The organism is Paucibacter aquatile (genome assembly GCF_002885975.1).
GTDB classification, from domain to species: Bacteria; Pseudomonadota; Gammaproteobacteria; order Burkholderiales; family Burkholderiaceae_C; genus Paucibacter_A; species Paucibacter_A aquatilis.
Genome location: NZ_POSP01000001.1, coordinates 564,687 through 620,792 on the forward strand (window position 1 = coordinate 564,687; position 56,106 = coordinate 620,792).

The 56,106-nt window shown below is 68.1% G+C and carries 51 protein-coding genes (2 of these 51 running past the window's edge); 27 read left to right on the plus strand and 24 right to left on the minus strand.

Going from position 1 to position 56,106, the window contains the following annotated elements; genetic code table 11:
• Both C1O66_RS02455 and chrA read left to right on the plus strand, forming a co-directional pair.
• Positions 1–20: the final stretch of a GNAT family N-acetyltransferase gene (locus C1O66_RS02455; RefSeq protein WP_102766396.1), read on the plus strand. 511 nt of this gene lie to the left of the window's left edge; the window shows 20 of its 531 coding nt (coding positions 512–531); the start codon falls outside the window, past its left edge; the stop codon is at positions 18–20.
• Positions 17–1,384 carry a chromate efflux transporter gene (gene chrA / locus C1O66_RS02460; protein WP_102766397.1) on the plus strand — a complete coding sequence of 456 codons (1,368 nt, stop codon included), beginning with the start codon at positions 17–19 and terminating at the stop codon, positions 1,382–1,384. The genes C1O66_RS02455 and chrA overlap by 4 nt, the downstream gene beginning before the upstream one ends.
• On the opposite strand, the gene C1O66_RS02465 is transcribed toward chrA, so the two are convergent.
• Positions 1,377–2,300, minus strand: a complete 924-nt coding sequence (locus C1O66_RS02465) for an alpha/beta fold hydrolase (protein WP_102766398.1) — start codon at positions 2,298–2,300, stop codon at positions 1,377–1,379. The two genes, chrA and C1O66_RS02465, sit on opposite strands and share 8 nt — an antisense overlap.
• Before the next feature lie 330 nt (positions 2,301–2,630).
• Between C1O66_RS02465 and C1O66_RS02470 the strand changes: the two genes are divergently transcribed.
• Positions 2,631–3,716 carry a M35 family metallo-endopeptidase gene (locus tag C1O66_RS02470; protein WP_102766399.1) on the plus strand — a complete coding sequence of 362 codons (1,086 nt, stop codon included), beginning with the start codon at positions 2,631–2,633 and terminating at the stop codon, positions 3,714–3,716.
• 388 nt (positions 3,717–4,104) lie between these two features.
• On the opposite strand, the gene C1O66_RS02475 is transcribed toward C1O66_RS02470, so the two are convergent.
• Positions 4,105–10,872, minus strand: a complete 6,768-nt coding sequence (locus tag C1O66_RS02475; RefSeq protein WP_102766400.1) for a YDG domain-containing protein — start codon at positions 10,870–10,872, stop codon at positions 4,105–4,107.
• 70 nt (positions 10,873–10,942) lie between these two features.
• Positions 10,943–12,709: a ShlB/FhaC/HecB family hemolysin secretion/activation protein gene (locus C1O66_RS02480; RefSeq protein WP_102766401.1), complete on the minus strand. Its 1,767-nt coding sequence runs from the start codon at positions 12,707–12,709 to the stop codon at positions 10,943–10,945.
• Between the two features lie 240 nt (positions 12,710–12,949).
• Between C1O66_RS02480 and C1O66_RS02485 the strand changes: the two genes are divergently transcribed.
• Both C1O66_RS02485 and C1O66_RS02490 read left to right on the plus strand, forming a co-directional pair.
• Positions 12,950–13,819, plus strand: a complete 870-nt coding sequence (locus C1O66_RS02485) for a response regulator transcription factor (protein WP_207795883.1) — start codon at positions 12,950–12,952, stop codon at positions 13,817–13,819.
• Positions 13,820–13,857: 38 nt separating this feature from the next.
• The gene (locus C1O66_RS02490; RefSeq protein ID WP_165794433.1) at positions 13,858–16,206 is read left to right on the plus strand and encodes a sensor histidine kinase; all 2,349 of its coding nucleotides are present in this window, start codon (positions 13,858–13,860) and stop codon (positions 16,204–16,206) included.
• Positions 16,207–16,231: 25 nt separating this feature from the next.
• Here C1O66_RS02490 and C1O66_RS02495 read toward each other — a convergent pair whose 3' ends face one another.
• On the minus strand, positions 16,232–16,729 hold the full coding sequence (locus tag C1O66_RS02495; RefSeq protein ID WP_102766404.1) for a YciI family protein: 498 nt from the start codon (positions 16,727–16,729) through the stop codon (positions 16,232–16,234).
• A gap of 126 nt (positions 16,730–16,855) precedes the next feature.
• Between C1O66_RS02495 and C1O66_RS02500 the strand changes: the two genes are divergently transcribed.
• Positions 16,856–17,233, plus strand: a complete 378-nt coding sequence (locus C1O66_RS02500; protein ID WP_102766405.1) for a nuclear transport factor 2 family protein — start codon at positions 16,856–16,858, stop codon at positions 17,231–17,233.
• Between the two features lie 12 nt (positions 17,234–17,245).
• On the opposite strand, the gene C1O66_RS02505 is transcribed toward C1O66_RS02500, so the two are convergent.
• Complete coding sequence (locus C1O66_RS02505) at positions 17,246–18,109, minus strand: HDOD domain-containing protein (protein ID WP_102766406.1); 864 nt, start codon at positions 18,107–18,109, stop codon at positions 17,246–17,248.
• 172 nt (positions 18,110–18,281) lie between these two features.
• Between C1O66_RS02505 and C1O66_RS02510 the strand changes: the two genes are divergently transcribed.
• Both C1O66_RS02510 and C1O66_RS02515 read left to right on the plus strand, forming a co-directional pair.
• Positions 18,282–19,001, plus strand: a complete 720-nt coding sequence (locus C1O66_RS02510; RefSeq protein ID WP_243392671.1) for a transglutaminase-like cysteine peptidase — start codon at positions 18,282–18,284, stop codon at positions 18,999–19,001.
• Between the two features lie 72 nt (positions 19,002–19,073).
• The gene (locus C1O66_RS02515) at positions 19,074–21,020 is read left to right on the plus strand and encodes a bifunctional diguanylate cyclase/phosphodiesterase (RefSeq protein WP_102766407.1); all 1,947 of its coding nucleotides are present in this window, start codon (positions 19,074–19,076) and stop codon (positions 21,018–21,020) included.
• Positions 21,021–21,062: 42 nt separating this feature from the next.
• Here the strand turns inward: C1O66_RS02515 and C1O66_RS02520 are convergent, their stop codons facing one another.
• Positions 21,063–21,629, minus strand: coding sequence for an NUDIX hydrolase (locus C1O66_RS02520; protein ID WP_102766408.1), 567 nt, complete (start codon positions 21,627–21,629; stop codon positions 21,063–21,065).
• A gap of 41 nt (positions 21,630–21,670) precedes the next feature.
• On the opposite strand from C1O66_RS02520, the gene maiA reads away from it, so the two are divergent.
• Positions 21,671–22,303, plus strand: coding sequence for a maleylacetoacetate isomerase (maiA, locus tag C1O66_RS02525; RefSeq protein ID WP_102766409.1), 633 nt, complete (start codon positions 21,671–21,673; stop codon positions 22,301–22,303).
• Positions 22,293–23,087, plus strand: a complete 795-nt coding sequence (pgeF, locus tag C1O66_RS02530; protein ID WP_243392672.1) for a peptidoglycan editing factor PgeF — start codon at positions 22,293–22,295, stop codon at positions 23,085–23,087. Before maiA ends, pgeF begins: the two co-directional genes overlap by 11 nt.
• Here the strand turns inward: pgeF and C1O66_RS02535 are convergent.
• A complete protein-coding gene (locus tag C1O66_RS02535; RefSeq protein ID WP_102766410.1) occupies positions 23,019–23,357 on the minus strand; it encodes a hypothetical protein in 339 nt (112 codons plus the stop codon). The two genes, pgeF and C1O66_RS02535, sit on opposite strands and share 69 nt — an antisense overlap.
• Before the next feature lie 422 nt (positions 23,358–23,779).
• Between C1O66_RS02535 and phaC the strand changes: the two genes are divergently transcribed.
• The 3 genes from phaC to phbB all read left to right on the plus strand — a co-directional run bounded on the left by phaC (position 23,780) and on the right by phbB (position 27,726).
• Positions 23,780–25,462, plus strand: coding sequence for a class I poly(R)-hydroxyalkanoic acid synthase (gene phaC / locus C1O66_RS02540; RefSeq protein ID WP_243392692.1), 1,683 nt, complete (start codon positions 23,780–23,782; stop codon positions 25,460–25,462).
• 174 nt (positions 25,463–25,636) lie between these two features.
• Positions 25,637–26,815 (plus strand): acetyl-CoA C-acetyltransferase, encoded by a 1,179-nt coding sequence (locus C1O66_RS02545; RefSeq protein ID WP_102766412.1) that lies wholly within the window; start codon positions 25,637–25,639, stop codon positions 26,813–26,815.
• 173 nt (positions 26,816–26,988) lie between these two features.
• A complete protein-coding gene (phbB, locus tag C1O66_RS02550; protein ID WP_102766413.1) occupies positions 26,989–27,726 on the plus strand; it encodes an acetoacetyl-CoA reductase in 738 nt (245 codons plus the stop codon).
• A 275-nt stretch (positions 27,727–28,001) separates the two neighbouring features.
• Here the strand turns inward: phbB and C1O66_RS02555 are convergent, their stop codons facing one another.
• The 10 genes from C1O66_RS02555 to phnG all read right to left on the minus strand — a co-directional run bounded on the left by C1O66_RS02555 (position 28,002) and on the right by phnG (position 35,958).
• Entirely contained in the window at positions 28,002–28,562 is a 561-nt protein-coding gene (locus C1O66_RS02555; RefSeq protein ID WP_102766414.1) for a GNAT family N-acetyltransferase, read from the minus strand.
• A complete protein-coding gene (locus C1O66_RS02560; RefSeq protein WP_102766415.1) occupies positions 28,559–29,473 on the minus strand; it encodes an alpha/beta hydrolase in 915 nt (304 codons plus the stop codon). The genes C1O66_RS02555 and C1O66_RS02560 overlap by 4 nt, the downstream gene beginning before the upstream one ends.
• A 53-nt stretch (positions 29,474–29,526) precedes the next feature.
• Entirely contained in the window at positions 29,527–30,030 is a 504-nt protein-coding gene (locus tag C1O66_RS02565) for a hypothetical protein (protein WP_133155076.1), read from the minus strand.
• An 87-nt stretch (positions 30,031–30,117) separates the two neighbouring features.
• Positions 30,118–31,281 (minus strand): alpha-D-ribose 1-methylphosphonate 5-triphosphate diphosphatase, encoded by a 1,164-nt coding sequence (locus C1O66_RS02570; RefSeq protein WP_102766417.1) that lies wholly within the window; start codon positions 31,279–31,281, stop codon positions 30,118–30,120.
• 27 nt (positions 31,282–31,308) lie between these two features.
• Positions 31,309–32,049 carry a phosphonate C-P lyase system protein PhnL gene (gene phnL, locus C1O66_RS02575; protein ID WP_102766620.1) on the minus strand — a complete coding sequence of 247 codons (741 nt, stop codon included), beginning with the start codon at positions 32,047–32,049 and terminating at the stop codon, positions 31,309–31,311.
• Positions 32,050–32,071: 22 nt separating this feature from the next.
• A complete protein-coding gene (phnK, locus tag C1O66_RS02580; RefSeq protein ID WP_102766418.1) occupies positions 32,072–32,845 on the minus strand; it encodes a phosphonate C-P lyase system protein PhnK in 774 nt (257 codons plus the stop codon).
• Positions 32,842–33,732, minus strand: a complete 891-nt coding sequence (locus C1O66_RS02585; RefSeq protein WP_102766419.1) for an alpha-D-ribose 1-methylphosphonate 5-phosphate C-P-lyase PhnJ — start codon at positions 33,730–33,732, stop codon at positions 32,842–32,844. Before C1O66_RS02585 ends, phnK begins: the two co-directional genes overlap by 4 nt.
• Positions 33,729–34,826 carry a carbon-phosphorus lyase complex subunit PhnI gene (locus C1O66_RS02590; protein ID WP_102766420.1) on the minus strand — a complete coding sequence of 366 codons (1,098 nt, stop codon included), beginning with the start codon at positions 34,824–34,826 and terminating at the stop codon, positions 33,729–33,731. The genes C1O66_RS02585 and C1O66_RS02590 overlap by 4 nt, the downstream gene beginning before the upstream one ends.
• 1 nt (position 34,827) lies before the next feature.
• Complete coding sequence (gene phnH, locus C1O66_RS02595) at positions 34,828–35,475, minus strand: phosphonate C-P lyase system protein PhnH (RefSeq protein ID WP_243392673.1); 648 nt, start codon at positions 35,473–35,475, stop codon at positions 34,828–34,830.
• Positions 35,476–35,478: 3 nt separating this feature from the next.
• Positions 35,479–35,958, minus strand: coding sequence for a phosphonate C-P lyase system protein PhnG (gene phnG, locus C1O66_RS02600; protein ID WP_243392674.1), 480 nt, complete (start codon positions 35,956–35,958; stop codon positions 35,479–35,481).
• A gap of 159 nt (positions 35,959–36,117) precedes the next feature.
• On the opposite strand from phnG, the gene phnF reads away from it, so the two are divergent.
• From phnF to C1O66_RS02615, 3 genes are all read left to right on the plus strand, one after another.
• The gene (phnF, locus tag C1O66_RS02605; RefSeq protein WP_102766422.1) at positions 36,118–36,891 is read left to right on the plus strand and encodes a phosphonate metabolism transcriptional regulator PhnF; all 774 of its coding nucleotides are present in this window, start codon (positions 36,118–36,120) and stop codon (positions 36,889–36,891) included.
• 134 nt (positions 36,892–37,025) lie between these two features.
• The gene (locus tag C1O66_RS02610) at positions 37,026–38,192 is read left to right on the plus strand and encodes an alpha-D-ribose 1-methylphosphonate 5-triphosphate diphosphatase (RefSeq protein WP_102766423.1); all 1,167 of its coding nucleotides are present in this window, start codon (positions 37,026–37,028) and stop codon (positions 38,190–38,192) included.
• Complete coding sequence (locus C1O66_RS02615) at positions 38,189–38,938, plus strand: DUF1045 domain-containing protein (RefSeq protein WP_102766424.1); 750 nt, start codon at positions 38,189–38,191, stop codon at positions 38,936–38,938. The genes C1O66_RS02610 and C1O66_RS02615 overlap by 4 nt, the downstream gene beginning before the upstream one ends.
• Before the next feature lie 63 nt (positions 38,939–39,001).
• Here the strand turns inward: C1O66_RS02615 and C1O66_RS02620 are convergent, their stop codons facing one another.
• Positions 39,002–39,598, minus strand: a complete 597-nt coding sequence (locus C1O66_RS02620; RefSeq protein ID WP_102766425.1) for a hypothetical protein — start codon at positions 39,596–39,598, stop codon at positions 39,002–39,004.
• A 127-nt stretch (positions 39,599–39,725) separates the two neighbouring features.
• On the opposite strand from C1O66_RS02620, the gene C1O66_RS02625 reads away from it, so the two are divergent.
• Together C1O66_RS02625 and C1O66_RS02630 are read left to right on the plus strand one after the other, a co-directional pair.
• The gene (locus C1O66_RS02625; protein ID WP_102766426.1) at positions 39,726–40,103 is read left to right on the plus strand and encodes a VOC family protein; all 378 of its coding nucleotides are present in this window, start codon (positions 39,726–39,728) and stop codon (positions 40,101–40,103) included.
• On the plus strand, positions 40,100–40,534 hold the full coding sequence (locus C1O66_RS02630) for a GFA family protein (protein WP_243392675.1): 435 nt from the start codon (positions 40,100–40,102) through the stop codon (positions 40,532–40,534). Before C1O66_RS02625 ends, C1O66_RS02630 begins: the two co-directional genes overlap by 4 nt.
• Positions 40,535–40,560: 26 nt before the next feature.
• On the opposite strand, the gene C1O66_RS02635 is transcribed toward C1O66_RS02630, so the two are convergent.
• The 5 genes from C1O66_RS02635 to C1O66_RS02655 all read right to left on the minus strand — a co-directional run bounded on the left by C1O66_RS02635 (position 40,561) and on the right by C1O66_RS02655 (position 45,641).
• Positions 40,561–41,235 carry a DapH/DapD/GlmU-related protein gene (locus C1O66_RS02635; protein WP_102766427.1) on the minus strand — a complete coding sequence of 225 codons (675 nt, stop codon included), beginning with the start codon at positions 41,233–41,235 and terminating at the stop codon, positions 40,561–40,563.
• Entirely contained in the window at positions 41,235–42,047 is an 813-nt protein-coding gene (gene phnE / locus C1O66_RS02640) for a phosphonate ABC transporter, permease protein PhnE (protein ID WP_102766428.1), read from the minus strand. The genes C1O66_RS02635 and phnE overlap by 1 nt, the downstream gene beginning before the upstream one ends.
• 41 nt (positions 42,048–42,088) lie before the next feature.
• A complete protein-coding gene (gene phnD, locus C1O66_RS02645; RefSeq protein ID WP_102766429.1) occupies positions 42,089–43,063 on the minus strand; it encodes a phosphonate ABC transporter substrate-binding protein in 975 nt (324 codons plus the stop codon).
• Between the two features lie 139 nt (positions 43,064–43,202).
• A complete protein-coding gene (gene phnC / locus C1O66_RS02650; RefSeq protein WP_102766430.1) occupies positions 43,203–44,060 on the minus strand; it encodes a phosphonate ABC transporter ATP-binding protein in 858 nt (285 codons plus the stop codon).
• A 777-nt stretch (positions 44,061–44,837) separates the two neighbouring features.
• Positions 44,838–45,641: an IclR family transcriptional regulator domain-containing protein gene (locus C1O66_RS02655; RefSeq protein ID WP_102766431.1), complete on the minus strand. Its 804-nt coding sequence runs from the start codon at positions 45,639–45,641 to the stop codon at positions 44,838–44,840.
• Between the two features lie 125 nt (positions 45,642–45,766).
• Between C1O66_RS02655 and C1O66_RS02660 the strand changes: the two genes are divergently transcribed.
• From C1O66_RS02660 to C1O66_RS02695, 8 genes are all read left to right on the plus strand, one after another.
• Positions 45,767–46,591, plus strand: coding sequence for a TIGR00266 family protein (locus tag C1O66_RS02660; RefSeq protein ID WP_102766623.1), 825 nt, complete (start codon positions 45,767–45,769; stop codon positions 46,589–46,591).
• A 104-nt stretch (positions 46,592–46,695) separates the two neighbouring features.
• Positions 46,696–47,595 carry an EI24 domain-containing protein gene (locus C1O66_RS02665; RefSeq protein WP_243392676.1) on the plus strand — a complete coding sequence of 300 codons (900 nt, stop codon included), beginning with the start codon at positions 46,696–46,698 and terminating at the stop codon, positions 47,593–47,595.
• Positions 47,592–48,416: a competence/damage-inducible protein A gene (locus C1O66_RS02670; RefSeq protein ID WP_102766433.1), complete on the plus strand. Its 825-nt coding sequence runs from the start codon at positions 47,592–47,594 to the stop codon at positions 48,414–48,416. Before C1O66_RS02665 ends, C1O66_RS02670 begins: the two co-directional genes overlap by 4 nt.
• Before the next feature lie 300 nt (positions 48,417–48,716).
• The gene (gene glnA, locus C1O66_RS02675; RefSeq protein ID WP_102766434.1) at positions 48,717–50,132 is read left to right on the plus strand and encodes a type I glutamate--ammonia ligase; all 1,416 of its coding nucleotides are present in this window, start codon (positions 48,717–48,719) and stop codon (positions 50,130–50,132) included.
• 201 nt (positions 50,133–50,333) lie between these two features.
• A complete protein-coding gene (locus C1O66_RS02680) occupies positions 50,334–50,924 on the plus strand; it encodes a hypothetical protein (protein ID WP_243392677.1) in 591 nt (196 codons plus the stop codon).
• A 57-nt stretch (positions 50,925–50,981) separates the two neighbouring features.
• Positions 50,982–52,127: a nitrogen regulation protein NR(II) gene (glnL, locus tag C1O66_RS02685; RefSeq protein WP_102766435.1), complete on the plus strand. Its 1,146-nt coding sequence runs from the start codon at positions 50,982–50,984 to the stop codon at positions 52,125–52,127.
• 43 nt (positions 52,128–52,170) lie between these two features.
• Positions 52,171–53,676, plus strand: coding sequence for a nitrogen regulation protein NR(I) (gene ntrC, locus C1O66_RS02690; protein WP_102766436.1), 1,506 nt, complete (start codon positions 52,171–52,173; stop codon positions 53,674–53,676).
• Between the two features lie 90 nt (positions 53,677–53,766).
• Positions 53,767–55,053, plus strand: a complete 1,287-nt coding sequence (locus tag C1O66_RS02695) for a solute carrier family 23 protein (protein ID WP_102766437.1) — start codon at positions 53,767–53,769, stop codon at positions 55,051–55,053.
• Positions 55,054–55,059: 6 nt separating this feature from the next.
• On the opposite strand, the gene C1O66_RS02700 is transcribed toward C1O66_RS02695, so the two are convergent.
• Positions 55,060–56,031: an MBL fold metallo-hydrolase gene (locus C1O66_RS02700; protein ID WP_102766438.1), complete on the minus strand. Its 972-nt coding sequence runs from the start codon at positions 56,029–56,031 to the stop codon at positions 55,060–55,062.
• 64 nt (positions 56,032–56,095) lie between these two features.
• On the opposite strand from C1O66_RS02700, the gene def reads away from it, so the two are divergent.
• On the plus strand, positions 56,096–56,106 hold the 5' portion of the coding sequence (def, locus tag C1O66_RS02705; RefSeq protein ID WP_102766439.1) for a peptide deformylase. It continues 526 nt past the right edge of the window; only the first 11 of its 537 coding nucleotides appear in the window; the start codon lies at positions 56,096–56,098; its stop codon lies off the right edge, out of view.

The following is a 56,106-nucleotide window of genomic DNA, read 5'->3' on the forward strand; positions in this document are numbered from 1 at the left end:
GGGCGCGAGCTGCGGCATGAGTGCTGCCGAGCCGACGGCATCGTCGCTGCCGCCGCAGGCGCCCAGCTTCTGGGCTGCCTTCAAGTTCTGGCTCTGGCTGGGCTGCCTGAGCTTCGGCGGGCCGGCCGGGCAGATCGCGCTGATGCACCAGGAGCTGGTCGAGCGGCGGCGCTGGATCAGCGAGCGGCGTTTTCTGCATGCCCTCAACTACTGCATGCTGCTGCCCGGCCCCGAGGCGCAGCAGCTGGCCACCTACATCGGCTGGCTGCTGCACCGCAGCTGGGGCGGGCTGATGGCCGGGGCGCTGTTTGTGCTGCCTTCTTTGCTGTTGCTGATCGGTCTGTCCTGGCTGTACCTGGTGCATGGTCAGCAGCCGCTGGTGGCGGGTCTGTTCTTCGGCATCAAGCCGGCCGTCACCGCCCTGGTGCTGCAAGCGGCCCACCGCCTGGGCGGGCGGGTGCTGCGCAATCGCTGGCTCTGGGCGATTGCCGTGGCGGCCTTTGTCGCCATCTTTGCGCTCAAACTGCCCTTCCCGCTGATCATCGGCGCGGCGGCCCTGGCCGGCTGGCTGGGCGGGCGCTGGCGGCCGGCCGCCTTTGCCACCGGCGGCGGCCACGGCGGCGCGCAGGCGGTCTCGGCCGGGCCGGCGCTGATCGACGACCACACGCCCACGCCGGCCCATGCGCGCTTCACTCGCCGCGGCCTGGCCCGCGTTCTGGGCTTGGGCCTGGGCCTGTGGTTGCTCAGCATGACGGCGCTCTGGCTCTGGGGCGGGCGTGAGGGCGTGCTGACGCAGATGGGCTGGTTCTTCAGCAAGGCGGCGATGCTGACCTTTGGCGGCGCCTATGCCGTGCTGCCCTATGTGTTCCAGGGCGCGGTCGAGCAGCAGCAATGGCTGACGGCCACGCAGATGATGGACGGCCTGGCCCTGGGCGAAAGCACGCCGGGGCCGCTGATCATGGTGGTGGCCTTTGTCGGCTTTGTCGGCGGCTGGGGCGCGCAGCTGCTGGGACCGGATGCGCTGTGGGCCGGCGGGGCGCTGGCGGCGGTGGTGGTGACCTGGTTCACCTTCCTGCCGTCTTTTGTCTTCATCCTGGCGGGTGGGCCCCTGGTCGAGGCGACGCATGGCCGCCTGGGTTTCACCGCGCCGCTGACGGCGATCTCGGCCGCGGTGGTGGGCGTCATCCTCAATCTGGCCCTGTTCTTCGCCCTGCACCTGCTCTGGCCGGAGGGTTGGGGCGGGCGCTTTGATGGGGTGTCCGCTGCGCTGATGCTGGCCGCGGCCTGGGCTTTGTTGCGCTGGAAATGGGGCGTGCCCCGCGTGCTGGCGGCCAGCGCCCTGCTGGGCCTGGCCGCACAGCATGCCGCAGCAATGATCAGTTAGTGACCAGGGCTTTCTTGATGGCGCCGACCACCAGGCTCGGGTCGTCCCACATCAGGAAGTGGTAGCCCTTGTCGCTCATCTGCAGGTTCAGGCCCTTCAGATCGGCGTACTGGCGCTCGAAGATGGCGCGGGTGCTGGCTTGGGTGCTGCCCATGCGCTCGTAAGCGGCCCAGGCGCCCAGCACCGTGGTCGGCACCTGGATCTGGCTCAGCTGGGGGCGCAGGTCGGTGGTCCAGAGCTCGTACATGGCCTGGGCTGTGGTGTGGCGGTCGCTGTTCAGGCCCCACTGCACCAGGTCCTCGATGCGCTCGCTCTGACGGGTCATGCCGGCCATCATCGGTGTCAGCTGGGCGCGCAGGCCCTCGGCCGGAGCATTGCGCATGCCCTGACGCATGCCCTCGGCCACGGGCTTGACCTGCTCGACCGTGGCGGCCGGGTTCTGGATACCGGGCAGAAAAGGCAGGGAGTCCACCACCACCAGCTGCTTCACCGTCTTGCCCTGCTTGTCTGCCGCCAGCACCAAGCCCAGCACGCCGCCCAGGCTGTGGCCGACCACGGTGGCACCTTGGGGCGCTTCCTGCTGCAGCAGGGCCTGCAGCTGCCCCTTCATCTGCTGCAGAAAGTCTTCCGGCTTGCTCAGGGCCGGGCTGCCGGCAAAGCCGGGCAGCTGCACCATCAGGCAGCGCACGCCCGGTTGCAGCTGGGCGCAGGTCTCGGTCCAGACGCTGGCGGGGCTGTTCAGGCCGGGGATCATGAGGACAGGTCGGCCTTCGCCGCTGCGGCTGATCTGCAGGTCCTGGAACTTTTCCGGCGCTGCCTGGGCCGTGTGGCTGATCAGGCTCAGGCCGGCCAGGGCCAGGCTGGCGCCGATCCGGCACAGGGTGGCGCTCAGTCCGGGTGCTTGCTGCTTGTTCATTGCGGTCTCCTCTTCGTTGACTGGGAATGGAGCGCATTGTTGGCGGCCGCCGAGCGGCGCCGCGACCCCGAGCGATGAACAGCGGATGCGGGCGACGAGTGGCTAGCCGCAGCGCTGAATGGCTCCCAGCTGTAAGAGCTGACAGTGTGAAGCCGGGCCATGCTTGCCTAGAGTGGCGGCACGCCCTGGCGTTCGGCCTGGTCTGGCGAATGACGGATCGATCGAGGGCGCTGGGTGTGCTGGATCTGCCCCTTGTTCCTCTGGTGGCGTGTTGACCTGTCTGTTGTGTTGACCCCATTTGTATTCACCGTTACTTGGAGTGCCTGACTCATGTTTCGTACCTCTGCTGCCGCGACCGCTTCTGCCACGTCCCACAGCCCGCTGCTGCCCTGGGGCGTGGCTGCCCTGGTGTGTTTTGTGGCGGGGGGCGCCCATGCCGCGGCGGCGGTCAGTGGTCTGGAGGTGCGCCTGTCGGTGGCTCAGCCGGTGCTCAAAGGCGATGTCGATGTGCATGTCAGCGTCAGCATCACCAACACCAGCCGCCAGCCGCGCCAGATCCTGCGCTCTCAGCTGCCAGGTTCGGCGCCGATGGCGGCGCTGTTTCGCATCAGCCGTGACGGCCAGCTTGTCGACTACACCGGCCCACTGGTCAAACGCGGCCCCTTGACCGAGGCCGACTACCTGAGCCTGGCGCCTGGGGAAACCCAGACCTTCGAGGCCGAGCTGACCGGCACCTACGATCTGAGCCAGAACGGCCGCTATGCCATCGAGTACATCGGTCTGGCCAAGCAGGCCGAGGCGGCCAGCGCGATCAGTGAACTGGCCCCGACCTATATCTGGCTGGAAGGGCGCAGCCCGCAGCCCGTATCGGCCCGCCCCGAGCCGTCACCGTCATTGGCCGGAAGTGTCAGCTACACGGGCAACTGCACGGCATCGCAAAAGACCACGCTGGCCAGCGCCTTCAGTGCCGCATCCAACTACGCCCAGGCTGCCCAGACCTATTTGAATGGCACCGGCTCGGGCACCCAGCGTTACAAGACCTGGTTTGGCGCTTACACCAGCGCGCGCTGGAACACGGCCAAGGCCCACTTCGTCGCCACCAATGATGCCTTCAAGAACAAGGCGGTCACGCTCGACTGCAGCTGCAAGCAGAGCTACTACGCCTACGTCTACCCGACCCAGCCGTACAAGATCTACCTCTGCAATGCCTTCTGGAGCGCACCGATGACCGGCACCGACTCCAAGGCCGGCACCTTGATCCATGAGATGACCCATTTCAATGTGGTGGCGGGCACGGATGACTGGGCCTACGGCCAGAGTGCTGCCAAGTCCCTGGCCTTGTCCAACCCGACCAAGGCGCTGGACAACGCCGACAGCCATGAGTATTTCGTCGAGAACACCCCTCCGCTGCCTTGATCGCCGCAGCGCTGGCTGCACCCGCACCCGAACCCGCACCGAATCCGCATGCGGCCGAGCCCGGCTTGCGGATTGCGCCCTGATCGACCCCTGAAACTTGCCCTCTCCCCTCGTTGGCCCCGTTGGCTGCCCAGCCGCGGGGCCTTTTTTTTGGGCGCGAGAGCGCTTCAAAAAGGAAGAGACAAAGCAAAGCCCCGGACGGCGCGATGCGCGTCTCGGGGCCTTGGGCTGCGTCCCCCAGCCAGGGGGCTCTTGCGCGCCGGTCTGCGCCGGGCTGCTGCGAAGAGCGAGACATGCCGGTCTTGCGCCGGCTTGGCGACAGGGCCGCGATGGGCCTGCTTTCCTCCGTTGTTTTCGTGCGTGCGGGCTCAGCGCCTTGGGTTGGGCCTCACTCCACGTAGCTCAAGACCACCGAACGCACCTGGTCGACGCCGATGCCGGCATCGCGCTTGAGCGCACTCAAGGCGTAGGCGCTGAGCAGCTCGTGGCCCAGTTCGGCGGCGGCGACGGGCGTGCGCACGCGCAGGCTGCCGTCTTCACCAAAGCTGAGGCGCAGGCTGCTGGTGTGATCCCCCGGCAGCACCAACAAGGCTTCACCGCTGTAGCGCAGGCCGCGCTGCGGCTCCGGCAGGGGCGAGGGCTGGCTGGAGCCGCGCACCACGGCCAAGCTGTCGCCCAGATCGGTCAGCTTGAACTGGCCCAGCGGCTCCAGCGCTTCGCTGGCGCGTTGGCTGAACAGGGGCACATCGGCCGCCAGCGCCTGCTCCAGCGGGCCCTGCGCCACGGCGATGCTGACGCGGCCGTGGGCCGACAGCGCCTGCTCGGTGTCGAAGCGGGCGACGCCGCCGCCACCCTTGAGCTCCGAGGCGCCGCCGCGGCCCAGGGCCTGGCTGCCGCCTGAGGCATCGGAGCTCAGCGTCGCAGCGCCGGGGCCGGCATTGAACGCCACCAGCGGGCTGCCGGCTGCGTTCGGGGCATCGCCGCCGAGCAGGGGGCTGGCTGCGCCTGTTGCCGCACCGGCCTGACCGCCCGAGCGCGTGCTGTTGCCGCCCGGCGGGGTGATGGAGGTGGCGGCCGTGGCATCGCTGGCCGGTGGCGCGCTGATGTTGCCGGTGGCCTGGATGCTGGCGGCGGACAGGCTGTAGTTCTGCGCGTCGGCACCGCTCAGCTGCACGCTGCTGATCTGCACCGGCTTGTCGCTGCCCACGGCCGCATCCAGGAACTGGCCCTGCACCTGGCCTTGCACCTGATCGCCGGCCAGCACGCCCTGGAGCTGCAGGGCGCCCAGGCTGGCCTGGGTGCTGCCGTCGTAGCGCTTGCCCTCGGCTTGCAGGTCCGCGGCGCTCAGCTGGCGCTGGGCGATGTCGGCCTTGGCGGCTTGCGTGCTGCTGGACAGCTGGTAGTTGCCGGCATCGGCACCGTTCAGGGTCAGGCTCACGGTCGCGGCCTTGTCCTTGCCGGCGTTCTTGTCAGCGAACTGGGCGCTGGCTTGCAGGCCGACCTGGTCACCGGCGATCAGGCCTTGCAGGGCGCCAGCCGTGACGGTGGCGGCGGTGCTGCCGTCGTAGACCTTGCCGGCCACGCTGGAGGCGCCGGCGGAGATCACCTTGGCCGCGATGTCGGCTTTGGCGGCTTGCGTGCTGCTGACCAACTGGTAGTTGCCCGCATCGGCGCCGCTCAGGGCCAGGCTCACGGACGCGGCCTTGTCCTTGCCGGCGTTCTTGTCCGCGAACTGGGCCTTGGCTTGCAGGCCGACTTGGTCACCGGCGATCAGGCCTTGCAGGGCGCCAGCCGTCACGTTGGCGGCGGTGCTGCCGTCGTAGACCTTGCCGGCCACGCTGGAGGCGCCGGCGGAGATCACCTTGGCCGCGATGTCGGCTTTGGCGGCTTGCGTGCTGCTGACCAACTGGTAGTTGCCCGCATCGGCGCCGCTCAGGGCCAGGCTCACAGTGGCGGCCTTGTCTTTGCCGGCGTTCTTGTCGGCGAACTGGGCGCTGGCTTGCAGGCCGACGCGGTCACCGTCGACCAGGCCGTGCAGGGCGCCGGCCGTCACGCTGGCGGCCGTGCTGCCGTCGTAGACCTTGCCGGCCACAGTGGATGCGTCAGCGGCAATCACCTTGGCCGCGATGTCGGCGGCGGCGGCTTGCGTGCTGCTGGCCAGCTGGTAGTTGCCTGCATCGGCACCGTTCAGGGCCAGAGCGATGGTGGCCGCCTTGTCCTTGCCGGCGTTCTTGTCGGCGAACTGGGCGCTGGCTTGCAGGCCGACCTGGTCGTCACCGATCAGGCCTTGCAGGGCGCCGGCCCTGACGCTGGCGGCGGTGCTGCCGTCGTAGACCTTGCCGGCCACGGTGGACACGCCGGCCGTGATCGTCTTGGCCGTGATGTCGGCTTGTGCCGCTTGTGTGCTGCTGGCCAGCTGGTAGTTGCCGGCATCGCTGCCGCTCAAGGCCAGAGCAATGGTGGCGGCCTTGTCCTTGCCGGCGTTCTTGTCGGCAAACTGGGCGTTTGCTTGCAGGCCGACCTGGTCGTCACCGATCAGGCCTTGCAGGGCGCCGGCCCTGACGCTGGCGGCAGTGCTGCCGTCGTAGACCTTGCCGGCCACGCTGGAGGCGCCGGCGGTGATCGTTTTGGCCGTGATCGTCGCCTGGGCGCTGGCCTGGTCGCTGCTCAGCAGATAGTTGCCGGCATCGGCGCCGCCGAGTGCCAGGCCGCTGATGGCCACGGCCTTGTTGCGGCCCGCGTTCTTGTCGGCAAAAGCGGCGCTGCCACTGAGGCTCAGGGCATCGCCTTCCACCATGCCGCTGAGGCTGGCGGCCAGCAGCTCGGCGCGGCTGTTGCCGTCGTAGACCTTGTCGGCGACTTGCAGGCCGCTGGCGTCGAGGCTGCGCGGGGTGATCACGCCGATGTCGGCGCTCACCGCCTGGCTGCGGTAGCCGTAGACCGCCACGCTGCCGGCTTGAGCGCTGGCCGTGATGTTCATATGGCTGACCGAAACGGTTTTGCCATTGCCCACGTTCTTGCTGTCGTACACGGCTTGTGCGCTGCCCAGGCTCACGCTGTCGCCGTCGATGGCACCCGTGGTGATCTGCAGCTGGTTGGCGTTCAGCGTGGCGGTGGTGTTGCCGTCGTAGACCTTGCTGACCGTGCCGCTGAGTTGGGCTTGCAGCACGGGTGCTACACGGTAGAGCATGCCGTTGCCCTGGCCCAGCACGGTGCTGGCACTGCTGGCGTCGTACTGCTTGAAGGCTTGCGTCAGGCCGCCGCGCACGTCTTGGCGCGGGTCGGTCGAGTAGATGCGCCAGGCGCCGTCGCTGGCCTGGACCGCGCTGCTGCCTGCGTTGTTGATGAAGTGGCGGCCGGCTTCCAGCAGCAAGGGCAAGGCAACCTTCGCGCTGTTGCTGGCGACCACCGCCTGGTTCAGCACCAGATCGCTGCTGGCGCCGCTGCTGCGTAGGTCCACGCTGCCGCTGGCGCGCACGCCGTTCAGGCTGTCGGCACTGCCCACGGTCAAGCGGCGGCTGTTCTTGAAGGCCAGGTCCCCCACCTCGGCGGCGATTTCGTCCACTTGATGGGCGCTGCTGCCCGGCTTGAGCTGCACGCTGCCACTGCTGCGCACAGCCAGCTTGGGGGCCGTCAGCACGCCGCGGCCTGAGATGCCCACACCGGCCTGATCGTTCAGCGACAAGGTGTTGGCAGCTGTGACGGCTGTGTCCAGCTGCAGGCCGCCCTGGGCCGCACTCAGGTGCAGGCTGCCGCTGCTGGTGCTGAGGGCGCCATCCACCGTCAGGCGCTGGGCCTGGATGTCGACCTTGTTCTGCACCGCGGCGCTGAAAGCATGGGCCAGCACGGTGTCATCGCTGGCCAGCAGGCGCAGGGTGTCCACGCCGGCCAGCTTGGCGATCGAGGCCGCGCTCAGCTGGCCGCCCGTGCCGCCGATGTGCACCGCGCTTTGCGCGCCGCTGACGCTGAATTCCAGCGTGCTGCGGCTCTGGCCGCTGAGCGTGGCGCTCTCGGCATCGAAGCCGCTGGCCGACTGCAGTTGCAGGGTGGCGCTGCTGTTGTTGAGTGCCAGCGGGGCGTTCAGGCCCAGGCGGCCCTGGGCCTGCAGCTGCACCGTCGGGCTGCTGCCGGCCTTGACCGTCAGGCCGCTCAAACCATCGACGGAGCCAAGGCTCCAGCCTGCATGGCCCAGCTGCTGCACCTCAGTGTTGCCGCCGACGTCCAGCGCCAGGGTGCTGAAGTCGAAGCGGCTGTCGCTCAGGGTGGCGCCGGCGCCCGCCGTCACGGCCACGCGAGCCGCCGAGACGCCGCCGTTGACGCCGATCACGCGCTGCCCGCTCTTCAGGTGCACGGTGCTGGCCAGGGTGCTGATGTCGCTGTCGAAGACCAGATTGCCGCCATCGCTGCGCCCCACCTCCAGTGTGGCCGCGCTGATCTGGCCCAGGGTGGCGTTGTTCAGGCCGGTGCCAAGATGCAGTTCGTTGGCAGCCGTCATCTGGCGCAGGGTGACCTTGCCGGCGCCTGCGTTGGCGGTGACGGTCTGGCTGATGTTGATGGTGTCGCCGGTCAGCGTGATGCCGCCGCTGGTGTTGCTCAGGGTGCCGGCGCTGATGTCCACGGTCTTGTTGACCATCTCGAACGAGCCGCTGGCGCTGAAGCTGAAGTTGCCCGGCACGCTGATGGTGCCGGTGCCGTCTTCGCGGCCGATGGTCAGGTTCTTGACGCCGGGCAGCTTGTTCAGCGTGGCCGGCGAGGCGAAGCCATTGGCATCGCCCAAGACCATATTGGTGGCCTTGTCGTAGGGCTCCAGGCGCAGCGAGGCAGTGCTCAGGTTGTTGAGGGTGGCGGTGCCCCAGTCGACCTTGTCGGCACGCAGGGTCAGGACGCCGCTGCCGGTGTCCAGATTGACGCCGACGCTGCCGAAACGGATGGTGCCGTCGGTGAAGATGCTCGCGCCGCCCTTGAAAGTGAAGGCGGTGTTGACGTCGATGTCACCGGTGGCATGGATCTGGCCGGCCAGAATCTTGGGGCCGTCCGGGCCGACGCCGCCGGGGTAGGACCCGGTCTCGCGGTCAAAGAACAGCCGCCCCGCGCCGACATCGATGCGGCCATTCATGGTGATGCCGCCACGACCCGAAGCCAGGTAGACGTTGCCACCTGCAGTGCTGATCGGAGCGTTCAGGGTGAAGGCGCCCCCGGTGCCCGAATCGGCGTCGGCCCACAGGCGAACATAGCCGCCCTGGCTGTTGACGCTGCCGCCAATCGTGATGCCGTTGGCGCCGAAGACGGTGATGGTGCCGGGATCGACGGCACCGGGCGTTGCTGAGCGAAGGTCATAGTTGCGCAGCGGCCCGGAGGGGTTGCCACCTGCACCCGTTGCCACCAGGTGCGGGACATTGATCACCGAGGCCCTGCCTCCGTTGACTGCGTCCGTTTCGCCCGAGTTCCAGTTGGAGGCGATCAGCAAGATGCCGGCGGCGCCGTTGACGCGCAGGGTGTCCGCTTTCTGTTCAAAGCGAATCACACCGATCTTGTCGCCCGGATCGCTGCCCATTTGCCCGCCGCGGCCGGCCACGGCGGTGAAGCTCACACCGTCGGCCAGGTCCAGCACACCGTCCGTGCTGCCGGTGGCGCGCAGGTCCTTGAAGGTGATGTTGTTGGTGGCCTCGAGCACGATGTTGGCGGACTGGGCCTCCAAGTCTTTCTCATAGACCACCGATCCGCTGAGACTGCCGCTGCCGGAGCCGCCTCCGCGAATTTCGAGCGTGCTGGGGTCCAGCAACAGATCCCCCGTCCGCCCCTTCGCCGCCCGCGCATCGGTGCGGCCGCTGTAGGCCAGCTCCTGCTTGCCCGAAACTTCCGCGCGGCCGCCGTTGCCGCCCTCGGCGCCACCGCGCACGTCGATGCGACCGGCGAACTCGGTGCGGCCATCGGACCAGAACACCACCTCGCCGCCGTCGCCGCTCTGACCGGCGTTCTGGCCGGCATTGGCCCGCGCTTGTACGCCGGCTTCGGCCTTCAGGCTCTGGGCGTTCGGATGCTGGGCGTCCTGGCCTTGCCAGCCGCCGCCGACATGGATCTGGCCGCCGCCGGTGGCTCCGCTGGCATCCAGCCGGGCGCCGTCGCGCAGGCTCAGCTGCGCGCCCTTCACGTCAATGCGGCCACCGCGGCCGGGCTCGCTGTGGGCGTCGAGCGTGCCGCTCAGGCTCACCTCGCCATTCGCGCCGCCGTCCAGCAGGATGCGGCCGCCTTGCTGGCTCAGGCTGCTGGCTTCGATCAGGCCGCTGCTGTTGACCACGCTGGCGCGCAGGGCGCCCGCGGCTTGGGCGCTCAGCTGGACCAGGCCGCCGGCGGCGTGGATCTCGCCGCTGTGGCCGATCTGGGCTTGCAGCGCCGCGCGCTCCACCGAGAGGCTGAGGAGGCCGTCGCCGTTCAGGTCCAGGCTGACTTGTTCAGCGGCGCCGAGCAGGCTGCTGCCGCCGGGCGTGTGGATCTGGCCGCTGTTGTCCACCTGCGGCGCGATCAGTGCGACCACGCCGCCTGCGGCCTTGCTGCTCAGACGGCCGCTATTCTCGACCTGGCCGGCCGTGCTGCTGCCCTTGAAGTGGGCGCGGCCGGCCAGAAAGTCGGCATCCGAAATGGTCAGCGAGCTGGCCACCAGGCCGCCCACATCAACCTGCGCCGTGCGGCCGAAGACCACGCCGTTCGGGTTGAGCAGCCAGACCTGGCCGTTCGATTGCAGGCTGCCGAAGATGGCGCTGGCCTCGCCGCCGGTGACGCGGTTGAGCGCGATGCTCTGGCTGCCCGGTTGCTCGAAGCGCACCTGCGCATCACGGCCGATGTTGAACTGGCTCCAGTTCATGATCAGCTTGTCGCTGGCTTGCTGCACGCGCAGCTGACCCGGCTGGTTCTGCAGCAGCTGGGCCTGGCCCGCGACCACGCTGCCGCCGCTGGGCAGGGCCAGGGCCGGTGGCGCCTGGGCCGCCGGGGCTTGCGCCTGCGCGCCGCTGGCCAGAAGGGTCGAGAGCAGCAGGGCGCCGGAGGCCCGCTTGCCGCGGCCGGCCGTGTGCTCGGCCACGGCGACAAAGGCCTGGCTCAGCTCACTCCAGACCAGGCGGTAGCTGTGGTTCAGGGACGAGGATTTCTTGGTTTTCATGGCGTGTGTGAATTCAGGGTTCGGGCCGCCAGGCGGCGGCGCACAAGGTGAGGCGGAAAGACGGCGCGGCTCAGAAGTTCAGGCTGGCCTGCAGCCACAGGCGCGAGCGGGCGCTGCGGCCCTCAGAATCGCGGCCGTTTTGCAGGCCCTCGTTGCTGCCGATGGCGCGTGACCAGGCCGCGCGCAGCTGCCATTCGCCGCCGTAGAGGTTCAGGCCCAGGCCCGCGCCGGCCAGCTTGTAGCCATTGCTCTGGCCAGCAGGCAGCGCGGCGGCCCAGGGCTGGGCATGCCGCTGGATGCGGCCGCCGTCGACAAAGGCCAGGCCCTGGGCACGCAGGCGCTCGCCGATGCGGAAGTCGTGGCGCAGCTCGGCGCTGCCCAGCCAGCCGGCGTCGCCGCTGGCCTCGCCGATGGCATAGGCGCGCACGCCGCTGGGACCGCCCAGCATGAATTTCTCCGAGGAATCGAGGTTGCGGCCGGCCAGCTGGGCACTCAGGCTGGCATAGACCGACCAACTGCCGGCGGCATCCAGGGTCTGCAGCCGCGCCAGCCGGGCTGTGGCCTTGCTGAAGCTGCCCTGGGTACGGGCGCTCAGGGCGTCCACGCCCTGGTCGGCGGCATTGCCGCTCAGGTCCACGCGGCCGACGCTGGCATTGATCTGCCACTCGGTCGCGCCGCCCTGGCCCAGCTCGTCCCAGCGCGAGCCGTTGATCTGGGCTTGCAGGCGATCGACCCGGCGCTGGCGCAGATTACCGTTGGCGCTGTCGTCCTGCAGGCGCTTGCTTTCCGCATCGAGCTGGGCCCAGGCGCTGCTCATGCGGCTGCGTTGCAGCGGGAAGCTCAGGCCGGCGCCCAGGCTGCGCGCCGTGCCGCGCAGGTCCAGGGCCTTCATCTCTTCGCCGACGCGGTAGCGCAGGGCCGAGGCCCCCAGGTTCAGGCGCAGGCCTTGCGGCGTCAGCGGCAGGGCGTAGCTCAGGGCGGCCGAGCGGTTGCCTTCGGTGGCGCTCAGCGACAGGCCCAGCAGATCGCCGCGCTGGGCCGGGTTGGCCCAGGCCAGCTGCGCGGCGGCGCGGGCCTGGCCGGTGTAGCGGTTGCTGAAGTTGTCCACGCTGGCTTGGCCGCGCAGGGCCGGCTGGGCCTCGGCGCGCACCACCAGGCGGCTGCTGCCGAGCTGCTCGCCTTTTTCAAGGCTGGAGCGGGCCACCACGCCGGCCAGGTCGTTCATCAGCAGCAGGGCGCGTTCCAGGTCATCGCCGCGCACCGGGCCTTCGGGCAGGGCGGCATCGGCCACGGCGCGCAGCTGCGCGTCGGGCAGGGCGCTGCGGTTGTGCAGCTTGATGCGGCCGGCGCCGCGCTCCAGCTGGCCGGCCAGCACGGCGATCTCCAGCTCGCCTTCGCTCAGGTCCTGGCGCGGCAGGTAGGCGCGTGCGAGGCTGTAGCCCTTGGCCTGCAGCTGGGTGCTGACGCGCGCGGCCAGGGCTTGCAGCTGGGCATGGTTGAGGCGCTGGCCGCGTGCATCAGCCACCCAGGACTGCAGCTCTTCGGGCGTGGCCAGGCCTTCGGCGGCACTGAAGCGGATGCGCTGGATCAGCACCTTGAAGCCCTCGCCGGCGCTGTCGGTCGAGGCGCGCGCGGCCTCGTCATTGCGCGGCTGCAGTGGGCGGTTCTGGCGGGCTTTGTTGAGCTGCTGCTGTTCGTTGAGCAACTGCCCGGCGTCGGGCGGGTTGTTGGCGGCCAGGGCGGCCTGGGTCAGCAGCAGGCCGCTCAGGGCCAGGCTGAGCGTGCTCGGTGAAAACTTGAACGGGGTCGGGTGAGTGAAAGAAGAAAAAGGCTGCATGCGCTGCTTTGCTGTGCGTGTGGGTTGCGGATGCACGCTTTATCGGAGCGCTGAAGGCGCCCGGGTTTTGCCAAAAAGCCGCGCGCTTTTGCAGAAGCGGATCAAGACCCCTGGTGCCCGTTTTATGTCGGCATTACCTGTGCGCTCTGCGATACAAACGTGGCGTGGAGCCCCGCACTGCAGGGGAACACGCGCGGGGTGCAGACCGCACAATGCGCGCCTATGTTTTCTGCGCCTGCTGTGTCAACGTCACTTTTCACCAAGCCGGCCAGCCCGCGCCTGCCGGCGGACGGGCCCGCGGTCGACGCAGCCCATGTGCTGCTGATCGACGATGTGCCCGAGGAGCTGCGCTGGCTGACCCAGCTGCTGCGCCCGCTCTACCGCCTGAGCCTGGCGGACAGCGCCCAGCAAGGCCTGCAGCGCGCGCAGATGCTGCGGCCCGATGTGATCCTGCTCGATGTGGGCCTGCCCGATCTCGATGGCCACGCCCTGTGCCGCCTGCTCAAGGCCGACCCGTTGACAGCTGCCATTCCGGTGCTGTTTCTGAGCGCTCACAACGCCCCCGAGCAGCGCGTGCGCGGCCTGCAGTCCGGCGCGGTCGATTTCATCAGCAAGCCCTTTTATCCCGAAGAGGTGCTGGCCCGGCTGCAGGTGCATTTGCAGCTGGCGCTGCAACGCCAGCCCGCGCCGGCCGCCCCGCCCGATGCCGCCGCGCGCCACCCCGAGCAGCCGCTGCTGGAGGTGGCCATGCGCTACATCCGCGAGCACCTGGCCGGTTTGCAAGGCGTGGGCGATGTGGCCCAGCAGGTGGGCCTGAGCGAGAAGCGCCTGCTGGCCTTGTTCCGCGAGCATCTGGGCCTGACGGTGTCGGGCTTCATCGCCGAAGAGCGCGTGCGCACCGGCCAACGCCTGCTGGCCGAGACCTTGATGAGCGTGCAGGACATTGCGTTTGCCGTGGGGTTCAACAATCCGGGCAATTTCGCCACCGCCTTCCGCGAGCGCCATGGCCTGAGCCCGCAGGCCTACCGCCAGGGCTTGCGCGAGGCGCCCGCACTGGCGCTTGCGACTGATTCTCCGACCGCCACGCCGCAGCCGGGTCACGCGCTTTGATGCGCCTGCTGAGGCGGCTGTGCTGGCTCGCGCCGGCCTTGACCTTTGCCTTGGCCTTGGCCCTGCTCGGCAGCGCGCGGGCGCAGGGCCTGCCGGGCTGTGTGGCGACCGACGGCCGGCGGCTGGATGCCGCCGCGCTGACGCCCCATCTGCGCGTGCTCGAAGACCGCAGCGCGCAGCAGAGCTGGGCGCAGGTCCAAGGGCAACCCGAGGCCGCCTGGCGGCCGGCCACGCCGGCCACCCTGACGCCCGCCTACAGCGCCTCGGCCTTCTGGCTGCGCTGGTGCGTGCAAGGGACGGCCGCTCCGCAGACGCTGTGGCTGCAGCTGCGCCCGGCGCGGCTGGAGCAGGTGCAGCTTTTCGCCCGGCAGCGCCTGGCCGATGGCAGATGGGTGGATCTGCCGCCCCAGCGCGCCGGCACCGACCAGGCCTTTGATCAGCGCACGCTGCCGCTGCGAGACAGTGCCTTTGCCCTGACCCTGGGCGCCCAGCCGCAGGAGCTGTGGCTGCGTGTGGCCAGCCGCAGCGCCCTGGCCATGGAGCTGAGCCTGCACCCGCCGGCCGAGCTGCTGCGCGAGGAGCAGGCCAGGCTCTGGGCCGACGGGCTGATCGCCGGCCTGAGCCTCTTGCTGATGCTGGTCAGCGCCATGCTGGCCCTGGCCTGGCGCGAGCGCACCTACGGCTACATCGCCCTCTATCTGATGGCCGTGTTCTTTTACGAGAGCGGCATGCGCGGCAGCGCCTTCATGCTGTTCTGGCCGCAGGCGACGGATTGGGCCGTGCGGGCGCTGGCCAGCTTTGGCGTGCTTGCGCATCTCAGCGAGGTGGCGGCCCTGATGCGCCTGCTGGAGACGGCCCGGCGCCAGCCGCGCTTGCATCGCCTGATGCTGGGTGTCGCGGCCCTGGATGCCCTGGCCCTGCTGGTCTGCGTGTTCGGCGACTACCGCCTGGGCACCCAGCTGGCAGGGCTGTGCAATCTGAGCCAGGGCCTGTTGATGATGGGCGCCTGCCTGCGCGCCGTGGCCCAGGGCCTGCCCCTGGCACACGCCTGGACCCTGGCCCTGGCCTGCCAGTTCCTGGGCATGATGCCGCGCATTCTGAGCCTGCTGGGCTGGCAGCCGCATTCCGCGCTCGCCGATTACGGCCCGCCCCTGGTCGGCCTGCTCGGCGTCTTGATCGTCCTGCTGGCCATGGTGGCGCGCATGCGCCAGCAGCGCCTGCAACATGAGCAGGCGCTGGAGACGGCGGTGCAGCAGCGCACCGCCGAGCTGGCGGCGGCCAGTGCGCTGGCCCAGGCCAGCGATGCGGCCAAGGGGCGTTTGCTCGGCTACCTCGGCCATGATCTTCGCGCGCCCCTGGCTTCGGTGGTGCAGCTCACCCGGCAACTGCAGCCCGACCGTGGTTTCGAGGCCGACCGCCGCGCCATCGAGCACAGCAGCCAGCTGCTGCTGGAGATGATCGACGAGCTGCAACGCTTTGCCCGCGCCCCCGAGGCCAGTGCCGCGCCCGAATTGCTGCCGGCACCGGTCTACATCCACGGCCTGCTGCGCGAGCTGGAACAGCAGGCCCAGGCCCTGGTGCGCAGCGGCGGCAACCGCCTGCGTTTGCAGATCGATGCCAGCCTGCCGCCCGTGCTGGCCGTCGATGCCCGGCGTTTGCGCCAGGCCTTGTTCAATCTGCTGTCCAACGCCGCCAAGTTCACGCGCGAGGGCTGCATCGATCTGCGTGCCGCCTACCGTGAGGGCCAGTTGCTGCTGAGCGTGATCGACCAAGGCCCCGGCATTGCCGAGGCCGACCAGGCCCTGGTCTTCGAGCCCTTTGTGCGGGCCCAGGGCAGCCAGGGCCTGCCCGGTTTGGGCCTGGGTTTGAGCATCGTGCGCCAGACCGTGCAGGCCATGGGCGGGCGCATCGAGCTGCACAGCCGTCTGGGGGCGGGCTGCCGTTTCGAGCTGGCGATCCCGCTGGCCTCGGCCCAAGAGTCCGAGGTCGCCTGGCCGCCGTTGCGAGAGCTGGGCATGTTGGGCTTGATGGGCGAGGAGGCCGGCGGGCCGGCGCGCTGGGCCCTGGTGCTGGACGCCTGCGTGGCGGCGCGCGAAGCCCTGGTCGAGCGCCTGGGCCTGGCCGGTTATGACTGCATGCAGGCTGCCGATCTGATGCAGGCGCAGCGCGTGTTGATGGGCCTGCCGGCCGGCGCCGTGCTGGAGCTGCTGCTGGTGGAGCCGCTGAGCTTGGGATCGGCCGGCCGCTCGGGGCTGGCGGCCGCGCAGGCCCTGGCGCCGCAGGCCCGGCTGCTCTGCTGCAGCGCCCGGCCTGAGGCCGGCGATGCGCTCTACAAGCCGGCGCCCGAAGCCCTGTGGTGGGCCGCCCTGCGCCCGGCCGGCGGCTGAAGCCTGGCCCGCGGGAGGCGCTGTTTCAGGGCGCCTTGGCTTGGATCTTCTCGTGGATCTCGCGCACCGCCATCAGGGCGGCCGAGCCGTAGAACTTGTGGAACTCGGCCACCATCTCGCCCTGGATCAGCACCGGGTCGGTGGCAGCGAGGGCGCGCGCTTCCTCGAGATCGCCGGTGGCAAAGACGAACAGCCCGCGCCAGCCGTCAACCCCGTCCAGCGGCCCGGCCACCGCCAGCTTGCCCTCGGCCGCCAGGCGGCCGATGTTGGCGAAGTGGCCTTTGAACATGGCGTCCCGCTCCGGGCCCGCCGCCATCTTCTTGGGCCCGGTCTTGAGGATCACCAGCACATAGGGGCGCATGCCGCGTTCGTCGGCGCCGAGGCTGCGGGCCAGGGCGGGATCGAAGGCTGGGGGTTTGCTGTCTGCATTCTGGGCCCGTGCGGGCATGCCGTTCAAGAGGCAGATGGACAGGCCGAGCATGAGCATCGGGCGGCTGAGTTTGCGGATGGCAGCTGCCAACATGACGGGGCACTCCTTGGCGTGGGGAATGGGCCTCTGATCGAGGGCCTGCGCCCATCATGCCAAAGCTCACGTCCGCCGGGCAGCCTGGCTTGACACAATGCGGCGCAAGCCAACAGAAAGAGCGCCGTGGATCACCTCTCACCTCTCGCCGTCGTCCAAGCCCAGCTGGACGCCTACAACGCCCGCGATATGGAGCGGCTCTTGGCCACCTACGCGCCCGATGCCGAGCAGTTTCAGCTGCATGGCGAGCGCCTGGCCCAGGGGCATGCAGAGCTGCGCGCCCGTTTTCAGCTGCGCTTTGCCGAGCCCGATCTGCATGCGCAGCTGGTCTCTCGCACGGTGATGGGGGCCATGGTGGTGGACAGCGAGCTGATCACCCGCAACCTCCCGGAAGGGCTGGCCCAGGTGGAGCTGCTTTGTATCTACGAGGTGCGCGAGGGCCTGATCCGCAAGGCCTCGTTCCACACCGGAGCGACGCGGCGGCTGCTGCCGCCGTCGGCTTGAGCCGACGCGTCCTCAAGCGGCGTCGAGGATGGGGCGCAGCAGATCGTCCCAATGCTCGAGGTCGTCGAGGCTGATTTGCAGCCAGTCGAGCGCGGCGGCGTGGTGGGCGCTCCAGTCGGCGTCTTCGCTCAGGCCTTCATGCTGGCGCATCAGATGCTCGGCCACCAGGCCGGCGGCGACCAGGGTGTGGACTTCGGGCTCGATGCCGCCATGACCCAGGGACTGCAGGTCGTGGTGCAGTCGGATGCCCGCCATCAGCTCGGGCGCCATATTCCAGGCGCGCGCCAGCAGGGCGCCGGCCACGGCGTGGTCGGTGCGGTGGTTGGCGTTCTCGGTAGCGATGAAGCTGCGGTCGATGCGGGCCGCAGCTTCGACCATGGTGCTGCCGTAGCCCCGCAGGCTTTGCAGCAGCACGGGGATGCCGATGTGGCAGAACAGACCGTAGGTGTGGGCCAGGTCGGGCGAGAGCCCGGGCAACTGGCGGGCGATGAAAGCGCAGGCCAGGGCACGCTTGGTCGAGCGTTCCCAGAAACGTGCCAGATGGGGGCTGTTGACCGGGATCGCGTTCCTCAGCAGAAAGGCCGTCATCACGGCGGCTGTTTCTTCCAGGCCGATGCGTGTCATGGCCTGGCCGACCGTGGTGCAGGGCAAGCCGTCGGACAGGTGCAAGGGGCTGTTGGCGATGCGCAGCAAGGTGGCCGACATGGCCACATCGCTGGCGGCGATGCGGGCGATCTCGTTGAGATCGGGTTCGGCGTGGGCCATGGCCTGTTGCAGGCGGGCCAGTTGCTCGGGGCAGGGCGGGATGATGATTTGTTTGAGCACACCGCTGGCGCGGGACTTGTCAATTTCTTGGCGGATTGAAGCAGTGCTCATGAACTGGGGGGGGATTTGGCGCCTGTGGCGGCGCTGGGAGGCGTGTGCAAGCGGTACAGTGGTTTGAATTATCGCCACAGGCCGGCCCGCCCGAACCCTTCTTCGCCCTCTCGAGGCGCCCTGACGCATGCAATTTTGCGTATGCAGCCCCACTGTCGATCGGTCTGGCATCTTGCCCGCCCCAGATGCGGCCCCCAGGCCTGGGGCGGGGCTGCCTGCCGGCCTGGGTCGCAGGGGCTGGAGCTGGCTGGCGGGAGGGTTGCTGGGTCTGGCCTTGATCGGTGCCCAGGCGCTCTGGCCCGACTTGGCCCAGGCGTTGGATCGCAACAAGATCATGGAGAGCGCGGCCCGCTTCGGCCCGCGCACGGCCGGCGAGGCCGAGCAGCTCTTGCAGATGATCGACCGCGCCACCGCGACGGAGGAATTGCCGCGCTTGAGCCTGGTCAACAGCTTCGTCAACAAGCACCTGAACTTTCGCGACGACAGCGAGGTCTGGGGCAAGATCGATTACTGGGCCACGCCGCTGGAGAGCCTGGACAAGGGCCGTGGCGATTGCGAGGACTATGCGATCGCCAAGTATTTCAGCCTGCTCCATGCCGGCACGCCGGTGGCCAAGCTGCGCATGGTCTATGTGCGCGCCCAACTGGGCGGGCGCTCGCTGGCCCATATGGTGCTGGCCTACTATGCCGAGCCGGGCGCCGAGCCGCTGATCCTGGACAACCTCTTGCCTGAGGTGCGGCCTGCATCTCAGCGCCCCGATCTGCAACCGGTCTTCAGCTTCAATGGCGAAGGCCTGTGGCAGGGTGTGGGGGCCACCTCGGCCGGTGATCCTCTGGCGCGCTTGTCGCAGTGGCGCGATTTGCTCAGCAAGGCGCGGGCCGAAGGCTTTTGAGATGAAGACGACGATGATGTTGACCCCGCCCATTCATGGCCCATTCGCCCGACTGTCCCGGAGGAGCCTCTCATGTCATTGATGCGTCAAGTCTGGCTGCTGGTGCTGGGCGTGGTGCTGGCCTCGTTGCTGGGCGCGGCGGCGGTCAGCACCATGTCAACCCGCCAGCTCTTGCAGACCCAGCTGCAGATCAAGAACAGCGACAACGCCGCAGCCCTGGCCCTGGCCCTGTCGCAGCAGCGTGGTGATGCCGAGCTGATGCAGCTGCTGATCTCGGCCCAGTTCGACACCGGCTATTACGAGAGCGTGGTCTGGCGCCAGCCCGATGGCAAGCTGGCTTTTGAGCGCCGCGCGCCGGCCCGCGCCAGCCAGGCTCCGGCCTGGTTTGTGGCCCTGACCCCGATCACGGTGCAGCCCGGCGTGGCCCAGCTGTCCAGTGGCTGGAATGCCATCGGCTCGGTCGAGGTGCTGAGTCACAGCGCTTATGCCTATGACGAACTCTGGCGCAGCGTCACCCGCATGGGCGCCTTGCTGCTGGGCCTGGGAGCGCTGGCCAGCCTGGGCGCCTACCTGGCCCTGCACCGCATCCGCCGGCCGCTGGACAACGCCGTGGCCCAGGCGCGTGGTTTGATGGAAGGCCAGTTTGCGCAGATGGAGCTGCCCCATGTGCCCGAGCTGCAGCGCCTGACCGAAGCGATGAACGCCATGGTGGCGCGGGTCAAGCTGATGTTCGAGGCCCAGGGCGAGCAGCTCCAGGCCTTGCGCCTGCAGGCCCATTGCGATGGCCTGACCGGCATGAGCACGCGCAAGCATTTCCTGGCCGAGCTGGAATCGGCCCTGACACGCGACGAAGGCCCGGCCCGCGGCGGCCTGGTGCTGCTGCGCCTGCGCGATCTGGCCCTGCTCAATCAGCGCCTGGGTCGGCCCGCGGTCGACCAGGCCCTGCTGACCCTGTCGCGTGCGGTCAAGGCCTACCCCGACCGGGTGCGCGGCTGCCTGGCAGGCCGCCTCAACGGCTCCGACTTTGCGCTCTGGCTGCCCGCGCCCGATGTGGCGGCCGAGACGGCACAGGCCCTGGCCGACGCGCTGCGTCTCAGCCTGCCGGCCTTCGGGCCCGGCATCCAGGTCTCGCTCGGTGCGGTGGACCTGCCGCGTGAGTCGGCCTTGGGGCAGTGGTTTGCTGAAGCCGACAAGGTCTTGGCGCGCGCCGAGACCCAAGCCGGCTTTGTGGTCGAGTTCCACCGCGGCGCGGCCCCGGCCGAGGCCGGCCAGGCCAGCAGCGCCGCCGGCGCACAGGGTGAGCAAGCCTGGCGCGTCCAGATTCTTGACGCGCTGAAAGAACGCCGTGCCCGCCTGAGCCAGTTCCCGCTGTTGGACCGCGAGGGCCGCTTGCTGCATCTGGAATGCCCGCTGCAGCTGCAGCTGGAGGCCGACGGCCCCTTCGAGCCGGCGACGCGCTGGCTGCCGCTGGCCGTGCGCAGCCGCCTGACGGCCGAGGTGGACCTGCTGGCGGTCAGCCTGGCGTTGGAGGCCATCAACCGCGACGGCCAGGCGCGGTGCGTCAATATCGCGCCGGCCAGCCTGCTCGATGGCGGCTTTGTCGCGCGAATGCGCGAGCAGGTCTTCCAGGCGCCGCAGGCGGCGCGCAAGCTGGGCCTGGAACTGGCCGAGACGGCCGCCGTCCAGCACTTCGATCTCCTGCTGGAAATGGGTCGGCAGCTGAGGCCTCTGGGCGTCAAGCTGGGCCTGGAACATGCAGGCGCCGGCCTGGCCCAGGTCGACCGGCTGTACCAGGCCGGGCTCGATTACGTGAAGCTGGACGCCTCGGTCGTCAGCGGGGTGTCGGGCGATGCGGCGCGCGCCGCTTTTGTGCGCGGCATGCTGGTGATGCTGCGCAGCCTGGCCCTCAAGGTCTATGCCGAAGGCCTGCGAGACGGCATGGACGTGCAGGCCCTGTGGGACTGCGAGGTGGACGGCGTGACCGGACCCTGGGCCACGGCGCAGGGCGGCAAATCCTGAACGGCTGCCGCAGGGGCGGCGCAGTCGCGGCTCAGTCGCTGCTCAGTAGCTGATATCGCCGCAGTGCAGGGGAAAGCCCTGCCCAGCGTGCCAGTCGGCGAAGAAATGGCGCAGGGTGTCGCGCACGGTGTGGAAGGCGATCTCGTCCCAGGGCAGCTCGTGCTCATGGAAAAGCCGGGCTTCCAGCGTCTCCGGGCCGGGGTTGAAGGTGGTGGAGAGCAGGCGGGCGCGGTAGAACAGGTGAATCTGCCCGGCCTTGACCACATTCATCAGGCCGTAGAGGGGGCCCAGCTCGATGTGCGCGCCGGCCTCTTCATCGGTTTCGCGCAGGGCGCCCTGTTCGGTGGTTTCACCCAGCTCCAGAAAACCCGCCGGCAGCGTCCATTTGCCCAGGCGCGGCTCGATCGCGCGGCGGCACAGCAGCACTTGCACGCCGCCCCCGGCGCCCTCCCAGATCGGCAGGGTACCGACCACATTGATCGGGTTTTCGTAGTGGATGCTGGCGCAGCTCGGGCAGGTGGCGCGCTCCCGGTTGTCGTCGGCAGGCACCTGGTAGCGCACTTCGGCACCGCAGCTGGGGCAAAACTTGAAACGTCGGGAGAGCCACATGCAGGTCAGTTTATCTGTTTGCCCATGGCATCATCGGCGCCATGGAACTCTTCAACTACTTCCGCTCCTCGGCCTCGTATCGCGTGCGCATCGCGCTGGCGCTCAAAGGCCTGGATTACGACTACCGCGCCGTGCACCTGGCCAAGAACGAGCAGTTCGACCCGGCCTATGCCAGCGCCTCCATGTCCAAGCTGGTGCCCTTGCTGCGTGACGGAGATGCGCTGGTCAGCCAGTCCATGGCCATCATCGAGTACCTCGATGAAACCCACCCCGAGCCGCCGCTGCTGCCGGCCGATGCCCTGGGCCGCGCCCAGGTGCGCGCGCTGGCGCAGGACATCGCCTGCGAGATCCACCCGCTGAACAATCTGCGCGTGCTGCGCTACCTGGGCAAGGACCTGGGCCTGGACGAAGACACCAAGAACCGCTGGTACCGCCACTGGGTCGAGGGCGGTCTGGAGGTGGTGGAGCAGCGGCTCAAGGCGCATGCCGGCCAGTTCTGCCATGGCGACACGCCGGGCCTTGCCGATTGCGTGCTGGTGCCGCAGATCTTCAATGCCAAGCGCTTCGACTGCCGCCTCGACCATGTGCCCGAGGTGATGCGTGTGTTCGGCAATTGCATGGCCCTGGACGCCTTCGCCAAGACCCAACCCTCGGCCTGTCCCGATGCCGAGTGACTTGAAGCCGGTGGGGCTGCACCCGGACTGGCTGCAGCCGGATTGGCAGCTGCCGCCCTCCTGGCCCCCGGTTCGCGCTTTCATGACCACGCGCGCCGGTGGCCTCAGCCAGGGCAGCCATGCCAGCATGAATGTGGGCAGCGCGGTCGGCGATGAGCCCGCCGTGGTTCAGGCCAATCGGGCCCTGGTGGCCCAGGCCCTGGGTGCCCGGCCGGTGTTCCTGAAACAGGTGCATGGCGCCGATGTGCTGCGTCTGAATGCTGGTCATGTCGAGGGCGTGGAGCCGCCGGTGTCCGATGCCAGTGTTTCCCGCACGCCCGGGCTGGCCTGCGCCATCCAGGTGGCCGATTGCCTGCCGGTGCTGTTTGCGGCGCCGGGTGCGGTGGGTGGCGCCCATGCCGGCTGGCGTGGCCTGGCCGCCGGGGTGCTGGAGCACACCGTGGCTGAAGTCTGCGCCGCCGCCGGCTGCGCGCCGGCCGAGCTGCACGCCTGGCTGGGCCCTTGCATCGGGCCGCAGCAGTTCGAGGTGGGGGCCGAGGTGCTGGCGGCGTTTGGCGCCAGCCCGCAAGCGCCCGGCGAGGCCTTCGTCTACCGGCCGAATGCGGCCGGCGAGGCGCGCTGGCTGGCCGATCTGCCGGCGCTGGCGCGGCAGCGCTTGCGTGCAGCCGGAGTGCGGGCCCTCAGCGGCGGGCGCTGGTGCACGCTCAGCGAGCCCTCAAGGTTCTTTTCCTACCGGCATGACGCCCGGGCTGGCCGCATGGTGGCGGTCGTCAGCCTGCTCTGAGGCCGGGGCGGCGGTGCGTGCCAGCGGGTCCAGCGGCATGGCTTCGGTGGGCTCTTGCGGGAAATCGATCTGGGCCTGCATTTGCTCCTGCTTTTTTCGCGCGGCCTTGCGGGCAGGCGATCCCAGCACGTACAGCACAATCGAGATCGGCAGCAGGCCGTACAGAACAAAGGTGATGACAGCACCCAGGATGCTGCCCTGGCTGCTGGTGGCTTCGGCCAAGGCCATCATCAAAGCGACATAGCCCCAGGCAATTGCGATCAGATACATGAAATGTCATGGCAAGGTAAGCGGGCGAGCGTACAACATCGTGTGCGCTTTCTCACGCCTCGCGCCCATGTGTCTTTGCACGTTGTGGGTTTGGGGCGGCCTGTGAACCCTGTTCCGATACCTGTTCCCCGTGTTCCGCTTGCGAGCGTCAGAGGAGATTCATGACAAGGAAGAACCCGGCCACACCGGCCAGCCCCACCCCAAAATCCGCAGTGAAGAGGGCTGCAGTGAAGCGTGCTGCCGTGAAGAAGGCCGCCCAGCCCGCCGCGGCCGTGAAAGCGGTCGCCGCCAAGAAAAAGGCCGCTGCCGCTGCACGACCGGCGCCGACCTCTGCGCCTGCTTCCGCTCCAGCTTCTTCGCCAGCATCCGCTCCTGCCGCTTCCGCTGCCCCGGCCGCCGACTTTGGCGCCGGCCTGGGCGAGATGTGGTCCACGCTGGCCGGCCTGCAGATCCCGCCGCAGGCCTTGAGCGAGCTGCAGAGCAATTACCTCAAGCAGGCGACCGAGCTGTGGAACTCTTCCCTGCCGGCCCTGGGTGCCGGCATGGGCGCCATGTTTGGCGCCGCCGGCGGTGAAGCCGCCCCAGCGGCGCCGGCCAAGCCCAAGTCCCTGGGCGATCGGCGCTTTGCCAGCGAGGCCTGGACGGCCAACCCGGCCTCCAGCTTTCTGGCCCAGCTCTACCTGCTCAATGCCCGCACCCTGCAGCAAATGGCGGACAAGCTCGAAGGCGAGGCCAAGACGCGCGAGCGCATCCGCTTTGCCGTGCAGCAGTTTGTCGACGCCGCGGCACCCAGCAACTACCTGGCCCTGAACCCCGAGGCGCAGAAGCTGGCGCTGGAGACCCAGGGCGAGAGCATTGCCAAGGGCATGCAGCTGCTCTGGGCCGACATCCAGCGCGGCCATCTCTCGCAAACCGATGAGAGCGCCTTCGAGGTGGGCCGCAATGTCGCCACCAGCGAAGGCGCGGTGGTGTTCGAGAACGATTTCTTCCAGCTGATCGAATACAAGCCGCTGACCGCCACCGTGCACGAGCGGCCTTTCCTGCTGGTGCCGCCTTGCATCAACAAGTACTACATCCTCGATCTGCAGCCCGAGAACTCCTTGATCCGCTATGCGGTGGAGCAGGGCCACCGGGTCTTTGTGCTGAGCTGGCGCAACCCCGATGCCTCCTGCGCCGCCTGGACCTGGGACGAAGTGATCGAAAACGCGCCGATCAAGGCCATCGAGGTGGTGCAGGACATCACCGGCGCCGATCAGATCGACACCCTGGGCTTCTGTGTCGGCGGCACCATCCTGGCCACGGCCTTGGCCGTGCTGGCGGCACGCGGCCAACAGCCGGCCTCCAGCCTGACCCTGCTGACCACGCTGATCGATTTCTCCAGCAATGGCGTGCTCGATATCTTCATCGACGAGGCCATGGTCAAGATGCGCGAGATGAGCCTGGGTGACAAGAGCATGGGCAACCCCAAGGGCCCAGCCTTGCTCAAGGGCCAGGAACTGGCCGCCACCTTCAGCTTCCTGCGCCCCAATGATCTGGTCTGGAACTATGTGGTGGGCAACTACCTCAAGGGCGAGGCGCCGCCGGCCTTTGACCTGCTGTACTGGAACGGCGACTCCACCAATATGGCCGGACCCATGTACTGCTGGTACCTGCGCCACACCTATTTGCAGAACGAGCTGAAGATCCCGGGCCGGCTGACGGTCTGCGGCGAGAAGCTGGATCTGGGCCTGATCGAGGCGCCGGTCTACATCTACGGCTCGCGCGAAGACCATATCGTGCCCTGGGACGCCGCCTATCGCAGCACCCAGGTGTTCAAGGGCCCCAAGCGCTTTGTGCTGGGCGCCTCGGGCCATATCGCCGGCGTCATCAACCCGCCGGCCAAGGGCAAACGCAGCCACTGGCTGGGCAAGACGGCGGCCTTGCCGACCGAATCGGCCCAGTGGTTCGAGACTGCGGTGGAGCACTCGGGCAGCTGGTGGACCGATTGGGCCGCCTGGCTGGCCGGGCATGCCGGCCGGATGGTGGCGGCACCCAAGGGCCCGGGCAACCGGCGCTACCCGGTGATCGAGCCGGCGCCCGGGCGTTACGTCAAACAGAAGGCCTGAACTCAAGCAGGACCGTGTGCCTCTGGCGCCGGTCCTGTTTTTTTATCCCGGATGCGGAGTGAGCGATTGCCTGCATCTTGAAACCTAGTTGAAACCCTGATCTGCTAACCTGTTATCTGTTGGTGCTTGATTCGCGGGCGCTGGCCAGAGGCAGTCTCACCCTGGAGTTGGAAAATGACCGATATCGTGATCGTGGCGGCGGCCCGTACCGCCATTGGCAAGTTTGGCGGCAGCCTGTCCAAGACCGCAGCGCCGGAGTTGGGCGCGGTGGTGGTGAAGGAGTTGCTGCGCCGCAGCGGCCTGGAGGGTGGACAGATTGGTGAGGTGATTCTGGGCCAGGTGCTGACCGCCGGCTCGGGCCAGAACCCGGCCCGCCAGACCGTCATCAAGGCCGGCCTGCCGAACAGCGTGCCGGCCATGACCATCAACAAGGTCTGCGGCTCCGGCCTCAAGGCCGTGATGCTGGCGGCCCAGGCCATCCGTGACGGCGACAGCGAGATCGTCATCGCCGGCGGTCAGGAGAATATGAGCCTGTCCCCGCATGTGCTGCCCGGTTCGCGCGACGGCCAGCGCATGGGCGACTGGAAGATGGTGGACACCATGATCGTGGACGGACTCTGGGACGTCTACAACCAGTACCACATGGGCATCACCGCCGAGAACGTGGCCAAGCAGTACGGCATCAACCGCGAAGCGCAGGACGCGCTGGCCCTGGCCTCGCAGCAGAAAGCCGCGGCCGCCCAGGACGCGGGCCGCTTCAAGGACGAGATCGCCGCCGTCACCATTCCGCAGAAGAAGGGAGACGCCATCGTCTTCGAGGCTGACGAGTTCATCAACCGCAAGAGCACCGCCGAAGCCCTGGCCGGCCTGCGCCCCGCCTTCGACAAGGCTGGCAGCGTGACCGCTGGCAATGCCTCGGGCCTGAACGACGGCGCCGCCGGCCTGGTGCTGATGAGCGCGGCCAAGGCCGCGGCCCTGGGCCTGACACCGCTGGCGCGCATTGCGTCCTACGCCAGCGCCGGCCTCGACCCGTCCATCATGGGCATGGGCCCGGTGCCCGCCGCCCGCAAGGCCCTGGAGCGCGCCGGCTGGAAGGCCCAGGATCTGGACCTGCTGGAAATCAACGAAGCCTTTGCCGCGCAAGCCTGCGCCGTGCATCAGGAAATGGGCTGGGACTTGAGCCGCGTGAACGTCAACGGCGGCGCCATCGCCCTGGGCCACCCGATCGGCGCCTCGGGCGCGCGCATCCTGGTCACCCTGCTGCACGAAATGCAGCGCCGGGATGCCAAGAAAGGCATCGCCTCGCTGTGCATCGGTGGCGGCATGGGCGTGGCGCTGACTGTCGAGCGTTGATCGTTCTCCCGGCAAACCCCACTAGGGCCAACCCCGCTTGACCCCGCCCGGGGCTTGCGGGACGCTTTGATCGCGTCTTTGGCAACACACAACAGCAGAGGTCCGGTCGCCGTGAAGGACGCGACGGCGGTGCGGACTCACACGTTCAAAGCCATGGAGGCAAGGAGTTAGATATGAGCCAGAAGATTGCATACGTCACCGGCGGCATGGGTGGCATCGGTACCGCCATGTGCCAGCGCCTGCACAAGGAAGGCTTCAAGGTCATCGCCGGCTGCGGCCCCAGCCGTGATTTCACCAAGTGGATCAACGAGCAGGCCGCCCTGGGCTACACCTTCCACGTGTCGGTCGGCAATGTGGCCGACTGGGATTCCACCGTCGAGGCCTTTGCCAAGGTCAAGGTCGAGCACGGCCCCATCGATGTGCTGGTCAACAACGCCGGCATCACCCGCGACGGCATGTTCCGCAAGATGACCCGTGCCGATTGGGACGCGGTGATCGACACCAACCTGAATTCCATGTTCAACGTCACCAAGCAGGTGATCGAGGACATGCTGGACCGGGGCTGGGGCCGCATCATCAACATCTCCTCGGTCAATGGCGAGAAGGGCCAGTTCGGTCAGACCAATTACTCGGCCGCCAAGGCCGGCATGCACGGCTTCACCATGGCCTTGGCCCAGGAAGTGGCCAGCAAGGGCGTGACGGTGAACACGGTCAGCCCCGGCTACATCGGTACCGACATGGTCAAGGCCATCCGCCCCGACGTGCTGGAAAAAATCGTCGCCACCATCCCCATCAAGCGCCTGGGCACGCCCGAGGAAATCGCCGCCATCGTCGCCTGGCTGGCCGGTGAAGACTCCGGCTTCACCACCGGCGCCGATTTCTCCTGCAACGGTGGATTGCACATGGGGTGAGTCACGAGCGAGGACAGTCCTGAGGACTGTCCGACCCGTGACGAACGACAGCCCACGTCTTGCGTGGGCTGGCTGGGGAGAGAAAGGGACAGGCTGCAGCCCTGCGGCTGCAGCCTCGCCCTGATCACGCCGGGCCGCGTCTCGCGCGGCCTGGCCGGGGTGGTGGAGTCCGGGCGTCCACCATCCGCTGGAGTCAGTGACCCTGGTGCCTCGCGGATCAAGTCAAAGAAGAAAACGCCCGATCTCGAACCCCGGGCGTTTTTGTTTGTTTGCCGCTAGGCCTCGCGCCGCAGCGCCCACAGCAACTCCCCCGGCGAGCGCCACACATAGCGCCACTCCGCCGCCTCGCTGCCATCTTGCAAGGTGATCACCACCCGCTCGGCCGGCCGTGCGCCCAAGTGCTCGTAGACCGCGCGGGCGGCCGCGTTGGCCTCGAACACCCAGAGGTACAGGCTCAACTCGCCCACATCACCGAGCTTCTGCAGGAAGTGTTCGCTCAGGGCCGCCAACAGTTTCCGGCCGATGCCCCGGCCTTTCTGATCGGGCCGCACATGGAGGTTGTCCAGCAGGCTGCCCCACTGCGCATCGAAGGCGGGAAAGGCAAAGGTGAAGCCCAGCGCCTCGCCCGAGGCCTCGCGTGCGATGAAGCCAAAGCTGCCCGGCGATGGCTCGCTGATCAGGCGCCGGGTCCACAGGGCCTGGCGGGTTTCGACCACCCGCTCGCTGTCCAGAAAGGCATCGCTGAAGATGCCGCGATAGGCGCTGCGCCAGCTCTCGCGGTGCAGACGGGCCACATCGGCCAGGTCCTCGGGGCGGATGGGGTGGATGGAGATCATGGCGTGGCGGTGGGTGCGGTGTTGGCGCCGGCGTCAGTGTCAGCGCGCAGCCGCTGGACCAGAAAAGCCAGCACCTGCTGGCGGTAGGCCTCAGGCGCAAAGGCCTGCAGGTCGGTGTGATGGGCCCCGTCCAGCAGCCACAGCGTGTGCAATTGCGGCGCGGCCGCGGCCATGCGTCGGGTTTCGGCAGGCGGTGTTTGCGTGTCCAGCTGCCCGCCCGCCACCAGCACCGGCGTCTCGCCGAGCTGACGCAAGGCTTGCTCGGGCCGCAGCTGCGAAGGTTCCACGCCGAGGCGCAGCGGCAGCTGGCTCAACAGCATGGGCGTCAGGCCTTGGCTCAAGGCTTCACCGATGCGCACGCGCAGGCGGTTGTGCACCGCCTCCTCGATGGTCGGGTAGACCGATTCCAGCGCCACCGCTTGCAGCGGCCCGCGCTCTTGAGGTGACAGGAGCAGCAGGGAGGCGCCGCCCAGGGACACACCGATCACGCCCAGCTTCTCTTGCGGCAGCTCGCGGCGCAGGAAGCTCAGCGCCGCCGCCACGCCTTGCGACTCGCGCCAGCCAAAGCTGATCCGCTCGCCACTGCTTTCGCCATGCGCCGGCAGGTCGATCAGCAGCACGCTCATGCCCGTCTGATGCAGCAGGCGCGCCCGCGCCAGCATCTGGCCGCGATGGCTGCGCACGCCGTGCAGCAGCAGCACAGCGCCGCGCCTCGGCTGGCCGGGGGAGAACCAGCCGCTGACCTGGCCGGGCGCTTGCTCCCCCGCCGCATCGGGGATCGGCCGTGGGACAGGGATGCGAACTGCGCGCGCTTGCAAATCGGCCGGCGGCGGGCCCAAGCTGGCACGGGCGGGGCGGCTGAGTTGCTCGCCAGCGACCCACAGCCCCGCCCCAGTCAAGACGCCCAGCATCACGAGTGCCAGCGCGCCGCGGCGCCACCGAGGCCCAGATCTGATCGCCCCGTTCATTGCGGCTCCAGCACGATCTGTTCCTGCGCCGTGCCCAGGCTGAGCCGGCGGATGCGCAAGGTGGCGCGAGATTTCGGCAGGCCGCCCGCCTCCTGCTTCAGCTCCAGTCGGCCATGGGCCAGGGCATGCAGCTCAACATGCGTCAGCTGCGGCCCAAGGGCAAAGACCAGGGCCTGGTGATCGGCCGGCACCGCCGGGTAGCGGATGACGCGTCCGCAGACATTGCGGCCGGCATGGATGAAATCGCAGATGGCGTCGCGCGTGCTGCCGGGCTCGAACTGATACACCCGGTCCCAGCCAAAGCTGGTGAGTTTGGCCAAATCGACTTGCTGCGCGGACGGGTCACGCGTGATCTCGCCAATGCGCTGGCTGATTTGGCCGGTACCGGCGCCGAGTTCACTGCAGGCCATCAGAAGCAGCACGGCGCTCAGCCCGGTGACCATGGATGTTAGACGCCGAGCGCCCAGGCGCGGCTTGGCGAGGTGAAGGACTCTGAACATGGCTGGCGGGTGGAGTGCAAGAAGAAGATGCCACAGATTTGCAGCATTCTCGCCGGCTCTCCGGCCCCGGCCTGCGAACCTCCAGTTTCAGCGGCCTTGGTAGTCCACGGCAAACACGGGCTTGCCACCGCACCAGACGCGCTCCACCGCCGCTTGACCGCCGGGCCGGGCCACGCTGATCAGGTCGGCGCGCAGGCCGACCGCGATCTCGCCACGGTCGTTCAAACCGGCGGCGCGGGCCGGGCCCAGGCTGACCAGGCGGGTGGCTTGGGGCAGACCCAGGCCTTCGCGATGGACCAGGGCGTCGACGGCGGCCAGCATGGTGGCGGGCGCGTAGTCGGCGCAGAGGCAGTCGGCCACGCCGGCGTGGATGGCGTCGAGGGCGCGCATATTGCCGCTCTGGCTGCCGCCGCGCATGACATTGGGCGCGCCCAGGATGGTGGCCAGTCCAGCGGCATGGGCGGCGCGGGCGGTCTCCAGATTGATGGGGAACTCGCTCATGCGGGCGCCCAGGTTCTTCATGGTCAGCACGCGCTGCGGGTCGTCGTCGTCATGGCTGGCGGTGGGCACGCCGCGCTGCTTGGCGCGCTCCATCACGGCCAACACACGCTCGTCGGCGCTTAGCCGGGCCTGCATCTTTTCCTCGGCCATTTGCAGGGCGGCTTGCTGGCTGCTGCCGTGGTTGCCCATCATGTAGGCGACATAACTGTCCAGATGCTTGAACTGGCCCTGGCCCGGGGTGTGGTCCATGATGGAGAGCAGATCGACGCCGCCTTCGTCCAACAGCCCCAGCACATGGGGCAGGGCGCTGAGGTCGGTGATCTCGTAGCGCACATGGACGCGGTTGTCGATCAGCTCTTGGGCCTTCAGGCGGCGCAGGGCGCGGACCAGTTCGGTGGCCGTCTCGTTGTTGCGCACGCCCCATTCGGCATGAGCAAATGACAGCGCATGGTAGGGCGTGGTGATGCCGGCCGCGGCATTGCGGCGGTCGATATTGATGCAGGCGAAGTCCAGGGGGAAGAGCACGCGGGCGCGCGGCTCTACTTCCTTTTCCACCGCGTCGCAGTGCAGGTCCACCATGCCGGGCAGCAGCCATTGGCCGCTCAGGCTCAGCTCGGGCGCGCCGCCGCCGGACTCGGGGTTGATGGCGGCGATGCGGCCGTCGGCGCCGATCAGCAGCGAGGCGTCGTGCAGCTCCTGCTCGGCCAGGACGATGTGGGCATGGGTGAGGTAGAGCGGGGTGGTGTTCATCGTGTGCACTTCTTTCGCGGGCTATGTTCAGGCGGCCATCGCCATCTCGGCGTGGCTTGCGGCTGAGCTCAGGGCTTGCAGGGGAAGGCGCTGCGTGGCCACGGCCTCGCGCACCTCGGCATCATGAAAAATGCCGACCATGGCCTGGCCGGCGGCGCAGGCCTCGCGGATCAGGGTGATGACGACGGCGCGGTTGGCCGCGTCGAGCGAGGCGGTCGGTTCGTCCAGCAGCAAGAGGGGCTTGGGCGCGATGAAGCCGCGCGCGATATTGACGCGCTGCTGCTCGCCGCCCGAGAAGGTGGCCGGCGGCAGGCCCCAGAGCCGCTCGGGCAGATTCAGCCGCGCCAGCAGTTCGGCCGCGCGCTGCATGGCCTCCTCGCGCCCGGCGCCCAGGGCTTGCAGCGGCTCTGCCACGAGGGCCTGACTGCTGACGCGCGGAATCACGCGCAGGAACTGGCTGACGTAGCCGACCGTGTCGCGGCGCAGGGCCGTGAGCCGCTGCGGGCTGATGCGGCAGAGGTCCAGGGTTTCACCGCTGTCCGCCGCGCGCAGCAGGATCTCGCCGCTGCTGGCCAGGTAGTTGCCGTAGAGGCAGCGCAGTAGGCTGCTTTTTCCCGCGCCCGAGGGGCCGTCCAGCACCAGGCAATCCCCGGCGTGAACCTCAAAGGACACCGCGTTCAGAACCGGCAGCTCCAGGCCGCCTTGCTGGTGCAGGGTGAAGGTCTTGCTCAGGTCGTGGACTTCGAGGACGGGATGATTCTTGTTGATGGCCATGTCTTGATCCTTCATTTCATGCAGCCAAAACCGAGGACACCAGCAGCTGGGTGTAAGGGTGCTGCGGGTCGTCCAGCACCTGGTCGGTCAGGCCGGTCTCGACGATGCGGCCATGGCGCATGACGATCAGGCGCTGGGCCAGCAAGCGGGCCACGGCCAGGTCGTGGGTCACCAGGATCACGGCCAGGTCCAGCTCGGCGGCCAGGCCGCGCAGCAGGTCCAGAAAGCGCGCCTGCACAGAGACATCGAGGCCGGCCGTGGGTTCATCCATGAAGACCAGGCGTGGGCGGCTGACCAGGTTGCGGGCGATCTGCAGGCGCTGCTGCATGCCGCCGGAGAAGCTCTTGGGCGCGTCGTCCAGGCGCTCGGCCGGGATCTCCACCCGCGCCAGCCAGTCGGCCGCCGCGCCGCGGATGTCGCCGTAATGCCGTGCGCCCACGGCCATCAGCCGCTCGCCGATATTGGCGCCGGCCGAGACCTGCATGCGCAGGCCGTCACGCGGGTTCTGGCGCACAAAGCCCCAGTCGGTGCGCCAGAGCTCGCGCAGCTGGGCTTGGGTCAGCGTGCCGAGGTCGGTGAGGCCGCGGTCCTTCAGGTCGTATTGGATCTGGCCCTCGTCGGGCTGCAGCTGGAAGGCCAGGGTGTTGAGCAGGGTCGATTTGCCCGAGCCCGATTCACCCGCGATGCACAGCACCTCGCCGGGGTAGAGGTCGAGGTCAATGCCTTCGCAGCCGATGCGGGCGCCGTAGCGCTTGGCCAGGCCGCGGACTTGCAGCAGGGGGCGGCTCATGCCTGCGCTCCTGCAAAGCCAGCAGCGCTGGTGGGGCTGTTCTGCGTGCCGCGGTGGCCCTCGGCCTGGCGCGTGTTGCAGTACTCGGTGTCGGAGCAGACGAACATGCGCTGGCCCTGGTCGTCGAGGATGATCTCGTCCAGATAGGACTCGGTGGCGCCGCACAGTGCGCAGGGTTCGCTCCAGCGTTCGATGGCAAACGGGTGGTCCTCGAAATCGAGCGAGCGCACATCGGTGTAAGGCGGCACGGCGTAGACCCGCTTCTCGCGGCCAGCGCCAAAGAGCTGCAGGGCCGGGCTCTGATGCAGCTTGGGGTTGTCGAACTTGGGGATGGGCGAGGGCCGCATCAGGTAGTGGCCGTTGACGATCACGGGGTAGTCGTAGGTGGTGGCGATGCGGCCGTGGCGCACGATGTCCTCGAACAGCTTGACATGCATGACGCCGTACTCGCTCAGCGCGTGCATGGTGCGGGTCTCGGTCTCGCGCGGCTCCAGCCAGCGCAGCGGCTCGGGGATGGGCACCTGGAAGACCAGGATCTGCCCGTCCTGCAGCGGCGTCTCGGGGATGCGGTGGCGGGTCTGGATCAGCGTGGCCTCGCGTGTGGCCTCGGTGGTGCGCACGCCGGTCACCTTCTGGAAGAAGCTGCGGATGTTGACCGCATTGGTGGTGTCGTCCGCGCCCTGGTCGATGACCTTGAGGCAGTCGCTCTGGCCGATCACCGCGGCCGTGACCTGGATGCCGCCCGTGCCCCAGCCATAGGGCAGGGGCATCTCGCGGCCGCCGAAGGGCACCTGGTAGCCGGGCAGGGCCACGGCCTTGAGCAGGGCGCGGCGGATCATGCGCTTGGTGTGCTCGTCCAAGTAGGCAAAGTTGTATCCGCTGCTCATTTCACTTGCTCCTTGTCCCACTCCGCACGCAAACGTCGCAGCAGCTCGAGATTGGTTTGAAAGTCCACGTAGTGCGGCAGCTTCAGGTGCTGCAGAAAGCCCGAGGCCTCGACGTTGTCGCTGTGCGAGAGCACGAACTCCACGTTGTTGGCCGGCAGCTCGCTGTCTTCGTCAAACTCCTCGGCACGCAGCGAGCGGTCGACCAGGGCCATGGCCAGGGCTTTGCGCTCGGCGTGGCCGAAAGCCAGGCCGTAGCCGCGGGTGAACTGCGGCGCGGTGTCGGCGCTGCCATGGAACTCATTGATCAGCTGGCACTCGGTCAGCTCGACCTCGCCGATTTCGACCGCGAAGCCCAGCTCCTCGATATGCATCTCGACCGGCACGGCGCCGTAGCGCAGCTCGGCCGCAAACGGGTGGGTGGTGGCATAGCCGCGCTGGGTGCTGTAAGCCAGGGCGAGCAAGAAGCCCTCGTCGCCGCGCGCCAGGTTCTGCATGCGGGTGGCGCGGTCGGCCGGGAAGAGCAGGGGCTCGCGGGTCAGGTCGGGCGGCGGCGGGGCGCCGGGCGCCTCGGGCTCGGCCGCTTCCAGCAGGCCTTCGCGGCTGAGCAGGTCGGTCACGCGTGGCGCGTGCAGGGGCTCGGCGCGGGCGGCGCTGTGAGAGGACTGCGCCTCGCTGCTGCCGGAGGACTCGCGCATCAGGCCAAAGTCCAGCAGGCGCTGGGTGTAGTCGAAGCTGGGGCCCAGCAGCTGGCCACCGGGCAGGTCCTTGAAGGCCGAGGAGATGCGGCGTTCCAGACGCATGCGGCCGGTGTCCAGAGGTTCGCTGTCGCTCAGGCGCGGCAGGGTGGTGCGGTAGGCGCGTAGCAGAAAGATCGCTTCGATCAGGTCGCCACGCGCCTGCTTGATGGCCAGGGCGGCCAGGTCCTCGTCGTAGAGCGCGCCTTCGCACATCACGCGGTCCACGGTCAGGCGCAGCTGCTGCTTGATCTGCTCGATGCTGAGCTCGGGCTGGGCGCTGTCGCCCCGGCGCGCCTGGGCCAGCAGTTCGCGCGAGGCCTCGATGGCGCGCTCGCCTCCTTTGACGGCAACGTACATCTCAGAGCTCCCAATCGATGAGGGTGGTGCGCGGAAGGGCCAGCAACTGCCGACCTGCGCACAGCACCAGGTCGACGCCGAGCGGGAAGCGCCGGCGGTTGTCTTGCACAAAAGCCTGGCTGATCTCGGACCAGCCGGCCACCTCGATTCGTGTCTCGCCTTGGATGCCCGGGCCGCGCAGGCGCAGCGATCCACTGCCCGTTTCCAGCGCTGGCACCTCGATGAACAAGGTGGCCGAACGGTCGGGGTAGGCGGCATCGCCGAGGCGCAGGGCGTCCAGCGTCGGCAGCGCGTCCAGGTTCTGCAGCATCAGGAACTGAGCCTCGCCCATCTCCGCGACCAGGGGGCAGCCGGCATGGAAGCGCAGGTGCTCCCCCGCGGCGCCGCTGCGCAGATCGGGCAGCAGCCACAGCGGCGTGTCGCGGTCGGCCAGGGCCAGCAGCAGGGCGGTCAAGGCCGGCTGCAGGCCGGCGGGTGCGCTCAATTCAAAAGGCAGGCTTTGCAGGCTGCCGGGCCGGGACATGGCGTCCAGCAGGCAGCGGAAGGCCTGCTGCGCATGGTGCACCGGGTCGGCAAAGCCGGGCAGCAGCTGCTCCAGGTGCAGGCCGGCGGCGGGGGCGCTCGCGTTCATCGCATCACTCATGCTCATGGCTCAGTCCTCGCCCCGCACCAGGGTGTAGAAATCCACCTTGCTGCGCGCCACTTCGGCGGCGCGGCGGGCGTGGCGGTCGTGTTCGGCCTCGGCCAGGGGGCGCAGGAGCCGGGCTTGCAGCTGCGGTGCCCAGTCGGGCGTTTGCAGCAAGGCGTCGGCCAGGGCGACCAGCTCGGCGTGGCGCGGGTCGCTGCCGCGCACGGTGCCCACGCCGACGCTGGCCGGCAGGCCCGGCGCCTGCAGGCGCAGGGTGCAGCGGGTGACGGTGGCTTCGCCCAGATTGAAGACCTGACCGCCACCGCCGAGCCGGCCGCGCAGCATCAGCATGCCGGTCTCGGGACGGCGCAGCCATTCAAAGTGGGGCAGGGGCTGCAACTCGGCCAGCTGCTGTTCCAGATCCTGGGGCCGGGCGCGGGCCAGCAGGCCCAGGGCGAGGCGGCGTGCGTCCTGCGCTGCCGCGAGAGGGATGTGTGATGACACGTCGGATCCCGTCAAAGCATCTAATCGTCTAGACGACTTGCGGCGGCCATGTGCCGGCAAGCCCTGGCGATGCGGCGCATTCTTCAGGGCCGACATGAATCTTTCGTGAATCGTCTCTAAGCTGTTTGGCAACCGTGATCCAGGGAATAGAGACTCAGCATGCAAGAGCAGCGTGGCCAGGTGGTGGAACGAGGCACCGGCGTGGCGGTGTGGCGCCAGATCGAGGCGGCGCTGCTGCGCGACATCCGCGAGCGGCATTACGCCGCGGGTGAGCGCATCCCGAACGAGACCGAGCTGGCCGAGCGCTTCGGCTGCAACCGCCACACCGTGCGGCGCGCCCTCGGGGTGCTGGAGCGTGAGGGCCTGCTGCGCGTGGAGCAGGGCCGCGGCACTTTTGTGCAGGAGCATGCGATTGCCTACAGCGTGGGCAAGCGCACGCGCTTCTCGCAGAACCTCAGCGGCCAGGGCCGCAGTGGCCGCATCGAGCTGCTGCGCGCCAGCGAACTGCCTGCCACGCCCGAGCTGGCTCAGGCCCTGGAGCTGGCGCCGGGCACGCCGCTGCTGCAACTGCTGACCCTGGGTCATGCCGGCGCGGGCAGCGGCGGGCAGGATGCGGCAGCGCCGCGCGCCATCAATCTGGCCCGGCACAGCTTCGAGGCGGCCCGCTTCGCCGGCCTGGACGCGCTGCTGCGCGAGACCGGCTCCATCACCCAGGCCTTGCAGCATTTCGGGGTGAAGGACTACACCCGCGGCCAGACCCGGGTGATGGCCGCCATGCCCGACGCCGAAGCCGCGCGCCTGCTGGCCCAGCCGCGCTCGCGCCCGGTGCTGCTGGTCGACTCGGTCAATCGCTGCAGCGAGCAAGGGCGGGTGTTCCAGCACACGCTGGCGCAGTTCAGTGGCGACTGGGTGCAGCTGGTATTCGAGCCCTGATGGCGAGGCCAGCCCAGTCGCGTCATGCCCCTGTCAAAGCCTCGCGCTAGGCTGGCGATCGCGACAGAACCTGTTGATGAATGATCGAACGATCGATTGAAGTGAAGCCGAAGACGAGAGAAGTGAGCCTTGCCATGCTGAGCCCCCAACGCGTTGCCGCCCTGTCCACCATCCGCGGGGGCCAGGTCTTGCGCCCTGGCCAGCAATGGCAGGAGAACGAGCTGGTGCTGGGCATCCAGAACGGCCGCCTGGTCGACAGCGCCTTGCCCGGCCCGGGCCTGGACGCCAGCGGCTGCCTGGTGCTGCCGGGCATCGTCGATTTCCACGGCGATGCCTTCGAGCGCCAGATCATGCCGCGCCCCGGCGTGCATTTCCCGCTCGATCTGGCCTTGCTGGAGACCGACCGCCAGCTCGCCAGCAATGGCATCACCACCGCCCTGCACGGCCTGACCTACTCCTGGGAAGGCGGCTTGCGAGGCGGCGACACGGCGCGCGAGCTGCTGGCTGCGCTCGATTCGCTGGACGGCCGCCTGCAGGTGGACCACCGTCTGCATCTGCGCTTTGAATGCCACAACGTCGAGGGTGAAGATCAGGCGCTCGAGTGGCTGCGCAGCGGCCGCATCGGTCTGCTGGCTTTCAACGAGCATCTGCCCATGATGCGCAAGAAGCTGGACAAGAAGCTGCAGGACTATGCCGACCGCGCCGGCACCGACGGCGCCGGCTTCATCGCCCTGCTGGAGAAGGCCGCGGCGCGCGGCGCCGAGGTGCCGGCCCTGATCGAACGCCTGGCGGCCGAATGCCGGCGGCTGGGCATCCCCATGGCCTCGCACGACGACGACAGCCTGGCCACGCGGGCGCGTTTCCAGGCCCTGGGCTGCGGCATCTCCGAGTTCCCCTTGAGCACCGAAGTGGCGGCCATGGCCAGCGCCGAGCGCTCGCCCGTGGTCTGCGGCGCGCCCAATGTGCTGCGCGGTGGTAGCCATGTCGGCGCCCCGCGCGCGGCCGATCTGGCCGGTGCTGGCCTGTGCAAGATTCTCGCGTCCGACTACTACTATCCGGCGCCCCTGCATGCCGCCTTCAAGCTGGCGCAGGACGAAGTGATGCCGTTTGCCGCGGCCTGGGAACTGGTGTCGGCCAATCCGGCCCAGGCCCTGGGCCTGCACGACCGCGGCCAGCTCAGCGCCGGCCGCCGCGCCGATGTGCTGGTGGTCGATGCCCAGGACCCCAGCCGCCCGCGTCTGGTGGCCACGCTTTGCGCCGGCCGCATCGTCTACCTGGCTGAAGGCGAGCGTCTGCTGTGAGCGCCTTGCACCCGCTGCCCGCCACGGTGCACCGTTATGCCGTCTACTTTGCGCCGGCTGCGGACAGCGCGCACGCCGAGCTGGGTGCGCGCTGGCTGGGGCGCGATGCCCTGCAGCCTGGCCGGGTCTTGCCTCCCGAGTCTCTCGGCGGACTGGAGGCCGAGGCCCGCGCCGCCCTGTGCCGCAGCGCGCGGCGCTATGGCCTGCATGCCACGCTCAAGCCGCCCTTCGAGCTGGCCGAGGGCGGTAGTTTCGAGGAATTGGACGCGGCGCTGCACACCCTGGCCGCGCGCCATGTGGCCTTCGAGCTGCCGGTGCGCCCGGCACGCCTGCACAACTTCCTGGCCTGGCGCCCGCATCTGAATGATGCGACCGCGCATGCGGAGCACCCGGTGAGCCAGCGCCTGATGGATCTGGCCAGTGACTGCGTTCAGTCGCTCGACCCCTTTCGCCGTTCGCCCAGCCTGGCCGAGCTGCAGCGCCGCCGCAGCGCCGGCCTCAGCAGCGAGCAGGAGGCTTTGCTGCAGCGCTGGGGCTACCCCTTTGTGATGGAAGCGTTCCGCTTCCACCTGACCCTCAGCGACGCGCTCGATGCCGAGCAACTGGCCGGGGTCGAGGCGGCCCTGCAGCGCGCTTGCGCGCCCGTGGCTGATCAGCCTTTGTGCATCGATGCGCTCAGCCTGTTTGTGGAGGCGGAGGCGGGCGCGGATTTCGTTTGCGTGCGGCGTTACTTGCTTACCGCCTGACTCAGGCTGAGTGGAGGGGGCATGCTGCGACGCGAAGGCCTGGCCGCTGGTGACGTCACGGCCTCAATGGCCAAGACGGCGGCGCAACTTGCTGACGAAGCGTTGCGCTCGATTCGGCCCGGCTGGATGAGGCCCCTTGCCGAAGATGCGCCGCACCTCCAGATAGGCCTTCCAGATCTCGATGCCCGGGATGGCGCTGGGTGTTCGAAAGTCCTTGGGGAATCCGGTTTCCAGCTGGGGCTTGAGTGCGACGAAGCGAACCCATGGGTCGCACAGATTGCCTTCGAGTTCGAAACTCAGCGCAGATCGATATTCCCGGTTCGGGATTTCATACAGGCATCCCACCACCCGTTTGCGCACCTGGGATGAGATGTTCAGGTCCAGGCTGCAGCCTTCGCGGATGAAATCGCGATAGAGGATGTTGAACTCATCCGACACATCCCGCCCGGCAGTGGCCCGGCAGTCGATGTACTGAAGCAGCAGGTAGGCCAAGAGGTTCTCGCCTGAATCTTCGGTGGCGCAGTGGCAGGCGAACTCAGACAGAACCTGAGGGTTGGCTGCCAGCAGCTCAAACCGAGAAAAGCCGCCGGCGTCGGCAGGACGATATGCAGTGGGCATGGTGTGTCGGGCGGGATGGTCGAAGAAGCTGCCAAGGTTCAAGTGCCAGCGTTGAATCAGCGTTGAATTCCCCAGGGAAACACGCCAAGGGACGCGGCGCCGTGAATAATCCCGCCCATGGCTGCGATGGCGCGCGCACGTGGAGACCGCAGCACTTGGGAGGCCCCTCATGTTCGACCACGTCAAATTCGGCGTCAGCGACTACGCCGCCAGCAAACGCTTTTTCCTTCAGGCCCTGGCGCCGCTTGGCGTCAGCCTGGGCGGCGAGGGCGAGCCCAGCTATGGGGTAGAGCTCTGTGGCAGCGGGGACGCCTCGCTGTGCTTGTTCGAGACACAGGAGCGGCCGGCGCCTTTGCATCTGGCCTTCAAGGCCGAGACGCGGGCGCAGGTGGATGCCTTTTACGCGGCGGCGCTGGCAGCAGGCGGCCGTGACCACGGCCCACCGGGCCTGCGACCGCAGTACCACGCCCACTACTACGCGGCTTTTGTCATCGGCCCCGATGGCCACAATATCGAGGCGGTCTGCCACGCGCCGGAGGGGGTATGAGCAGCATGGACACGTCCAGCACCGCGGCGCCGCAACCGCGCCTTCATCACGCCGCCTGCAGCTGCGGGCAGTTGCAGGCCCAGGCCCGAGGTGAGCCCTTGCGGGTGTCGGTCTGCCATTGCCTGGCCTGCCAACGGCGCACCGGCAGTGTCTTTGGCGCCCAGGCCCGCTTTCCTCGTGCGGCCGTGACCTTGCAGGGCGAGAGCCACAGCTGGGATCGCACAGGAGACTCCGGCTCGACCTGCCGTTTCCATTTCTGCCCGATCTGTGGCGCCACGGTCTACTACGAGCTGCTGGCCATGCCGGAGATGCTGGGCATCCCGCTGGGAGCCTTTGCCGATCCGCAGTTCCCGGCGCCCAGCTTCTCGGTCTATGAGAAGCGCATGCATGCCTGGGTGCAGCTGCGCGGCGAGATCGAGCACCTGGCCTGAGTCAGCGCCGGCCGGTCGGCGTTGATTCAGTCGCCGCTCGCGCCCGCCTGGCGCCGCTCATGCGCTGCCAGCATCTTGCGCACATCCTTGAGTTCTTCCTGCCGCGCCTGCAGCTCCTCGTGCGACCAGTCCCACCAGGCCACGGCTTCGATGGCGCGGCCGATGGCGGGGGTGAAGCGGGGGCGGATGGGGCGGCAGGGGTTGCCGGCGGCAATGGTCCAGGCGGGCACATCGCGGGTGACGATGCTGCCGCTGCCGATCACGGCGCCATGGCCGATCTTGACGCCGGGCATGATGACCACGCCGTGGCCCAGCCAGACGTCGTGGCCGATGCTGACGCGCTGCAGGCGGCGCCAGTGGAAGAGCTCGGCGTCGTCCTCGCCAAAGCCCTCGCCATACATGCTGCCGCGGTAGAGGATGTGGTGCAGGCAGGGGCGCTCGACCGGATGGAAGCCCGGGTTGATGCGCACCAGATTGGCGATATTGACGAACTTGCCGATGTCGGCGGCCATGATGTCTGCGTGGTGGCCGACATAGCTGTAGTCACCGAATGCGCTGTGCTCGATGCGGGTGCTGGCCCCGACTTCGCACCAGCGGCCGAAGCGGCTGTCGCGCACGATGGCATCACGGGCCAGGGTCGGAGCCTCGCCCAGGCGCACCGGCTCGGGCAGATTGTGGGCGGCGATGTGATAACTCGTCATCAGATCAGCACCTTGCGAATGCGCGCCGAGATCAGATCGATGCCGGTGACGAAGGCGATGATGATGAGCATCACCGCGGCGGTGTGCGCGTACTGGAAGCTGCGGATCACCTCGTAGAGGATGACGCCGATGCCGCCCGCACCCACCATGCCCACGACCGAGGCCGAGCGCACATTCGACTCGAAGCGGTAGAGGGTGTAGGACACCCAGAGTGGCATCACCTGCGGGATCACGCCGTAGACGATCTCTTCCAGCGCATTGGCGCCAGTGGCGCGTATGCCCTCGACCGGGCGCGGGTCGATGGACTCCACCGCCTCCGAGAAGAGCTTGGCCAGAATGCCCGTGGTGTGCACCCACAGGGCCAGCACGCCGGCAAACGGTCCCAGACCCACCGCCACGATGAAGAGCATGGCGAACACCATCTCGTTGATCGCGCGGGCCGAATCCATCAGCCGGCGCACCGGCTGGTGCAGCCAGGCCGGCGCGATATTGGCTGAGCTGAGCAGGCCGAAGGGCACGGCACAGATGACGGCCAGCACCGTGCCCCAGACGGCCACCTGCACCGTGACGATCATCTCGGTCACATACGTCCGCCATTCGCTGAAGTCGGGCGGGAAGAACTCCTTGGCGAAGCTGGCCATATTGGCCGAATCTGCCCAGAGCGCAGCAGGGCGCATATCGGCCCCGCGCCAGGACCAGGCCAGCAAGGCCAGGCCCAGGCCCCAGAGCATCAGGCTGCCCAGGTGGGCACGCGGCGGCTGGGGCAGGCCGGGCGTGGGCGCGGTGTGGGGGGCTTCGGTGCGTGAGCTCATGGCCGTGATGTCAGTCGAATGGGGCTGCAGCGGGCCGCGGTTTACTTGGCCGAGGCGAGCTGGGCGTTCAGCTCGGCCAGCTTCTTCTGGATCTCGGCCAACTTGCCTTGCTTGGTGGCGGCGTCCATCTTGTCGTCGGCTTCCAGCTTGGCCTTGTCCTTGAACAGCTCCAGCTGACGGAAGGGCACCAACTGCTTGTTGCTGGATTCATTGAAGACCCCGAAGGTCAGCTTGGCCAGATGGGCCAGCTCGCGCTTGGCCTGCTCGGACTCACCGCGGCCGTAGCTCAGGAAGAAGCCCTTGAGCTTGGCCTTCATATCGGCCGACAGGTCGGCGCGCCAGACCATGGGATCGGCGGCGATCAGGGGCGACTTCCACAGGATGTGGATGCTCTTGGCCTTGTCGGCCTCGCGCTTCTGGAACTTCTCGAACACCTCGGTGTTGGTGATGGCCACATCGACCTGCTTGGCGGCCGTGGCCATCAGGTTGGACTCGTGGTTGCCGGCGCGGCTGGACTTGTAGTGGGTCTTGGGGTCGATGCCGTTGAGGGCGTAGAGGTAGTAGCCCGGCACCAGGGTGCCCGAGGTCGATTGCGGGTCGCCGGCGCCGTAGTTGTACTCGCGTGGGTTCTTGAGCACCTGGTCGACATTCTTGATGCCGCTTTCCTTGTGCGTGATCAGCAGCGAGTGGTAGCCCAGGGCGCCGTCGGCATAGCTGGTTTGGGCGAAGACCTCGCCGCCGGCACGATCCACGGCTTCCATGCCGGATTTGTTGCCCATCCAGGCCATCTGCACCTTGTTGAAGCGCATCGCTTCGATGATGCCGGCGTAGTCATTGGCGAAGAAGGCTTTGACCTTGTAGCCGGTCTTGGCTTCCATATCGGCCAGGATGGGGGCCCAGTCGGCTTTCAGGTGGGCGGCCGATTCGGTCGAGATGATGCCGAAGTTGATGTCCTGGGCGTGGCTCAGGGTGCTGGCCAGCAGGGTGCAGGACGCGAGCAGGAGTTTGCGGAACATGGGGGTTCTCCGATGAACTGAAGGTGGGAGGAAACGAAAGCAGAAGGGAGCCAGGGAAGGCGGATCAGGGCCGCCCGCTGTGGCAAATGGGGCAAATGGGGCGAGTGGGGTGAGTGGAGCAGCGGGTGCCGGGGCCGCGTCAGGCCGCCACCGGTTCGGGCTTGTGCAGCGGCGGCAAGGGCATGGGCTGGCTGTCCAGAGACTCCGGAGCGGTGGGCCCGACTGGCAGCGCGGGAGCCTCGGCATCGCTGGCGTACAACTCGTTCAGAAAGCTGGGGTTGAGTGCGTTACTCGGGCCGTCAAAGACCACCCGGCCGTCGCGCATGGCGATCACGCGGCTGCAGTAGCGCAGCGCCACATCGACCTGGTGCAGAGACACCAGCACCGTGCAGCCATGCTCGCGGTTGACACGGGCCAGCATGTCCATGACCTTGCGCGACGATTCTGGGTCCAGCGAGGCAATCGGCTCATCGGCCAGCACCACCTTGGCGCCTTGCACCAGGGCTCGCGCGATGGCAGCGCGCTGCTGCTGGCCGCCCGAGAGGGTGGAGGCGCGCTGAAAGGCATAGTCGTCTATACCAACTTCGGCCAGCGCTTTCAGGCCGGCGGCGCGTTCCTCGCGGGTGAACCACTGCAGCAGGCTGCGGTGCAGCGGGATGCGATGCAGTTGGCCGGTCAGCACATTGTTCAGCAGCGTCATGCGGCCGACCAGGTTGAACTGCTGGAAGACAAAACCGATCTGGGCGCGCACGCTGCGGATGTTGGCGGCGATGCGGCCTTGCGACTGCACCAGCTGACCCATCACGCGCAGCTCGCCCGAGCTGGCATCGCCCGCCACAAAGCCGGACAGGTGGCGCAGCAGGGTCGATTTGCCCGAGCCCGAGGCGCCAATCAGCGCCACCATCTCACCGGGCCGCAGCTGCAGGCTGACCTGGTCCAGGGCCTGACGCGCGCCAAAGCGCTTGCTCAGCGCATTCACTTCGATTGCATGCTGCATGCCGCACCTCGTTTGCTTGCTTTTCGTCCGTCGGGAACTTCGATTCAGCCGCCCTTGCACGGCCGTCAATGGCGGCTGTGATGAGCTGCGGCGATGCTAGGCAGCTTGTGTGAAAGATTCGTGGCGGGGCTGAGTCGGCGCGGTGACGGGGCTGATCTGATTGGGTGCGGCACGAAGTAGTCTTTGGTTTTGCTCGTGAGGCCCTGCAGCCCGTGCCGCTGCCGGGCTCATGGTTCCGGGGTCGGCCCTGACGGGCCGACTTCCCTGCGCTGCTCGCGCCTCGGGGCTGGCGCATAACTCACTTCGCTCCCTGCGTTCGCTTCGTTCAAACAGAAGCGCCAAGTCAGAACTTGAAGCGCGCGGGTACGCGCGCGCCCCGAGGCGCTGTGCTGCTCTGCCCGGCACAAATCGCCCGGCAGCGGCACGGGCTGCAGGGCGCTTGCATCGCGGTCGATCTGCCCCTTTCCACGGTGGAAAACGCCACCTTCGAAGGTGGCTCGGCCCGCCGACGGGCGATTTGTGCGCGGCCGAGGGCGCAGCGGAGCGGCTCAGGCGCGTGTACCCATGCGCATCAAGCTCTGACTCGGCGCCACTGTTTGACCACAGTGAGCGCAGCGAACGGAGGGAGTTTGGCGCCGCTGAGCCGCGCAGTGAGCAGCGAGGGGAGTCGGCTCAAAGAGCCGACCCGCGAACCATGAGCCCGGCGGCGGGGCGAGCCACCGCAGCGAGAACGACGAGCACAACGAAGGTCCGCAATGCGCCGGCCCCCGGCCCGGTTCAAGCCTTGATCTGCAGCAGACGCGAAATCTGGCCGGCGGCGTCGAGCAGGCGGGGCAGGGTATGGGCCAGCAGCTGGTCGGGGGAGCGGCGGTTCACTTGGGAGCCGACATTGAGCGCGGCGATCACGTGGCCGTTGCGGTCGGTGATGGGCGCTGCAAGCGACACCAGGCCGTCCTCGAGCTCCTGGTTGACCAGGCACCAGCCCTGGCGGCCGGCTTGCTGGATGCGCTCGCGCAGATCGGGCAGGTTGGCCACGGTGCGGCCGGCCAGCGGGGCGATTTGGATCTGACTCAGCTGAGATTCGAGTGCCGGGGGCGGCAGGCTGGCCAGCAGGACGCGGCCCATGGAGGTGCACCAGGCCGGCAGGCGGCTGCCCACGCCGAGGTTGATGCTCATGATCTTGCGCGCTGGCACGCGCAGCACGTAGACGATGTCCTGGCCTTCCAGCACCGCGGCCGAGACGCTCTCGCCCAGTTCGGCGGCCAGTTGCTGCATCACCGGCTCGGCGAACTGCCACAGCGGCTGCGAGGACAGGTAGGCAAAACCGAGGTCCAGGATCTTGGGGGTCAGGGCGAACAGGCGGCCATCGCTCTTCACATAACCCAGGGTTTCCAGGGTCAGCAGGATGCGGCGGGCGCCGGCCCGCGTCATGCCGCAGCGGCGCGCCACCTCGGTCAGGGTCTGGCGCGGTGCGCTGGCGTCGAAGGCGCGGATCACCGACAGACCGCGGGCAAAGGACTGCACATAGCTGTCCCCGGGCTTGGGTGCGGTGGCGTCGGGCGCGCTGGCGTCATCGTTCATGGGCGGCAGTATAGGGATGGGCCTGGGCTTCACCGCCCTGCCGCTGTGACCGACGGCAGCGGCCCGAAAAACTGGCTAACATCGCGCCCGCAGTCTTTCCCCCAGTGAGTGAGGAGTTTTTTGTCATGGCCATGGATGTTGTCGATTTTGAGATCAAGGGCGCCGAGATGCAGTTCGTCGAGGTCGAGCTCGACCCGGGCGAAGCCGCCATCGGCGAGGCTGGCAGCATGATGTTCATGGATGCCGGCATTTCCATGGACACCGTCTTCGGCGATGGCGCAGCCAGCCAGGGCGGCTTCTTCGGCAAGCTGCTGGGCGCGGGCAAGCGCCTGATCACCGGCGAATCGCTGTTCACCACCATCTACACCAACCAAGGCTCGGGCAAGCAGCGCGTGGCCTTTGCCGCCCCCTACCCGGGCAAGATCCTGCCCATGGATCTGCGCCAGCTCGGCGGCACCCTGATCTGCCAGAAGGATGCCTTCTTGTGCGCGGCCCGCGGCGTGTCCCTGGGCATCGCCATCCAGCAAAAGCTGGGCACCGGCTTCTTCGGCGGTGAAGGCTTCATCATGCAAAAGCTCGAAGGCGATGGCCTGGCTTTTGTCCACGCCGGCGGCACCGTGGTGCGCCGCACCCTGGCGCCCGGCCAGACCTTGCTGGTGGACACCGGCTGCGTGGTGGCCTACACCCCGAGCGTGGATTTCGAGATCCAGTACGTTGGCAAGATCAAGACCGCGCTGTTCGGCGGCGAGGGCCTGTTCCTGGCCAAACTGACCGGCCCTGGCGAGGTCTGGCTGCAGAGCCTGCCCTTCTCGCGCCTGGCTTCGCGCATCTTTGCTGCTGCTCCGCAAAACGGCGGACGCCGGGAAGAAGGCTCGGTGCTCGGCGGCTTCGCGGCCGGCGCGGCAGGCGCGGGCATCCTGGGTGGCCTGCTCGGCGGCGACGACGAGTGAGCGAGGGCCGCGCGCCGATCCCCTGCACTGCGAGCGGCCCCGGGCCGCTCTTTTTTTGTTCGGTTTTTTGAGCCGCTTCGCGGTTTCGCCTTCACCATCCCGACATGCCTGTTCAATCCATGAGCCGTGTGGCCGACGCCTTCTGGCGCGCGGCCGCCTACTGCCTGCATCCGCGGGTGATCGCCCTGTCCCTGCTGCCCCTGCTGATCGCGGCCGGCCTGGCCTTCGGCCTGGGCTACTTTTTCTGGGAGCAGGCCGTGGACGGCATGCGCGCGCAGCTGGAGTCCTGGCGCCTGATCGAGTCCTTGCTGGGCTGGCTGGACCATGTCGGTCTGGGCGGTTTCCGCTCGGCCCTGGCGCCCTTGCTGGTGCTGGCCCTGGCCCTGCCGGTGCTGGTGGTGCTGAGCCTCTTGCTGGTGGCCTTGCTGCTGACGCCCACCGCCGTCAATCTGGTGGCGCAGCGGCGCTTTCCGCTGCTGGAGCGCAAACGGGGTGCGTCCTTTGTGCATTCGCTGCTGTGGTCGCTCGCTCATGGAGTGGCGGCGCTGCTGGCCTTTGTGATCAGCCTGCCTTTCCTGCTGATTCCACCCCTGGTGCTGATCGTGCCGCCGTTGATCTGGGGCTGGCTGGGTTACCGGGTGTTTGCCTACGACGCCTTGTCCGAGCACGCCTCGGTGGCCGAGCGGCGTCAGCTGCTGCGCCTGCACCGCCTGCCCCTGCTGGGCCTGGGCCTGCTGACGGGCTACCTCGGTGCCGCGCCGGCAGCGATTTGGGCGTTTGGCGTGATGGCCGTCGCCTTGGCGCCGTTTTTGATCCTGGCCTCGATCTGGCTCTACACCCTGGTCTTTGCCTTTTCTTCCCTGTGGTTCACGCACTACTGCCTGGCCGCGCTGCAGGAGCTGCGCCTGAGCCGCTCGGCCGCGGCGCCCGGACCCTCGGGCCTGGTTCTCGATGCTGAAGCTCCCACCCCTACACCCCCATTGCTGCCCAAGGCTGACGCATGAACACCCCCTCGGTTTTGACCCCTCGGCCCAAGATCGGCCTGATCATCATTGGCGACGAGATTTTGTCCGGCAAGCGCCAGGACAAGCACCTCAGCAAGTTCATCGAGATCCTGGCCGCGCGCGGCATGAGCCTGGACTGGGCCCAGTACCTGGGCGATGACCGTGCTCACATCAGCGCCCGGCTGCGCGAGGCCTTCGCCAGCGGTGACCTGGTGATCAGCTGTGGCGGCATCGGCGCCACGCCGGACGACCACACCCGCCAGGCCGCGGCTGCCGCGCTCGACCGCGAGCTGGCCCTGCATCCCGAGGCGCGCGCCCTGATCTGGCAGCGCATCCAGGACATGGCGGCAGAGAAGGGCGAGTCGGTCGACCCCGAACACCCCGACACCTTGCGCCGCCTGGAGATGGGCGTGTTCCCGGTCGGCGCCGAGATCATCCCCAACCCCTTCAATAAGATCCCGGGCTTTTCGGTCGGCACGGTCTACTTCGTGCCCGGCTTCCCGGTGATGGCGCACCCGATGATGGAGTGGGTGCTGGACCAGCGCCACGCCGATCTGCAGCGCCCGGTGCAGCGCCAGGAGCTCTCGCTGATCGTGCAGGGCGCCATGGAGGCCAGCCTGACCCCGCTGATGGAGCGCGTGGAGGCGGAATTCCCGGGCATCAAGGTCTTCAGCCTGCCCAGCGTGGACCACCCGCAGTGGGGCCGCCATATCGAGCTGGGCGTCAAGGGCCCGGCGGAGCAGATGGACGCGGCCTACCAGGCACTGAAAAGCGGCGTGATCCAGTTTGGTGCCACGGTGAGCACTGAATTGGTGCGCTGAGTCGCCTGGTCTTGCACTGTTTTGGTGATTGCCTCGTGATTTCTTGACTGGCCGCCCTGTTCCGGGGCCGGGCCTCGGCCCATAATCCCGGGGCTTTGGGGCCGGATGCACCGGTGCAGCGCAGGGCTGGCGGGGCTGGGCCCCGAGGGCTGACGCAAAGCGCACGAGCAGCCCAAAGTTGGCACACAAACTGCTTATTCAAAGGCTGCGCGGCCTGAGTCTGTTCGAGCAGTGCAAGCCAAACAAATACCTACGCATCCGCAAGCTTTCTCCCGCTACTTACCCGTTTAGGAGTTTCTGATGGCCAAGACCGTCGCCGACGTGATGAAGATCGTCAAGGAAAACGAAGTCAAGTTTGTTGACTTCCGTTTCACCGACACCCGTGGCAAGGAACAGCACGTGACCGTGCCGGTTTCGCACTTCGACGAAGACAAGTTCGTCTCCGGCCATGCTTTCGACGGCTCGTCCATCGCAGGCTGGAAGGGCATCGAAGCCTCGGACATGCTGCTCATGCCCGATCCGAACACGGCCAATATCGACCCCTTCTTCGAAGAGCCGACCCTGATCCTGTCCTGCGACGTGGTCGACCCGGCCGACGGCAAGGCCTACGAGCGCGATCCCCGCTCCCTGGCCAAGCGCGCGGAAGCGTACCTGAAGGCCTCCGGCCTGGGCGACACCGCCTACTTCGGTCCTGAGCCCGAATTCTTCATCTTCGACTCGGTGCGTTGGGCCAACGACATGTCGGGTTCCTTCTTCAAGATCGAATCTGAGGAAGGCGCCTGGAACACCGGCAAGGAATACGAGCACGGCAACACCGGCTATCGTCCGACCGTCAAGGGTGGCTACTTCCCCGTGCCCCCGGTCGACAGCGGCCAGGACATGCGCTCGGAAATGTGCTTGATCCTGGAACAACTGGGCATCCCGGTTGAAGTCCACCACCACGAAGTGGCGAACGCGGGCCAGATGGAAATCGGCACCAAGTTCAGCTCCCTGGTCGAGCGCGCCGACTGGACCCAGCTGCAGAAGTACGTGATCCAGAACGTGGCCCATGCCTACGGCAAGACCGCCACCTTCATGCCCAAGCCCCTGGTCGGCGACAACGGCAGCGGCATGCACGTGCACCAGTCCGTGTGGAAGGACGGCAAGAACCTGTTCGCCGGTGACGGCTACGCTGGTCTGAGCGACTTCGCCCTGTACTACATCGGCGGCATCATCAAGCACGCCCGTGCCCTGAACGCCATCACCAACCCCGGCACGAACTCGTACAAGCGCCTGGTGCCTGGCTTCGAAGCCCCGGTGAAGCTGGCCTACTCGGCCAAGAACCGCTCGGCCTCGATCCGCATCCCCTACGTGGCCAACCCCAAGGGCCGCCGCGTCGAGGCTCGCTTCCCCGATCCTTCGGCCAACCCCTATCTGTGCTTCGCAGCGCTGCTGATGGCGGGTCTGGACGGCGTGGAAAACAAGATCCACCCGGGCGAAGCCGCCACCAAGGACCTGTACCACCTGCCGCCGGAAGAAGACGCACTGGTGCCCACCGTCTGCCACAGCCTGGACCAGGCCCTGGAAGCGCTGGACAAGGACCGTGCCTTCCTGACCAAGGGTGGCGTGTTCACCGATGCTTACATTGACGCCTACATCGACCTGAAGATGCAGGAAGTGACCCGCCTGCGCATGGCGACCCACCCGGTCGAGTTCGATATGTACTACGCACTGTGATGGCCGCCGGCCCTCAGCGTGCCGTGATGTGCGCTGCAGGCCGGGCTTTCACGAGCCGCAAGGCTCAACGCAAAGGACGGCCTCGGCCGTCCTTTTTCATGCCCGGCCCGGGTTCATTGGCTGTGGGTTGCGCAGGACAAGGCGGGATTCAGCGGGTTTGTGCGTTGACTGCGGACACAGCACATGGGCCACAATCGCGCCATGTTGATCCGATCCGCTTCGCCGATGACTTCGATCCGCAAGAGTGCCCGAGCCGGTCTGCCGAAATGGGCCGTTTGGAGTGCGGGCGCGCTCATCTCGGCCCTGGCCTCGGGTGCTCAGGCCCAGGGCACGGTCTACCGTTGCCCCGGCCCGCCGGTGCTCTACACCGATGCCTTGTCGGCCAAGGAAGCGTTGGAGAAGGGTTGCCGCACCATCGAGGGCTCGCCCATCACCGTGGTGCAGTCGCCCAAGCCCAAGGCGGGCACGGCAGGCACGGCCGGGGGCTCGCATGGTGAAGCCAGCGGCACGCCGGCGGCGCGCAGCAGCAGCGATGGCGGCAGGGTCGACCCGAGCCAGCAGCGCAGCCGTGACAACGAACGCCGCCGCGTGCTGGAAACCGAGCTGCGCGAGGCCGAGGAACGCCTGGCCACCACGCAGCGTGAATACGCCGGCGGCAACGCCGAGCGACGCGCCGACGAGCGCAACTACCAGCGCTACCTGGACCGCATGGCCGAGCTCAAGGCCAGCATCGCGCGCCAGGAGAGCGATGTCGCGGCGCTCAAACGCGAAATCAGCAAGCTGCCGTCCTGAGGCCCGGCGATCGTCGCCGGTCTGGGGCGCGCGCAGCGGCACCCAGGAGTTGTTCTCATGAGCCCCAGTGCTCCCACCCATTCCGTGCCTCTGACCGAGGCCGAGCGGACACCGCCGGTGTTCGATGCCCTGGACATGCTGGCCACCATGGTGGCCGTGGTCCGCCCGGACGGCGAATGCCTGTTCGCCAACACCGCGTTTGAAAACGTCATGGGCCTGTCGCGCCGCGCCGTGCAGCGCAGCAGTCTCTACGACTGGTTTGCCGAAGCCGGCCGCCTGCGCGACACGGTCGAGGGCGTGGCCCGCAACGCCTATTCCAGCAGCCGTTTCGATGCCTTGCTGCGCCGTGGCGTGCGCCCGCACGAGGTGCTGGTGCCGGTGCACGTGATCGTCTCGCAGCTGGAGGTCGGCTCGGCCGCGCCGCGCGGCGGCGATCTGGTTCTGATCGAGCTGATCGAGAACGCCCAGCAGACCCGCCAGGACCGCGAAGAACGCACGCTCGACCAGGTGCAGGCCACCAAGGAGCTGACCCGCAATCTGGCGCACGAAATCAAGAACCCGCTGGGCGGCATCCGCGGCGCCGCGCAGCTGCTGACCATGGAGCTGGCACCCACCGCGATGGGGGCCGAGCTCAGCGAGTACACCCAGGTCATCATCCATGAGGTCGATCGCCTGCAAAGCCTGGTCGACCGCCTGCTGGCCCCGCACCGCCATGCGCCGGTGGTGGCCGATGTCAACATCCACGAGGTTTGTGAGCGGGTGCGCGCCCTGGTGCTGGTCGAGCATCCGCGTGGCCTGTCGATCAAGCGCGATTACGACACCTCGCTGCCCGATTTCCGCGGTGACCGCGAGCAGCTGATCCAGGCCGTGCTCAACATCGTGCAGAACGCGGCCCAGGCCTTGCAGTCCCGCATGGCGGCCGGTGATGCCTGCATCACCTTGCGCACGCGGGTGGCCCGGCAGGTGACGATTGGTAAACAACGCTGGCGCTTGGCATTGGAATTGCATGTCGAGGACAACGGCCCCGGAATTCCGGCCGAGATTCGTGATCGCATCTTCTTTCCCCTGGTGTCGGGGCGAGAGGGCGGTTCCGGCCTCGGCCTGACGCTGGCCCAGACGATCGCCCAACAGCACCAAGGCATGATCGACTGTGAAAGTGAACCGGGCCGGACCGACTTTCGCATCACCTTGCCCTTGCCTTAGCCCTGGCCCATAGCTCTGGCATTTCCTAGAGGGACCCCGCCGCATGAAATCCATCTGGGTTGTCGACGACGATCATTCCATCCGCTTCGTGCTGGAGAAGGCCTTGAGCCGCGAGGGCCTGCCCGTCCGCACCTTCAGCAATGCCCGCGATCTGCTGGCCGCGCTGGAAGAGGACAGCCCGCAGGTGCTGGTGTCCGACATCCGCATGCCCGGAGGGTCAGGTCTTGACCTGCTCGCCAAGGTCAAGGCCCGCCTGCCGCATCTGCCCGTCATCATCATGACGGCTTACTCCGACCTCGACAGCGCCGTGGCGGCCTTCCAGGGCGGGGCGTTTGAATACTTGCCCAAACCCTTTGACCTGCCGCGTGCGGTCGAGCTGATCCGCCGCGCCCAAGAAGAAAGCCAGCGCGAGGCCGTGGCCGACGAGGCCGCCGCGCAAGTGCCCGAGATGCTGGGCCAGGCGCCCGCCATGCAGGACGTGTTCCGTGCCATTGGCCGCCTGAGCCAGAGCCATGTGACGGTGTTGATCACCGGCGAATCGGGCTCGGGCAAGGAGCTGGTTGCGCGCGCTTTGCACAAGCACAGCCCGCGCGCTGAGGGCCCCTTCGTCGCCATCAACACGGCGGCCATCCCGAAGGACTTGCTGGAGAGCGAACTCTTCGGCCACGAGCGCGGCGCCTTCACCGGCGCGCAGGCCACGCGGCGCGGGCGCTTCGAGCAGGCCGACGGTGGCACGCTCTTTCTCGATGAAATCGGCGACATGCCGCTGGAGCTGCAGACGCGGCTGCTGCGCGTGCTGTCCGACGGTCAGTTCTACCGTGTTGGCGGCCACAGCCCGCTGCGCGCCAATGTGCGCGTGATCGCCGCCACCCACCAGAACCTGGAATCGCGCGTGCGCCAGGGCGCCTTTCGGGAAGACCTGTTCCACCGCCTCAATGTGATCCGCCTGCGCCTGCCGCCGCTGCGCGAGCGGCGCGAGGACATCGGCGTGCTGGCGCGTTTTTTCCTGCAACGCAGCGCCACCGAGCTGGGCGTCGAAACCAAGCGCCTCAGCGAAGCCGCCCTGGCTCAGCTGCTGGCTTTTGACTTCCCCGGCAATGTGCGCCAGCTGGAGAACATCTGCCATTGGCTCAGCGTCATGGCACCCAGCCAAGTGGTGGAAGCCAAGGACTTGCCGCAGGAGCTGCTGCAGCCGGCTGCCTCGGCCGAGCTGACGCTGGAGCGCAGCGAGGACGCGCCGGCGAGCTCAGGCGAGGCTTCTGCTGCCGCCGCGCCTCAATCTGGGGCGCAAGTGCTGGCGGCCGTGCCCCTGCCTGGTGCAGCTGTGGCCAGCGAAGCCTGGGTGATGGAGATGGCCTGCGAGGCGCGCCGTTTGTTGGCTGCGGGCGAGCCCGAGGTTTGGGAGCTGCTGAGCCGCCGCTTCGAGGCCAGCCTGATCACCGCAGCGCTGGAGCTGACCCATGGTCGCCGCATCGAGGCAGCACAAAAACTGGGCATCGGCCGCAACACCATCACGCGCAAGATTCAGGAACTGAACCTGGACGTCTGAGGCCCATCCGGGCTGCGTGCAAGCCCTGGGTCGTCGCGGCAGCTGGCCTCACTACACTGCGGCGTCAAGACACGATGGAGCGCACGCAGCATGAGCCGAATTTTCCAATGGCGTGAGGTACCGGCCCAAGACAGGCAAGCGGTACAGACCGACGAGCGCCTGCCCTGGCCGCAGACCCTGGCCATGGGCTTGCAGCATGTGATCGCCATGTTCGGCGCCACCGTGCTGGCGCCCCTGCTGATGGGCTTCGACCCCAATGTCGCCATCCTGATGAGCGGCATCGGCACCCTGATCTTCTTCCTCATGGTGGGCGGCCGCGTGCCCAGCTATCTGGGATCGAGCTTTGCTTTCATCGGCGTGGTGATCGCCGCCACTGGCTACACCGGCGCGGGGCCTAACGCGAATATCGGACTGGCTCTGGGCGGCATCATCGCCTGCGGCGCGGTCTACTTTGCGATCGGCGCCCTGGTGTCCTGGCTGGGCACGGGCTGGATCGAGCGCCTGATGCCGCCGGTGGTGACCGGCGCCGTGGTGGCCGTGATCGGCCTGAACCTGGCTGCCATTCCGATCAAGAACATGGCGCCCACGGGCTTCGATGCCTGGATGCAAGGCGCCACCTTTTTGAGCGTAGCCCTGGTCGCGGTGTACAGCCGCGGCATGGCCCAGCGCCTGCTGATCTTGCTGGGTCTGCTGGCCGCCAGCTTGCTCTACGCGCTGCTGACCAACGGCCTGGGCCTGGGCAAGCCGATCGACCTGTCGGGCGTGGCGAGCGCCGCCTGGGTGGGCCTGCCGCGTTTTGCCAGCCCGGTCTTCGAGCCCCAGGCCCTGCTGCTGATCGTACCGGTGGTGGTGGTGCTGGTGGCCGAAAACCTCGGTCACCTGAAAGCCGTCAGCGCCATGACCGGCCGCAACCTCGACGCCGACATGGGCCGAGCCTTCATGGGCGACGGCCTGGCCACCATGGTCAGCGGTGCCGCCGGCGGCACCGGCGTGACCACCTATGCCGAGAACATCGGCGTCATGGCCGCCACTCGCATCTACTCGACCGCCATCTTCGTGATCGCCGGCCTGCTGGGCGTGCTGCTGGGCTTCAGCCCCAAATTCGGGGCGCTGATCCAGGCGATTCCGCTGGCGGTGATGGGCGGAGTCAGCATCGTTGTCTTCGGCCTGATCACCGTGGCCGGCGCCAAGATCTGGGTGGACAAGCGAGTGGACTTCAGCGACAGCCGCAACCTGCTGGTGGTCGCCATCACTCTGGTGCTGGGCACGGGCGACTACACCTTGAAGCTGGGCAGCTTTGCGCTGGGCGGCATCGGGACCGCCACCTTCGGCGCCATCCTGCTCTACGCCCTCCTGTCACTGGGACGCAAGGACTGAGTTACCTCAGGCTGCCGCCGCGCGCTTGTCGAGGTAGACGCCCAGGCCTTGGGCGTTGAGCTCGATGTCCATCTCCAGCAGGCCCAGCTGCGCCACCAGGCTTTGCGTGCAGCCGTGGGCATGCAGGCGCGGCAGGTAGATCGCCTCCAGCCCGGTTTTCAGAAAAGCGTGGCGCTCGGGGCTGGCGCCGAATGGCGCGGCATGGGCCAGGGCCACCATCTCGTCGATCTGCTCGCGCAGCAGCTGGCCCAGGCGCTGCACCTCGGCCACGCTGCCGCCGACGCGGCTGTAGTGGGTCAGGAACATCTGCGTGGGCTGCAGAGCCAGCAGGCGATCCATCGAGGCTCTCAGTGCCTCGGGCTCGAACTGCACCGGCGTGCTGGTCGGCAAGGCCCAAGCACCTTGCGGGGTGTCGAACTCGCGGTAGCTCAGGCCGAAGGTGTCGCCGGTGAAGCAGCCGCGGCTGTGCGCGTCCCAGATGCAGTGGTGGTGGCGCGCATGGCCGGGGGTGTCCAGCAAGAGCAGGGGGCGGCCGGCCAGGTGCAGAGTCTCGCCATCGCTGCTGGCCTGGGACCTCTCGGCCGGCACCGGCACGAGGCGGCCGTAGGAGCGCTGCATCTCGGCCTCGCCGTAGACCGCCTTGGCGCCCATGTAGAGCGCGGTCGGGTCGATCAGATGGCGCAGGCCGCGCGGGTGCACGACCAGGCGCGCCTGGGGCAGGGACTGCATCAGCTGGCCCACGCCGCCGGCATGGTCCAAATGCACATGAGTGGGGATCACCCAGTCCACCGCTTCCGGGCTCAGGCCCAGATCGCCCAGTGCCGCCAACAGGCGCGGCACCGCGTGGTTGGTGCCGGTGTCGATGAAGGCGGCGCGGCCGGCCTCCACCATCAGGTAGGCGGCGTCGAACTGCGGGCGCTGGAAACCGGTGTCGATGGCATAGATGCCATGGCCGAGGGGCTGGACAAAATCGTGCATGGCGGGTGTGTCTCCGGGCTCACTTCTAGAATCCGCCCACCTTAACTGATGTCGCGACGTTGCCATGGCCGTGCA

Coding starts and splice junctions, on each gene's coding strand:
- C1O66_RS02570 (WP_102766417.1), bottom strand. CDS start 31,281: ATGAACACCACCCCGCTCTACCTCACCCATGCCCACATCGTCCTGGCC.
- C1O66_RS02565 (WP_133155076.1), bottom strand. CDS start 30,030: ATGTTCAGAGTCCTTCACCTCGCCAAGCCGCGCCTGGGCGCTCGGCGT.
- C1O66_RS02610 (WP_102766423.1), top strand. CDS start 37,026: ATGCTGAGCCCCCAACGCGTTGCCGCCCTGTCCACCATCCGCGGGGGC.
- phnF (WP_102766422.1), top strand. CDS start 36,118: ATGCAAGAGCAGCGTGGCCAGGTGGTGGAACGAGGCACCGGCGTGGCG.
- C1O66_RS02625 (WP_102766426.1), top strand. CDS start 39,726: ATGTTCGACCACGTCAAATTCGGCGTCAGCGACTACGCCGCCAGCAAA.
- C1O66_RS02635 (WP_102766427.1), bottom strand. CDS start 41,235: ATGACGAGTTATCACATCGCCGCCCACAATCTGCCCGAGCCGGTGCGC.
- ntrC (WP_102766436.1), top strand. CDS start 52,171: ATGAAATCCATCTGGGTTGTCGACGACGATCATTCCATCCGCTTCGTG.
- C1O66_RS02660 (WP_102766623.1), top strand. CDS start 45,767: ATGGCCATGGATGTTGTCGATTTTGAGATCAAGGGCGCCGAGATGCAG.
- chrA (WP_102766397.1), top strand. CDS start 17: ATGAGTGCTGCCGAGCCGACGGCATCGTCGCTGCCGCCGCAGGCGCCC.
- C1O66_RS02495 (WP_102766404.1), bottom strand. CDS start 16,729: ATGTTGGCAGCTGCCATCCGCAAACTCAGCCGCCCGATGCTCATGCTC.
- C1O66_RS02655 (WP_102766431.1), bottom strand. CDS start 45,641: ATGAACGATGACGCCAGCGCGCCCGACGCCACCGCACCCAAGCCCGGG.
- C1O66_RS02505 (WP_102766406.1), bottom strand. CDS start 18,109: ATGAGCACTGCTTCAATCCGCCAAGAAATTGACAAGTCCCGCGCCAGC.
- C1O66_RS02470 (WP_102766399.1), top strand. CDS start 2,631: ATGTTTCGTACCTCTGCTGCCGCGACCGCTTCTGCCACGTCCCACAGC.
- C1O66_RS02515 (WP_102766407.1), top strand. CDS start 19,074: ATGTCATTGATGCGTCAAGTCTGGCTGCTGGTGCTGGGCGTGGTGCTG.
- phnD (WP_102766429.1), bottom strand. CDS start 43,063: ATGTTCCGCAAACTCCTGCTCGCGTCCTGCACCCTGCTGGCCAGCACC.
- C1O66_RS02465 (WP_102766398.1), bottom strand. CDS start 2,300: ATGAACAAGCAGCAAGCACCCGGACTGAGCGCCACCCTGTGCCGGATC.
- C1O66_RS02700 (WP_102766438.1), bottom strand. CDS start 56,031: ATGCACGATTTTGTCCAGCCCCTCGGCCATGGCATCTATGCCATCGAC.
- C1O66_RS02520 (WP_102766408.1), bottom strand. CDS start 21,629: ATGTGGCTCTCCCGACGTTTCAAGTTTTGCCCCAGCTGCGGTGCCGAA.
- phbB (WP_102766413.1), top strand. CDS start 26,989: ATGAGCCAGAAGATTGCATACGTCACCGGCGGCATGGGTGGCATCGGT.
- C1O66_RS02480 (WP_102766401.1), bottom strand. CDS start 12,709: ATGCAGCCTTTTTCTTCTTTCACTCACCCGACCCCGTTCAAGTTTTCA.
- pgeF (WP_243392672.1), top strand. CDS start 22,293: ATGCCGAGTGACTTGAAGCCGGTGGGGCTGCACCCGGACTGGCTGCAG.
- C1O66_RS02585 (WP_102766419.1), bottom strand. CDS start 33,732: ATGAGCAGCGGATACAACTTTGCCTACTTGGACGAGCACACCAAGCGC.
- maiA (WP_102766409.1), top strand. CDS start 21,671: ATGGAACTCTTCAACTACTTCCGCTCCTCGGCCTCGTATCGCGTGCGC.
- glnL (WP_102766435.1), top strand. CDS start 50,982: ATGAGCCCCAGTGCTCCCACCCATTCCGTGCCTCTGACCGAGGCCGAG.
- C1O66_RS02535 (WP_102766410.1), bottom strand. CDS start 23,357: ATGTATCTGATCGCAATTGCCTGGGGCTATGTCGCTTTGATGATGGCC.
- phnH (WP_243392673.1), bottom strand. CDS start 35,475: ATGAGCATGAGTGATGCGATGAACGCGAGCGCCCCCGCCGCCGGCCTG.
- C1O66_RS02590 (WP_102766420.1), bottom strand. CDS start 34,826: ATGTACGTTGCCGTCAAAGGAGGCGAGCGCGCCATCGAGGCCTCGCGC.
- C1O66_RS02545 (WP_102766412.1), top strand. CDS start 25,637: ATGACCGATATCGTGATCGTGGCGGCGGCCCGTACCGCCATTGGCAAG.
- C1O66_RS02680 (WP_243392677.1), top strand. CDS start 50,334: ATGTTGATCCGATCCGCTTCGCCGATGACTTCGATCCGCAAGAGTGCC.
- glnA (WP_102766434.1), top strand. CDS start 48,717: ATGGCCAAGACCGTCGCCGACGTGATGAAGATCGTCAAGGAAAACGAA.
- C1O66_RS02670 (WP_102766433.1), top strand. CDS start 47,592: ATGAACACCCCCTCGGTTTTGACCCCTCGGCCCAAGATCGGCCTGATC.
- C1O66_RS02555 (WP_102766414.1), bottom strand. CDS start 28,562: ATGATCTCCATCCACCCCATCCGCCCCGAGGACCTGGCCGATGTGGCC.
- phnC (WP_102766430.1), bottom strand. CDS start 44,060: ATGCAGCATGCAATCGAAGTGAATGCGCTGAGCAAGCGCTTTGGCGCG.
- phnE (WP_102766428.1), bottom strand. CDS start 42,047: ATGAGCTCACGCACCGAAGCCCCCCACACCGCGCCCACGCCCGGCCTG.
- phnK (WP_102766418.1), bottom strand. CDS start 32,845: ATGAGCCGCCCCCTGCTGCAAGTCCGCGGCCTGGCCAAGCGCTACGGC.
- C1O66_RS02475 (WP_102766400.1), bottom strand. CDS start 10,872: ATGAAAACCAAGAAATCCTCGTCCCTGAACCACAGCTACCGCCTGGTC.
- phaC (WP_243392692.1), top strand. CDS start 23,780: ATGTGGTCCACGCTGGCCGGCCTGCAGATCCCGCCGCAGGCCTTGAGC.
- C1O66_RS02560 (WP_102766415.1), bottom strand. CDS start 29,473: ATGCTGGGCGTCTTGACTGGGGCGGGGCTGTGGGTCGCTGGCGAGCAA.
- C1O66_RS02695 (WP_102766437.1), top strand. CDS start 53,767: ATGAGCCGAATTTTCCAATGGCGTGAGGTACCGGCCCAAGACAGGCAA.
- C1O66_RS02630 (WP_243392675.1), top strand. CDS start 40,100: ATGAGCAGCATGGACACGTCCAGCACCGCGGCGCCGCAACCGCGCCTT.
- C1O66_RS02665 (WP_243392676.1), top strand. CDS start 46,696: ATGCCTGTTCAATCCATGAGCCGTGTGGCCGACGCCTTCTGGCGCGCG.